The 45,068-nt window shown below is 67.3% G+C and carries 49 protein-coding genes, 3 tRNA genes and 4 pseudogenes; 35 read left to right on the top strand and 21 right to left on the bottom strand.

What is annotated here, in order from left to right; translation table 11 throughout:
* The 3 genes from typA to HUU99_RS12570 all read right to left on the bottom strand — a co-directional run.
* Window positions 1-1,679 (bottom strand): translational GTPase TypA (typA, locus tag HUU99_RS12580; RefSeq protein WP_174286925.1); only part of this gene is annotated, 1,679 nt, incomplete at its 3' end.
* Between the two features lie 79 nt (window positions 1,680-1,758).
* Window positions 1,759-2,265, bottom strand: a complete 507-nt coding sequence (locus HUU99_RS12575) for a hypothetical protein (RefSeq protein ID WP_174286924.1) — start codon at window positions 2,263-2,265, stop codon at window positions 1,759-1,761.
* Window positions 2,266-2,288: 23 nt separating this feature from the next.
* Window positions 2,289-2,852, bottom strand: coding sequence for a hypothetical protein (locus tag HUU99_RS12570; RefSeq protein ID WP_174286923.1), 564 nt, complete (start codon window positions 2,850-2,852; stop codon window positions 2,289-2,291).
* 241 nt (window positions 2,853-3,093) lie between these two features.
* On the opposite strand from HUU99_RS12570, the gene HUU99_RS12565 reads away from it, so the two are divergent.
* The 4 genes from HUU99_RS12565 to HUU99_RS12550 are packed head-to-tail and all read left to right on the top strand — an operon-like array spanning window position 3,094 to window position 6,014.
* Complete coding sequence (locus tag HUU99_RS12565; RefSeq protein WP_174286922.1) at window positions 3,094-4,302, top strand: toxic anion resistance protein; 1,209 nt, start codon at window positions 3,094-3,096, stop codon at window positions 4,300-4,302.
* A gap of 4 nt (window positions 4,303-4,306) precedes the next feature.
* On the top strand, window positions 4,307-5,029 hold the full coding sequence (locus HUU99_RS12560; protein ID WP_174286921.1) for a hypothetical protein: 723 nt from the start codon (window positions 4,307-4,309) through the stop codon (window positions 5,027-5,029).
* A complete protein-coding gene (locus tag HUU99_RS12555) occupies window positions 5,026-5,481 on the top strand; it encodes a hypothetical protein (RefSeq protein WP_174286920.1) in 456 nt (151 codons plus the stop codon). Before HUU99_RS12560 ends, HUU99_RS12555 begins: the two co-directional genes overlap by 4 nt.
* A 17-nt stretch (window positions 5,482-5,498) precedes the next feature.
* The gene (locus HUU99_RS12550; protein ID WP_174286919.1) at window positions 5,499-6,014 is read left to right on the top strand and encodes a hypothetical protein; all 516 of its coding nucleotides are present in this window, start codon (window positions 5,499-5,501) and stop codon (window positions 6,012-6,014) included.
* A gap of 10 nt (window positions 6,015-6,024) precedes the next feature.
* Here HUU99_RS12550 and HUU99_RS12545 read toward each other — a convergent pair whose 3' ends face one another.
* From HUU99_RS12545 to ubiA, 3 genes are all read right to left on the bottom strand, one after another.
* A complete protein-coding gene (locus HUU99_RS12545) occupies window positions 6,025-6,813 on the bottom strand; it encodes a 3'(2'),5'-bisphosphate nucleotidase CysQ (RefSeq protein ID WP_174286918.1) in 789 nt (262 codons plus the stop codon).
* On the bottom strand, window positions 6,806-8,152 hold the full coding sequence (locus HUU99_RS12540) for a TldD/PmbA family protein (RefSeq protein ID WP_174286917.1): 1,347 nt from the start codon (window positions 8,150-8,152) through the stop codon (window positions 6,806-6,808). The genes HUU99_RS12545 and HUU99_RS12540 overlap by 8 nt, the downstream gene beginning before the upstream one ends.
* A gap of 140 nt (window positions 8,153-8,292) precedes the next feature.
* Entirely contained in the window at window positions 8,293-9,198 is a 906-nt protein-coding gene (gene ubiA, locus HUU99_RS12535; protein ID WP_174286916.1) for a 4-hydroxybenzoate octaprenyltransferase, read from the bottom strand.
* Between the two features lie 53 nt (window positions 9,199-9,251).
* Here ubiA and HUU99_RS12530 point away from each other — a divergent pair, with 53 nt between their 5' ends.
* The 3 genes from HUU99_RS12530 to HUU99_RS12520 all read left to right on the top strand — a co-directional run bounded on the left by HUU99_RS12530 (window position 9,252) and on the right by HUU99_RS12520 (window position 12,553).
* Complete coding sequence (locus HUU99_RS12530; RefSeq protein ID WP_174286915.1) at window positions 9,252-9,407, top strand: hypothetical protein; 156 nt, start codon at window positions 9,252-9,254, stop codon at window positions 9,405-9,407.
* Window positions 9,408-9,587: 180 nt separating this feature from the next.
* Window positions 9,588-10,328: a 16S rRNA (uracil(1498)-N(3))-methyltransferase gene (locus HUU99_RS12525; RefSeq protein ID WP_174286914.1), complete on the top strand. Its 741-nt coding sequence runs from the start codon at window positions 9,588-9,590 to the stop codon at window positions 10,326-10,328.
* Window positions 10,329-11,191: 863 nt separating this feature from the next.
* Window positions 11,192-12,553, top strand: a complete 1,362-nt coding sequence (locus HUU99_RS12520) for a glutamate--cysteine ligase (RefSeq protein WP_174286913.1) — start codon at window positions 11,192-11,194, stop codon at window positions 12,551-12,553.
* 91 nt (window positions 12,554-12,644) lie between these two features.
* On the opposite strand, the gene HUU99_RS12515 is transcribed toward HUU99_RS12520, so the two are convergent.
* Complete coding sequence (locus HUU99_RS12515; protein WP_174286912.1) at window positions 12,645-13,934, bottom strand: methyltransferase family protein; 1,290 nt, start codon at window positions 13,932-13,934, stop codon at window positions 12,645-12,647.
* Window positions 13,935-14,022: 88 nt separating this feature from the next.
* Between HUU99_RS12515 and HUU99_RS12510 the strand changes: the two genes are divergently transcribed.
* Together HUU99_RS12510 and HUU99_RS12505 are read left to right on the top strand one after the other, a co-directional pair.
* A tRNA-Gly gene (locus tag HUU99_RS12510) sits at window positions 14,023-14,096 on the top strand.
* A 547-nt stretch (window positions 14,097-14,643) separates the two neighbouring features.
* Window positions 14,644-15,090, top strand: a complete 447-nt coding sequence (locus HUU99_RS12505; RefSeq protein WP_174286882.1) for a hypothetical protein — start codon at window positions 14,644-14,646, stop codon at window positions 15,088-15,090.
* A 297-nt stretch (window positions 15,091-15,387) separates the two neighbouring features.
* Here the strand turns inward: HUU99_RS12505 and HUU99_RS12500 are convergent.
* Window positions 15,388-15,473, bottom strand: a tRNA-Tyr gene (locus tag HUU99_RS12500).
* Window positions 15,474-15,621: 148 nt separating this feature from the next.
* Here HUU99_RS12500 and rlmB point away from each other — a divergent pair.
* Both rlmB and HUU99_RS12490 read left to right on the top strand, forming a co-directional pair.
* Window positions 15,622-16,368: a 23S rRNA (guanosine(2251)-2'-O)-methyltransferase RlmB gene (rlmB, locus tag HUU99_RS12495; RefSeq protein ID WP_174286911.1), complete on the top strand. Its 747-nt coding sequence runs from the start codon at window positions 15,622-15,624 to the stop codon at window positions 16,366-16,368.
* Window positions 16,369-16,424: 56 nt separating this feature from the next.
* The gene (locus HUU99_RS12490) at window positions 16,425-17,129 is read left to right on the top strand and encodes a hypothetical protein (RefSeq protein WP_254603173.1); all 705 of its coding nucleotides are present in this window, start codon (window positions 16,425-16,427) and stop codon (window positions 17,127-17,129) included.
* A 30-nt stretch (window positions 17,130-17,159) separates the two neighbouring features.
* On the opposite strand, the gene HUU99_RS12485 is transcribed toward HUU99_RS12490, so the two are convergent.
* Window positions 17,160-17,477 carry a 2Fe-2S iron-sulfur cluster-binding protein gene (locus tag HUU99_RS12485; protein ID WP_174286910.1) on the bottom strand — a complete coding sequence of 106 codons (318 nt, stop codon included), beginning with the start codon at window positions 17,475-17,477 and terminating at the stop codon, window positions 17,160-17,162.
* Between the two features lie 78 nt (window positions 17,478-17,555).
* On the opposite strand from HUU99_RS12485, the gene HUU99_RS12480 reads away from it, so the two are divergent.
* Both HUU99_RS12480 and HUU99_RS12475 read left to right on the top strand, forming a co-directional pair.
* Window positions 17,556-18,185 (top strand): DNA-3-methyladenine glycosylase family protein, encoded by a 630-nt coding sequence (locus HUU99_RS12480; RefSeq protein WP_174286927.1) that lies wholly within the window; start codon window positions 17,556-17,558, stop codon window positions 18,183-18,185.
* A 90-nt stretch (window positions 18,186-18,275) separates the two neighbouring features.
* On the top strand, window positions 18,276-18,917 hold the full coding sequence (locus HUU99_RS12475) for a GNAT family N-acetyltransferase (RefSeq protein ID WP_174286909.1): 642 nt from the start codon (window positions 18,276-18,278) through the stop codon (window positions 18,915-18,917).
* A gap of 124 nt (window positions 18,918-19,041) precedes the next feature.
* Here the strand turns inward: HUU99_RS12475 and HUU99_RS12470 are convergent, their stop codons facing one another.
* Both HUU99_RS12470 and HUU99_RS12465 read right to left on the bottom strand, forming a co-directional pair.
* Complete coding sequence (locus tag HUU99_RS12470) at window positions 19,042-20,634, bottom strand: methyl-accepting chemotaxis protein (RefSeq protein ID WP_174286908.1); 1,593 nt, start codon at window positions 20,632-20,634, stop codon at window positions 19,042-19,044.
* On the bottom strand, window positions 20,631-20,951 hold the full coding sequence (locus HUU99_RS12465; protein WP_174286907.1) for a hypothetical protein: 321 nt from the start codon (window positions 20,949-20,951) through the stop codon (window positions 20,631-20,633). Before HUU99_RS12465 ends, HUU99_RS12470 begins: the two co-directional genes overlap by 4 nt.
* A 244-nt stretch (window positions 20,952-21,195) precedes the next feature.
* Between HUU99_RS12465 and HUU99_RS12460 the strand changes: the two genes are divergently transcribed.
* From HUU99_RS12460 to HUU99_RS12410, 11 genes are all read left to right on the top strand, one after another.
* Window positions 21,196-22,410 carry a DUF418 domain-containing protein gene (locus tag HUU99_RS12460; protein ID WP_174286906.1) on the top strand — a complete coding sequence of 405 codons (1,215 nt, stop codon included), beginning with the start codon at window positions 21,196-21,198 and terminating at the stop codon, window positions 22,408-22,410.
* A 75-nt stretch (window positions 22,411-22,485) separates the two neighbouring features.
* Window positions 22,486-22,941 carry a hypothetical protein gene (locus HUU99_RS12455; RefSeq protein ID WP_254603171.1) on the top strand — a complete coding sequence of 152 codons (456 nt, stop codon included), beginning with the start codon at window positions 22,486-22,488 and terminating at the stop codon, window positions 22,939-22,941.
* 222 nt (window positions 22,942-23,163) lie between these two features.
* Window positions 23,164-23,409, top strand: coding sequence for a translation initiation factor IF-1 (infA, locus tag HUU99_RS12450; RefSeq protein WP_174286905.1), 246 nt, complete (start codon window positions 23,164-23,166; stop codon window positions 23,407-23,409).
* A gap of 17 nt (window positions 23,410-23,426) precedes the next feature.
* Window positions 23,427-24,005 carry a Maf family protein gene (locus HUU99_RS12445; protein ID WP_174286904.1) on the top strand — a complete coding sequence of 193 codons (579 nt, stop codon included), beginning with the start codon at window positions 23,427-23,429 and terminating at the stop codon, window positions 24,003-24,005.
* Window positions 23,998-24,942 (top strand): ribonuclease, encoded by a 945-nt coding sequence (locus HUU99_RS12440; RefSeq protein WP_174286903.1) that lies wholly within the window; start codon window positions 23,998-24,000, stop codon window positions 24,940-24,942. Before HUU99_RS12445 ends, HUU99_RS12440 begins: the two co-directional genes overlap by 8 nt.
* On the top strand, window positions 24,939-25,112 hold the full coding sequence (locus HUU99_RS12435) for a DNA gyrase inhibitor YacG (RefSeq protein WP_174286902.1): 174 nt from the start codon (window positions 24,939-24,941) through the stop codon (window positions 25,110-25,112). The genes HUU99_RS12440 and HUU99_RS12435 overlap by 4 nt, the downstream gene beginning before the upstream one ends.
* Before the next feature lie 30 nt (window positions 25,113-25,142).
* A tRNA-Phe gene (locus HUU99_RS12430) sits at window positions 25,143-25,218 on the top strand.
* Between the two features lie 197 nt (window positions 25,219-25,415).
* Window positions 25,416-27,011, top strand: coding sequence for a carboxyl transferase domain-containing protein (locus HUU99_RS12425; protein ID WP_174286901.1), 1,596 nt, complete (start codon window positions 25,416-25,418; stop codon window positions 27,009-27,011).
* 4 nt (window positions 27,012-27,015) lie between these two features.
* Window positions 27,016-28,884, top strand: coding sequence for an acetyl/propionyl/methylcrotonyl-CoA carboxylase subunit alpha (locus tag HUU99_RS12420; protein WP_174286900.1), 1,869 nt, complete (start codon window positions 27,016-27,018; stop codon window positions 28,882-28,884).
* Entirely contained in the window at window positions 28,884-29,336 is a 453-nt protein-coding gene (locus HUU99_RS12415) for a MaoC family dehydratase (protein WP_174286899.1), read from the top strand. Before HUU99_RS12420 ends, HUU99_RS12415 begins: the two co-directional genes overlap by 1 nt.
* Window positions 29,333-30,184: an HpcH/HpaI aldolase/citrate lyase family protein gene (locus tag HUU99_RS12410; RefSeq protein ID WP_174286898.1), complete on the top strand. Its 852-nt coding sequence runs from the start codon at window positions 29,333-29,335 to the stop codon at window positions 30,182-30,184. The genes HUU99_RS12415 and HUU99_RS12410 overlap by 4 nt, the downstream gene beginning before the upstream one ends.
* A gap of 40 nt (window positions 30,185-30,224) precedes the next feature.
* On the opposite strand, the gene HUU99_RS12405 is transcribed toward HUU99_RS12410, so the two are convergent.
* A complete protein-coding gene (locus tag HUU99_RS12405) occupies window positions 30,225-31,097 on the bottom strand; it encodes an aldo/keto reductase family oxidoreductase (RefSeq protein WP_174286897.1) in 873 nt (290 codons plus the stop codon).
* Window positions 31,098-31,187: 90 nt separating this feature from the next.
* Between HUU99_RS12405 and HUU99_RS12400 the strand changes: the two genes are divergently transcribed.
* Complete coding sequence (locus tag HUU99_RS12400; RefSeq protein ID WP_174286896.1) at window positions 31,188-32,093, top strand: LysR family transcriptional regulator; 906 nt, start codon at window positions 31,188-31,190, stop codon at window positions 32,091-32,093.
* Between the two features lie 222 nt (window positions 32,094-32,315).
* Here the strand turns inward: HUU99_RS12400 and HUU99_RS12395 are convergent.
* Window positions 32,316-32,804: pseudogene (locus tag HUU99_RS12395) on the bottom strand (aminotransferase class III-fold pyridoxal phosphate-dependent enzyme); the annotation flags it as partial.
* Window positions 32,805-33,300: 496 nt separating this feature from the next.
* Between HUU99_RS12395 and HUU99_RS15640 the strand changes: the two are divergent.
* Window positions 33,301-33,507, top strand: a pseudogene (locus tag HUU99_RS15640) (IS481 family transposase); the annotation flags it as partial.
* A gap of 55 nt (window positions 33,508-33,562) precedes the next feature.
* On the opposite strand, the gene HUU99_RS12390 reads toward HUU99_RS15640, so the two are convergent.
* The 7 genes from HUU99_RS12390 to mdcA are packed head-to-tail and all read right to left on the bottom strand — an operon-like array spanning window position 33,563 to window position 39,511.
* Window positions 33,563-34,483, bottom strand: a complete 921-nt coding sequence (locus tag HUU99_RS12390; RefSeq protein ID WP_174286894.1) for an ACP S-malonyltransferase — start codon at window positions 34,481-34,483, stop codon at window positions 33,563-33,565.
* The gene (locus tag HUU99_RS12385; protein ID WP_174286893.1) at window positions 34,480-35,313 is read right to left on the bottom strand and encodes a triphosphoribosyl-dephospho-CoA synthase; all 834 of its coding nucleotides are present in this window, start codon (window positions 35,311-35,313) and stop codon (window positions 34,480-34,482) included. Before HUU99_RS12385 ends, HUU99_RS12390 begins: the two co-directional genes overlap by 4 nt.
* Complete coding sequence (mdcG, locus tag HUU99_RS12380) at window positions 35,310-35,936, bottom strand: malonate decarboxylase holo-[acyl-carrier-protein] synthase (RefSeq protein ID WP_174286892.1); 627 nt, start codon at window positions 35,934-35,936, stop codon at window positions 35,310-35,312. Before mdcG ends, HUU99_RS12385 begins: the two co-directional genes overlap by 4 nt.
* Entirely contained in the window at window positions 35,936-36,649 is a 714-nt protein-coding gene (locus tag HUU99_RS12375) for a biotin-independent malonate decarboxylase subunit gamma (RefSeq protein ID WP_174286891.1), read from the bottom strand. Before HUU99_RS12375 ends, mdcG begins: the two co-directional genes overlap by 1 nt.
* Window positions 36,636-37,538 (bottom strand): biotin-independent malonate decarboxylase subunit beta, encoded by a 903-nt coding sequence (locus HUU99_RS12370; RefSeq protein WP_174286890.1) that lies wholly within the window; start codon window positions 37,536-37,538, stop codon window positions 36,636-36,638. The genes HUU99_RS12375 and HUU99_RS12370 overlap by 14 nt, the downstream gene beginning before the upstream one ends.
* The gene (gene mdcC / locus HUU99_RS12365) at window positions 37,535-37,852 is read right to left on the bottom strand and encodes a malonate decarboxylase acyl carrier protein (protein WP_174286889.1); all 318 of its coding nucleotides are present in this window, start codon (window positions 37,850-37,852) and stop codon (window positions 37,535-37,537) included. Before mdcC ends, HUU99_RS12370 begins: the two co-directional genes overlap by 4 nt.
* 12 nt (window positions 37,853-37,864) lie before the next feature.
* Window positions 37,865-39,511: a malonate decarboxylase subunit alpha gene (mdcA, locus tag HUU99_RS12360; RefSeq protein ID WP_174286888.1), complete on the bottom strand. Its 1,647-nt coding sequence runs from the start codon at window positions 39,509-39,511 to the stop codon at window positions 37,865-37,867.
* A gap of 167 nt (window positions 39,512-39,678) precedes the next feature.
* On the opposite strand from mdcA, the gene madL reads away from it, so the two are divergent.
* From madL to HUU99_RS12330, 9 genes and pseudogenes are all read left to right on the top strand, one after another.
* The gene (gene madL, locus HUU99_RS12355; RefSeq protein ID WP_174286887.1) at window positions 39,679-40,128 is read left to right on the top strand and encodes a malonate transporter subunit MadL; all 450 of its coding nucleotides are present in this window, start codon (window positions 39,679-39,681) and stop codon (window positions 40,126-40,128) included.
* A gap of 10 nt (window positions 40,129-40,138) precedes the next feature.
* Window positions 40,139-40,903 (top strand): malonate transporter subunit MadM, encoded by a 765-nt coding sequence (madM, locus tag HUU99_RS12350; protein ID WP_174286886.1) that lies wholly within the window; start codon window positions 40,139-40,141, stop codon window positions 40,901-40,903.
* Between the two features lie 2 nt (window positions 40,904-40,905).
* Window positions 40,906-41,607 (top strand): GntR family transcriptional regulator, encoded by a 702-nt coding sequence (locus HUU99_RS12345; RefSeq protein ID WP_174286885.1) that lies wholly within the window; start codon window positions 40,906-40,908, stop codon window positions 41,605-41,607.
* 9 nt (window positions 41,608-41,616) lie between these two features.
* Window positions 41,617-41,820, top strand: a complete 204-nt coding sequence (locus HUU99_RS15840; protein ID WP_368039961.1) for an acetyl-coenzyme A synthetase N-terminal domain-containing protein — start codon at window positions 41,617-41,619, stop codon at window positions 41,818-41,820.
* Entirely contained in the window at window positions 41,781-41,957 is a 177-nt protein-coding gene (locus tag HUU99_RS15635; protein WP_254603169.1) for a hypothetical protein, read from the top strand. The genes HUU99_RS15840 and HUU99_RS15635 overlap by 40 nt, the downstream gene beginning before the upstream one ends.
* Window positions 41,951-42,519, top strand: a pseudogene (locus HUU99_RS15625) (AMP-binding protein); the annotation flags it as partial. The gene HUU99_RS15635 and the pseudogene HUU99_RS15625, both read left to right, overlap by 7 nt.
* Window positions 42,426-42,722 (top strand): annotated as a pseudogene (locus tag HUU99_RS15835) (hypothetical protein); the annotation flags it as partial. The pseudogenes HUU99_RS15625 and HUU99_RS15835, both read left to right, overlap by 94 nt.
* 100 nt (window positions 42,723-42,822) lie before the next feature.
* The gene (locus tag HUU99_RS12335; RefSeq protein WP_254603166.1) at window positions 42,823-43,272 is read left to right on the top strand and encodes a LysR substrate-binding domain-containing protein; all 450 of its coding nucleotides are present in this window, start codon (window positions 42,823-42,825) and stop codon (window positions 43,270-43,272) included.
* Window positions 43,273-43,393: 121 nt separating this feature from the next.
* Window positions 43,394-44,281, top strand: a complete 888-nt coding sequence (locus HUU99_RS12330) for an SDR family NAD(P)-dependent oxidoreductase (protein ID WP_174286884.1) — start codon at window positions 43,394-43,396, stop codon at window positions 44,279-44,281.
* 49 nt (window positions 44,282-44,330) lie between these two features.
* Here HUU99_RS12330 and HUU99_RS12325 read toward each other — a convergent pair.
* Window positions 44,331-45,068 (bottom strand): hypothetical protein (locus HUU99_RS12325; protein ID WP_174286883.1); only part of this gene is annotated, 738 nt, incomplete at its 5' end.

Below are 45,068 nucleotides of genomic sequence, written 5' to 3'. Positions count from 1 at the left end.
TCGTCCTTGCCGCCCGACGCGCGGAAGTTGGTCAGCGCCTTGGTCTTCATCGGGTTGACCTCGAGGTCGTCGGGCTTCGCATTTTCGCCGACGATCATGCCCTCGTACAGCGCCTCGCCGTGCCCGACGAACAGGATGCCGCGCTCCTCCAGCGGCCCCAGCGCGTAGCTGTTCGCTTCGCCCGAGCCGTTGGAGATCAGCACGCCGTTCTTGCGACCCTCGATCTTGCCCTTGTGGGGGCCGTATTTCTCGAACAGCCGGTTCATGATCCCGGTGCCGCGCGTGTCGGACAGGAATTCGCCGTGATAGCCGATCATCCCGCGGCTGGGCGCGGAGAAGGTGATCCGCGTCTTGCCGCCGGTCGACGGGCGCATGTCGAGCATCTCGCCCTTGCGGACGTTCATCTTCTCGACGACCGTGCCCGAATGTTCGTCGTCGACGTCGATGATGACGGTCTCGTAAGGCTCGGTCTTCTGGCCGTTCTCGTCTTCGCTGAACAGCACGCGCGGGCGGCTGATGCCGAGTTCGAAGCCCTCGCGGCGCATCGTCTCGATCAGGACGCCCAGCTGGAGCTCGCCGCGGCCGGCGACCTCGTAGCTGTCGCGGTCGGACGCTTCGGTCACCTTCACCGCGACGTTCGATTCCGCCTCACGGAACAGGCGGTCGCGGATCATCCGGCTCGTGACCTTGGTGCCCTCGCGTCCCGCCATCGGGCTGTCGTTGACCGCGAAGCGCATCGACAGCGTCGGCGGATCGATCGGCTGCGCGTGCAGCGGCTCGGTCACCTGCGGGTCGGCGATGGTATTGGCGACGGTCGCGATCGACAGCCCGGCCAGGCTGATGATGTCGCCCGCCTTCGCCTCCTCGACCGGCACGCGGTCGAGCCCATGGAACGACAGGATCTTGGACGCACGGCCGGTCTCGACGATCTTGCCGTCGTTATCGAGCGCGTGGATCGGCTGGTTGATCCTGATCGTGCCCGAATTGACCCGACCGGTCAGGATGCGGCCGAGGAACGGATCGCGGTCGAGCAGCGTCACCAGGAAGGTGAAGGGCACGCCCTCCACTTCCACCGCGGGGGCGGGGACATGGGACACGATCGTCTCGAACATCGGGATCAGCGTGCCTTCGCGCGCGTCCATGTCGGTCGATGCATAGCCGTTGCGACCCGACGCGTAGAGCACGGGGAAATCGAGCTGTTCGTCGTTGGCGTCAAGGCTGACGAACAGGTCGAACACCTCGTCGAGGACTTCCTGGATTCGCGCGTCGTTGCGGTCGACCTTGTTGACGACGACGATGGGTTTCAGGCCCAGCGCCAGCGCCTTGCCGGTGACGAACTTGGTCTGCGGCATCGCGCCTTCGGACGAGTCGACCAGCAGGACGACGCCGTCGACCATGCTGAGGATGCGCTCCACCTCGCCGCCGAAATCCGCGTGGCCGGGCGTGTCGACGATGTTGATGCGGATGCTTTCGGATGCGCCGGGGGGCGTCCAGTCGACCGACGTCGGCTTCGCAAGGATCGTGATTCCGCGCTCTTTTTCCAAGTCATTGGAATCCATCGCCCTTTCCTCGATCCGCTGATTGTCGCGGAAGGTGCCGGACTGGCGGAACAGCTGGTCGACGAGGGTCGTCTTGCCGTGATCGACGTGGGCGATGATCGCCACGTTGCGGAGGCTCATGGGAATTCCTGATTGTCTTGGATGTCGGTCGGGCGCGCCCATAGCGCAAATGGTGCGTTGCGGAAAGGGCGGTGGCGGATCACCAGATCGCGGTCGAGGCCTGCCACCTGTCCCCAACTCGCGGCATGCCGCCCGTCGCTTCCCCGGCGTCGCCGCGCCACAGTCCCAGTTCCACGGGCAGCGCCCGGTGATCGAACGTCGTCGGACCGCTCCAGCCGACGAAGACCGCCGAAAACCGCGTAAATCCTGCCGAGGCGATATCGCCCGTGAGCGCCGACCGCGCTTGCCGCCCCAACGCCGCGGCCGCCGGCCCCGTCAGCGGATCGAGCACGGGCGCAAGGATCAGCAACGCGACCAGCGCCGGATGGACGGCGTCGACCGACAGCCAGCCGTCGACATAGGCATGGTCGCCGAGCCCGAACGCCGCCAAGCGATCGCCGCCCTGGACCGCCCGCTGCAGGGCCGGCACGCCCAGCGCGCGCAACGCGCCGCCATCATGTGCTTGCGCCGCTGCGATCACCGTGCCGATGCTCGCAAGGTCCCGCTCGGTCGGCGACCAGTCAAAGCCGTGATAGACGACGCCCATCGCCGACGACTACCGCGCCGCGCTCACTTCTGGCAATTTTGGAGCGACCCGTTGACGATGGACGCGACGGCCGGAAAATTATCGGCGTTATATTTGAAGACGAGCGCGGCATTCGCCTGCGCCTTGCTGTTGCTGGGTCCGAGCGTGACTCTGGTGATCGACCAATGGCCCGCCGGGTTGTTGTCGAATACCGCGGGCCAGGGGCTCGCCGACGCGGGCTGCTGGACGCCCTGGGGCAATGTGACCGGGATCGTGCCGCCACCATTGACCGGCACGGGTAGGTTCGGCGCGTTCACCTCGAGCTTCAGCCAGCAGGGACGGGTATTGTCGGACACGCTGCCGAACGACAGCGTCCCGCCGGAAATACCGAAATTGGCCGCATCCCAGTCCACATGGCCCGTATTCGCGTCGGCGGACATGCCGCGGTAGATGTAGACCGTGCCCGGGACCGGCGCAGGCGGCGGCGCAACCGGCGCTTGCAACATATGCTCGGCGACGGGGGCGGCCGGCGCACTGGGATGCGATTGCGGCGCGCATCCTGCGAGCAGGACGATCGGCAGGATGGCGGCGGCGGCGGTGCGGATCATGATGGGCTCTCCCGTTGATGCGCGATGCTCGACAGCCGCAGGAGGGCCGGTAAAGCCGAGGCGCATCCGGAATGGCGGGGCCTGGCACGCGCATCTCGGGCGGCTCGATCCGTTTCGGGCCATTCATTCGCGCAACACGCCAAGGTCGCGCCGCTTGCACGCACCGGGTGTCCTATTTACATGATACACTTGAACGAAGCCGCGGTTCGCGTCAGGGTGATACATCCGCGAGGAGGAAATGATGGCGACGACGGCAGAGACGATGACGGCCGAACCCGCGCTGGTGCTGACGCCCCCCGATCCGGTGCCCGTGGTCGCCGCGACGCGGGCATCCGGGCTGGTGCCGGTCGATGATACGAAGAAGAGCGAACTGGACGCGCGCGTCGACGGCTTCGTGACCGATCTGGTCGCGCAGGACGTCAATTCTCCCGAATTCGGACGCCGTGTCGATGCGATCACCGCGATGGGCGCAAAGGAGATCCGCGCGGCGGCGGGCCAATCGAACCGCTTCCTCGATCGTCCGGTGAAGGCGATGGATCAGGAGGGCGGCGTCGGCAAGGATCTGGTCGCGCTGCGCCGCGTCGTCGAACAGCTCGATCCCGGCAAGAGCGGCGCGCTGTCCAAGCCCAAGAAGCTGCTCGGCATCATCCCGTTCGGCGGCAAGCTGAACGGCTATTTCGACAGATATCGTTCGTCGCAGACGCATATCAGCGCGATCCTCAAGAGCCTTGCCTCGGGCAAGGACGAGTTGCTGATGGACAATGCCGCGATCGATACCGAACGCGCGAACCTGTGGACCGCGATGGGGCGGCTGGAGCAGATGATCCATCTGACCAAGACGATGGACGCGAAGCTGGAGGAGAAGGCGGACGAGCTGGACGCGACCGATCCCGCCAAGGCCAAGGCGCTGCGCGAGACCGCGCTCTTCTACACCCGCCAGCGCAGCCAGGACCTGCTGACGCAGATGGCGGTGACGGTGCAGGGCTATCTCGCGCTCGACCTCGTGAAGAAGAACAATGTCGAGCTGGTGAAGGGTGTGGACCGCGCGTCCACCACCACCGTCTCCGCGCTTCGTACCGCGGTGACGGTCGCGCAGGCGCTGACGAACCAGCGGCTCGTGCTGGAACAGATCACGCAGCTGAACACGACGACCGCGAACATCATCGAATCGACCGGCAAGCTGCTCGCGTCGAACACCGCGCGGATCCACGAACAGGCCGCCGCCGCGACGATCCCGCTGGAGACGCTGCAACGCGCGTTCCAGAATATCTACGACACGATGGACGCGATCGACACGTTCAAGCTGAAGGCGCTCGACAGCATGAAGACGACGGTCAATGCACTCGGCAACGAGGTCGAGAAGTCCAAGGGCTATATCGCACGGGCCGAGGGCGCGCAGCAGGGTGCGCTGAAGGGTCCGGCGGACACGTACCGATTGGAGGCGATGTAACCCCGTGAGCGATGTCGACGACGCGATCGCCAAGGCGCGCGCTTCCTGGTCGCGGATCAGCGAGGGGCATGACGGACCGGCCGTGCCCCGCCCCCGCCGTGGCCAGGGTCGCGCGATCGAGCGGCGGCTGACGCGGATCGCCGCCGCCGATGCCGCGATCCTGATCGCGGCGTTCGTGGTGGGCCTCGTCATGCCGATCGGGATCATGGGCGCGGTGCTGGTGATGGCGGCACTGCTCGCCGCCACCCTGCTGCTCGCGGTCTGGCCGCAGGGCCGCGCGCCGCCGCCCGAGCGCCTGCGCACGGTCGACATCCGCGCGCTGCCCGCGCAGACCGAACGCTGGCTGGACGCGCAGCGTCCCGCCTTGCCCGCGCCCGCCCGCACGCTGGTCGACCGGATCGGCACCCGGCTCGACGCGCTGTCGCCGCAGCTGGCGCGGGTGGACGGGGATACCGAGGATGCGCTGGAACTGCGCCGCCTGATCGGCGAGCAACTGCCCGCCTTCGTCGCCGATTATGCGCGCGTCCCCGCGACGCTGCGCCAGGTCGAACGCAACGGACGGACGCCGGACGGCGAGCTGGTCGACGGGCTGAAGCTGATCGAACACGAGATCGGCCAGATGACGCAGCGGCTGGCGGAGCATGACCTCGACAGCCTGTCCACGCGCGGACGGTTTCTCGAGATGAAATATCAGGATGACGGCGAGGTCGGCGGGGGGACGAAATGAAGGCACAGACGCTGCGGAAGGTCCGCCTGTTCCATAATTACATCGCGGTGTTCTTCGCACCCGCGATCCTGTTTTTCGCCTTCACCGGCGGGTTGCAGACCGCGGGATTGCACGAACGACATGGCGACACCGCGCCGCCGCGCTGGATCGTCGCGATCGCCAATCTGCACAAGCACCAGACGATCGGTGGTCACAAGCGACCTCGTAGCGCGGCGGCCGGCCCCGATGGCGGCAAGCCCCACGCGCCCGCACCCGCCCCGACGGCGCGCGGCGACGGCGACCACGACGAAGGCTTCGTCGCCGAAAAGCCGTTCGTGGTCCTGCTGGCCCTCGCGCTGTTCGTGACGACCGCACTCGGGCTCGTCATCGCGGTCGCGACACCATCGACGCGTCGGATGTCGCTGGTGCTGATCGCGGCGGGGATCGTGGTGCCACTGGTGCTGCTGCTCTAAGGTCAGGAGGCGCAGGCATGGGAGTGTGGGGCGCGATCATCATGAGCTTCTTCGGGGCGGTGTTTGCCGCCATGACGCTTTATTGGCAGCGACATGTTACCGGTTTGGCCCTTGCGTTTCCATTCATCGTCTTTGCTGCGATCGGCCTGTCGGCCGCTTACGTCATTCGCATGCCAGGCATCGGAATCCTTCCGTCGACCCGAACGGAGCGTGCCATTATGTGGAGCAGCATTGCCGAGGGAGTCGGCTTGTTCGTCTCGTCCAATATCGTCATCAACCTGCATCGGCCCGATCTGCTGATGCCTGCGATGGCGCTGGTCGTCGGGTTGCATTTTCTGCCGATCGCCTTCGTCGCGGCGTTCCGCCCGTTCTACGTTTTGGGAACGGTACTCATCCTGGCGGCCATCTTCGGCTTTATCGCGCCCACTCCGATGGGAGGTGGCGTAGCCGGCATTATAGCGGCGCTTGGCCTGTGGATCGCGGCGACGATGGCGGTACGCCGAGATTGGCATGCCAAACGCGCGGGCGCATAGGCGCGCGGAGCTACCCCAGCACCGCCGCCGCCCGCCCCGCCAGCCGCGCCACCGCCGCCGCATGAATCCCCGGCGCGGAGGCCAGTACCCCGAACGCCTGCGGATCGGGTTTGTTGAAGCTCAACGCCCCACCCAGCGCATCGCTCGTCGCCGCACCCGCCTCGCTGGCCACAAGCACGGCGGCGGCGATGTCCCATTCGTGGCCCCAGCGCAGCGTCGCGACCAGATCGGCCTCGTCCGCCGCCACCATCGCGATGCGCAGCGCGATCGAATTGGGTTTGTCGACCGCCACGAAATCGCGATCCGCCTTGGGCAGCGCGTCCGCGGGCACGCGCGCGCCGGCCAGCGTCGCGCGCGGTCCCGCCGCCAGCGTCACGCCGTTGCGCGATGCCCCCGCGCCCGCCACCGCGATCCAGCGTTCGCGCCGCGCCGGCGCGTCCAGCACCGCGATCACCGGCTGCCCCCGTTCGACCAACGCCACCGACACGCACCACCCACGCCGCCCGCGGATATAGTCGCGCGTGCCGTCGATCGGGTCGACCACCCAGACATGATCGCACGCCAGCCTTGCCGGATCGTCCGCGGTCTCCTCGGACAACCAGCCCGCCGCCGGGATCAGCGCGCCCAGCCGCGCGCGCAGCATCCGGTCGACGTCGAGATCGACCTCGCACACCGGGCTGCCTTCTTCCTTTTCCCACGCGCGGAATTCGGTCCGCCAGCGCGCGAGCGCCATCTGCCCGGCCTCCGCCGATGCCGCCGCGATCGCCTGTGCCAGGTCCGCGGTGGCCGGGTCAGCCACTCGCCACCGTCATCCCGTCGATCCGCACCGTCGGCAGATTGATCCCGTAGCGAAACACCAGGTCGTTCGCGGGGGTCAGCGCCAGGAACATGTCGCGCAGATTGCCCGCGATCGTGAATTCGGCGACCGGCCCGGCGATCTCTCCGTTCTCGATCCGGAAGCCCGCCGCGCCGCGGCTGTAATCGCCGGTCACCCCGTTGACGCCCATGCCGATCAATTCGGTGACGTACACGCCCGACGCGATGTCCGCGATCAGCGTCTCGGGCGGGACATGCCCCGCGGCCATGTACAGATTGCTCGTCATCACCCCCGGTGCGCCGCCGATCCCGCGCGCGGCATGGCCGGTCGGCTCCAGCCCCAATTGCCGCGCGCTGGCGGAGTCGAGCAGCCAGGTCTCCAGCATCCCGTCCTCGACGATGCTGGTCGGGGACACCGGCAGTCCCTCGCCGTCGAACGGGCGCGATCGCAGGCCGTGCGGGCGGTGCGGGTCGTCCGCTATCGTGATTTCCTCGGCGAACACGCGGGTGCCGAGCGCATCGAGCAGGAAACTGGTCTTGCGCGTGATCGCCTGCCCGCCGATCGCGCCGATCAGGTGGCCGAGCAGCGAGGATCCGACGCGCGGGTCGTAGACCACGGTCATCGGCCCGCTCGCCAGCCGGCCGGGATCGACCCGTGCCACCGCGCGCTCGCCCGCGCGCCGGCCGATCGCGTCGGGTGCGTCGAGATGCGCGCGGCGGCGGGCGGCGTGGTGTGCGTAATCGCGCTGCATCGCGCCGCCCTGCCCCGCCAGCACGCTGGCCGACAGACCATGCGAGGTCGTCGCATAGCCACCGGCGAAGCCGTGGCTCGTCGCGACCGCCCAGACGCCGCGCGACGCACTCGCCCCGCCGCCTTCACTGTTGGTCACGCCCGGTACCGCACGCGCCGCATCCTCCGCCGCCAGCGCGGCGTCGCGCAGCGTCTCCGGCGCGACATCCGCGCCGTCGTCGAGATCGAGCAGCGGCGGATCGCCGTGCAGCAGCCGTTCCTGCGGTGCCAGCCCCGCCCACGCGTCCTCGGGCGCCTCGCGCGCCATCGCCACCGCGCGCTCGACCAATTGGTTCAACGAGGCGTCGGACAGGTCGGAGGTGGAGACGCTCGCATTCCTGCGCCCGACAAACACGCGCAAGCCGAGCTCCGCGCTTTCCGACCGGCCGACATCCTCCAGCTTGCCGAGGCGGACGGAGATGTCGAGCGAGGCATCGGCAGCGACGACCGCATCGGCGGCATCCGCCCCGGCCTTGCGCGCGCGGTCGACGATATCGGTGGCGCGCGCACGCGCGGTGTCGGGTTCGAGCATGAGCGCGATCTAGGGCCGCGGCGGGCGGAGCGCCAGTGGATTGGGTTCTCCTTCGTCATCCCGGGCCGGTCCCGGGATCCAGCGCCAGGAGCATCATCGCCTGTTGCTCTGGATGCCGGGACGGGCCGGCAGGACGGAGCTTACCCCGCGCTCCCCACCACCACGCACGCCGCGAACACCAGGAGCCCCGCCACCCGGTTCGACCGGAACCGCGCCAGTGTATTCGCGCCGTCCGCCGGCACCAGCGTCGCAACCTGCCACGCCAGATGCGCCGCCGCCGGCAGCAGCGCCAGCAACGCGAACGGATCGGGCCGCACCAGCCAGACCGCCGCCGCCCACAATGCCGTCGCCGCGGCGTAGAACCCGGCGATTCCGCCACGCACGTGCCCCCCCATGCGAAGCGCGGACGATCGCACCCCGATCAGCGCATCGTCCTCGCGGTCCTGCAGCGCGTAGATCGTGTCGTAGCCGATCACCCAGGCGATCGACCCGGCGTACAGCAGCCACATCGGAGCCGACAGATCGCGCGCGACCTCGCTCCAGCCGACGAGCAGCGCCCAGGAGAACACGATCCCCAGCCACGCCTGCGGCCACCAGGTGATCCGCTTCATGAAGGGATAGGCGGCGACGGGCGCAAGGCTCGCGACCGCGACTCCGGCGGCGAGCGGGTGCAGCTGGAGCAGCACGACCAGCCCCACGAGGCACAGCACTACCAGCCACCCCCAGGCGAGCCGGATGGACACCAGCCCGCTGGGGATCGGCCGCGCCAGCGTCCGTGCGACCTGCGCATCCAGATCGCGGTCGACGATGTCGTTGTAGACGCACCCCGCGCCGCGCATCGCGATGCTGCCGAGCAGCAGCCAGAGGATCAGCGGCCAATGCCCGGCGATCCCGCCCGCCAGCGCGACACCCCAGGCACCAGGCCAGAACAGCAGCCACACGCCCGTCGGCCGATCGAACCGCGCCAGCAGCGCCAGTCCGCGCAGCCTTGGCGGAAGCCGGGCGACCAATCCGCGATGTTCGCTGTCGGGGACGATATCGACCATATCGTCCCTTGCCGCGCCTTCGTCCCGCCTTCAAGTCGTGCCAGGGTGGCCGCATGATCGGACTCTCCGTCGCCGTCGGCCGCTTCGTGGAGGCACTGTTCTGGGCCATCCTGCGCGTGGGCGGGATGGTGAGCGTCGCCGTGCTGGGAGGCGTGGCGACGCTGGTGGTCGTGGGTCTGGTGCTGCGCGGGGTATGGCGACGACGGTGATCGGGCGTTGCAAGCCTTGATCCCGGTGCCGTCTTCCGCCGACCCCTATGGCGAGAGTAGATCCCCACCCCGGCGAAGGCCGGGGTGGGGATCATGCGCATCCGATCAACCCTCATCGACCCCGGAGCCCAAGACTGTGTTCCGCATGACGCGACACCAAACCCCCGTTACCACTGCCCCATGACCGCCATCCCCGCCTGGCCCCCGCGCTCGACCCCGCGGCTGTTCGTCGAGACCCCGCTCGCCCCGGGGCCGATCACGATCGACGGCCCGCAGGCGCATTACCTCGTCGGCGTCATGCGGACGAAGGTCGGCGATCCGCTCAAGCTGTTCGACGACACGACCGGCGAATGGCTCGCCATCGCGCGCGATGTCGGGCGGCGGTCGATGACGCTCGACGTCACGCAGCACCTGCACCCGCGTGAACCCGTCCCCGACCTGTGGCTGTGCGCCGCGCCGATCAAGAAGGGCCGGATCGACTGGATGGCGGAAAAGGCGTGCGAGCTGGGCGTCGCGCGCTTCGTCCCCGTCGTCACGCGGCGGACGATCGTCGACAAGACGAATACCGACCGGCTGCACGCGCATATGATCGAGGCGGCGGAGCAATGCGGCCGCACCGCGCTGCCCGCGGTCGCCGAACCGGTGAAGCTCGCCGCCATGCTGCGCGACTGGCCCGCGACTCGCGCGCTGTTCTTCGCCGACGAGACCGGCGGCGCGCCAGCGCTGGCGGCGATGCGCGACCGCCCCGGCCCCGCGGCGATCCTGATCGGCCCCGAAGGCGGCTTCGACGACGAGGAACGTGGCCTGATCCGCGCGCTGCCCGCCGCGACCGGCATCACCCTCGGCCCCCGCATCCTGCGCGCGGACACCGCGGCGGCAGCGGCGGTGGCGTTGTGGATGGCGGCCGCGGGGGACTGGTAGGACGTATTTTGGTGGTGAGGGGACAGGCAGCTTTCGGAATGAAGAGATAATTAGCTGCCTGGCCTTGATCACACAGACGCGAGGTTCCTCGTCCACTAGCGACCCGACACCTTAAAGCGCTGATAAACCCGCGTTTCTGCGTTATAGATTAGATCGTCAGGATGTTCCGTACACTCGCGACCAATCTCACTCTCGATGGAGAAGGGATCATACTTTTGTGCTATATCTCCTACATGAGCGCTGCTTGCAAGATTTAGTCCCGACCAGAATCCGCGTTCCCACCGCGTGAGCATTTCGAAAGCAAGCGGACTTTGCCTTGCTCGCTCGTATCCATACCTGCAGCTAGAAAGGCCATCGCCAAAGACAGTCGATGCAGGCAGCGACACCTGAGCGACCATTAGCGCTAGCAGCATCGTCATTCCCTCCGGAGCAATGGTCGATAGTCGATCGTACCAGCTTAAACGGATGTCTGCAATCGGGCGCCCAGTTGTTGGGCGTGAACGGCGATGATTAGTCTAGGACGACACCCGTCGTTGCGAGGAGCGCAGCTATGAAGCCAACCCGATGTTCTCCAGCGCACTCGATTGCTTCGCAACGCGCGCAATGACGGCACGCAGGAATTCCCTGTCCTACATCCGCCGCCGATGAGAAGGTCGCCCGATGCCTTCGACCAGCCCCGACTCCACCCCCGCACACTCTCCCGGCCGACCCCCGTCGGCCGATGGGAAGGATGCGATGGCAGTCCTCCACTTCCTCCACTTCCACGGCGTAAACCCTTGTTTTCACAACGTGTCGACAAACCGTCCGGACGACCCGATCGCCACCCCTAGCGCCCCCGTTCATCGCAGCGTAAGGCGCGCGCCATGACGACCGACGCGCCAAAGCCGATCATCGAATCCCGCGACCAGCTGATCGAGAGCTTCGCCCGCGGCGAGAAGCCGAAGGACCGCTGGCGGATCGGCACCGAGCACGAGAAGTTCGTCTACGCCCTCTCGGATCACCATGCGCCGTCCTATGACGAGCCCGGCGGCATCCGCGATCTGCTTTCGGCGCTCGAACCCTATGGCTGGAAACCGGTCTACGAAGGCGACAACGTCATCGCGATGTCGGGCGCGGACGGCAGCATCAGCCTGGAACCCGCGGGGCAATTCGAATTGTCGGGCGCGCCGCTCGACAATCTGCACCAGACCTGCGCCGAGACCGGCCGCCATCTGGAACAGGTGAAGGCGGCGGGCGAGACGCTCGGGATAGGCTTTCTGGGCCTCGGCATGTGGCCCGACAAGACGCGTAGCGAACTGCCGGTGATGCCCAAGGGCCGCTACGCGATCATGCGGTCGCACATGCCGCGGGTGGGGACGATGGGCCTCGACATGATGCTGCGCACCTGCACGATCCAGGTGAATTTGGACTATGCGTCCGAGGCGGACATGGTGAAGAAGTTCCGCGTCGGGCTCGCGCTGCAACCGCTGGCCACAGCGCTCTTCGCCAATTCGCCGTTCCTGGAAGGCAAGCCCAACGGCTATCTGTCGTATCGCAGCCATATCTGGTCGGACACCGATCCGGCGCGCACCGGCATGCTGCCCTTCGTGTTCGAGGACGGGTTCGGGTACGAACGCTACGCCGAATACGCGCTGGATGTGCCGATGTACTTCGTCTACCGCGAGGGCCGCTATATCGACGCCGCGGGGCTGTCGTTCCGCGATTTCCTGAAGGGCGAGCTGTCCGTGTTGCCCGGCGAGAAGCCGACGCTGGACGACTGGAACGACCATCTGTCGACCGCCTTTCCCGAGGTGCGGCTGAAGACCTTCCTGGAGATGCGCGGCGCCGATGGCGGCCCCTGGAACAGGATCTGTGCGCTGCCCGCGCTATGGGTCGGGCTGCTCTACGACCAGGGCGCGCTCGACGCGGCGTGGGACCTGGTCAGGGACTGGAAGATCGACGATCGCCAGGCGCTGCGTGATGCGGTGCCGAAACTGGCGCTCGATGCGCCGCTCCCGGGCGGTGGACGGTTGCGCGACATCGCGGGGCAGGTGCTGGACATCGCCGGCGCAGGACTGGCCGCCCGCGCGCGCATCAATGGCGCGGGCGACGACGAGACCGGGTTCATCGAGCCGCTGCGCGAGATTGTCCGGTCGGGGAAGGTGCCGGCGGAGGCGCTGCTGGACCGGTATCACGGCGTCTGGGGTGGCGATCTGTCGATGGTGTATGACGAGGCGAGTTTCTAGCCTTCCCGTGCTCCGAACGCAGGAGCCCAGGGCAACAAGCGGTGACGGTCGTTACCCTGTAGTCCTGCTTTCGCAGGAACACGGCGCTACCTCAAAACCGCACCACCGCCCGCTTCGCCCACGCGAACACCCTCGGCACCGGGGCATTGCGCTCCATCCAGTCGCTGTATTCCCGGTACGCCGGATCGAGCGACAGATGCGCCTCCTCGGTCTTCGCGCGCCAGTAATAGACCCCGCTGACCGCCGCCATCATCAACGTCGCGCGCACCGCGTCGAAGCCGCTGCCCATCGTCAGCACCGGCACCGTCGTCAGCCACCACAGGCAGTTCTTCGCCAGATACGCCGGATGCCGTGTGAAGCGGTACGGCCCGTGCGTCAGGATGCCGCGATTGGTGAGGTTGGAGAAACGCGGCCCGAACGCGACCGTCGCCCAGGCGTAGATCCCCGCCAGTACCACCAGCGCCACCCCGACCACATAGAGCAGCACCGGATGCCACTGGAACCAGAACGCCCAGTCCCGCGTGCCGATCGAATAATCGAGCGGCAAGCCATTCCCCATCATGCTCGTCGGGGGATAGCAGATCAGCGCCGCCATCCACGCCGCAGCGAACGGGTTCGCGCTGCGGATATGCGAATCGAGCGGGCGGAAGGTCAGGACATAGCCGACCGTCGCGAAGATCATGTCGATCACGAACATGAACGCGATCGCCAGATTGGCGAGCGCGACCGGCTGGTGCAGCACGGGCCAGCCGATCCCGCGGACGAACGCCCCGTATCCGCCGGGTGCCCCCGCCAGCATGAAGGCCAGGAAGAAGGTCTTGACCGCCCACGTCCGCAGATGCCCCGCGATCGCGCCGGGTTCGATCCCCGGCTGCCCCGTTAGCCACGCGCCGAGCGCCCAGGCACCATCGCGCGGGTGCACCAAGTAGCGGTCGAGCCACAATACATAGGGGACGGAGGCGACGAACAGCACCGGGGCCGCGACCGTGAAGCACGACATCGCGAACTGGAAATTGCCGACCCAATAGAAACGGAACGTGCTGTAGATCAGCGCCATCCCCGCCCAGGTCGCCCAATAGCCCGCCAGCTTCGTCAGGCTGGTGTCGAGCGACGCGCGCCAGGCCCGCGGGTGCGACCAGTCGATGCCCGTCGTCGCGCTGCGATGCACCTTGTCCACCAGCAGCGACCATCCGGCCATGACGACCGCGCACGCGGCGAGATCGACCAGCGCCGAATAGGGACCATCCAGCCCGTACCAGCAGGCGATGCCGAGCCAGCCCAGCAAGCCGGCCAGCCCCGCCAGCCCGGCACCGGTACTGACCGCGGACGCGGGCCGGGGGTCGGTCTTCGATTGCGATGCCAAGGTGAGATCGTGATACATGAGCCAGCGTCTAGCGCGAAATAGGTAAGGAAGCCGTGAACCATCCCGGCTTGCGATCCGCCCCCCGGCTCGCTACGCCGACGTCCGCGCGGGTATAGTACAATGGTAGTACAGCAGCCTTCCAAGCTGAATACGCGGGTTCGATTCCCGCTACCCGCTCCACCGCCTGCCCGTTCCCGGCAAGAGCGACGAATGCCGTTCGTCTCGCGTGACCGCGATCGCCAGATGGTGGCGACCGATGCGACCGGCGACGACCCCTTATCATGATTTAATCGGGCATCATGACGGGTCGAATATATCCGATGCGTTCCCCCTTCCTGATGCCCGGCGATTCTTGCCACATGCATGTCGCCGTGCTGGCCGAGATGGACCACGGCGTCGCGAGGCTGATCAACGACGATCGCGGGCGACAAGATGGAGGCGTTGGCGGACGAAAGCCCGACCTCGTTCCGGGCGTTCTGGTGGACACAACGGGTCGACAGGGGTGTCCTGCGCACGACGATCATTCGTCGTCATCGTCGTTCCGCATGATCCCTCTCCATTGCGCGAGTCGTCGATAGGGCAACCGCGCCGGCGGCGATTGATCATTGCCTATCGAAAGCCACCCGCGTGGTAGCCGTCGATTGGGTCGCTGTCCCGCCCCTCATAATCGCTGCGCCTCATCCCTATATGGGAAGATGCGGGGGCGCTGGCCCAAGGACGTAACATCATGAAAAAGCACAACGGCATTCTGCTTTCCGCCATCGGCGTCGCGCTACTGGCCGCGACACCGGCCATAGCGCAGCGTGGCGGGGGTGGCGGAGGCCACGGCGGCGGCGGTGGCGGTTTCCACGGTGGCGGCGGCGGTGGCGGTTTCCACGGTGGCGGCGGCGGCGGTGGTTTCCATGGCGGCGGTAGCGGTGGCGGGTTCCATGGTGGCGGCGGCGGTTTCGCGCGCGGCGGCGGCGGCAATTTCAACGGCGGCTTTCGCGGTGGCGGCCAGTTCGCGCAGGGCTATCGCGGCGGCTACCGTGGCGGATCCTATTACCGCGGCGGCTATGGCGGCTATTATGGCTACCCGTTCGGGTTCGGTTATGGCGGCTATGGCTATTATGCCGACGATGGCTGCGTGGTATGGGATCCGCGTTACCGCCGTTATCTCTCGCTATGTTATTGACGCGGAGCGGGCGGTCGATCGCTCGCTTGTGTTCGGCCGCACGGACGACACCCTCGCGGCGACGACGGAGGGCGTCGTGCGACGTGTCCCCGATTGACATCTGATCATCGACCGCGCGGGAAGGATGTCATGGTCGGCCGCGAGAGGACGCCCTGCGCGCCCTAGGCCGCAAGGCGGCCGGGGGTAACCGCATCGACGGTAACGCGGCTGCCGGTATCTGCTGACGATGCGGCCATATCATCTCCGTTCGACGAGACGAGAGCGGCGATTGCGAAGCCCGGCTACCGCCGGCGCTTTTGGTGGACAGGGCTGGATTCGAACCAGCGTACGCTTGCACGGGCAGATTTACAGTCTGCTGCCTTTAACCACTCGGCCACCTGTCCATTCGGGGCCGCTTTTTCGAGCGAGGCGGCTCCTTGCCGCGCGGGTTCCCTGCTGTCAACGCGCATACGCTGTGCTTGCTTCGGCGAAGCCACGGACCTAGCAGCCACAGCCGATGACGATCTCCGCTGCAAAGATGTTCCCCCGCTGATGGCGCGCCGCGGTCACCGGCCGAGCCAGGCCCCCGCCGGCCGGCCCCGCTTCTGGGGTCGTCACGCGGTCGCGGCCGCGCTCGCCAATCCCGAACGCGTGGTCCGCAAGGTCTGGGGTACGCACGAGGCGCTGGCGGGGATGGCGTTGCCGTCGACGATCCAGGTCACCTTCGCGGAGGTCGCCGATCTCGCACGGCTGGTGCCGTCCGACGCGCCGCACCAGGGGATGGTCGCGGAGGTCGATCCGCTTGAGGAGATCTGGCTGGGCGACCTGATCGCGCAAGGAGAAGGCGATCGCCGCCCCCTCGTCGTGCTCGACCAGGTCACCGATCCGCACAATGTCGGCGCGATCCTTCGCTCCGCCGCGGCGTTCGGGGCGCTCGGCATCGTCACGCAGGACCGGCACGCGCCGCCGGAATCGGGCACCGTGGCGCGCGCCGCCTCGGGTGCGCTGGAAAGCGTGCCGTGGGTCCGCGTCGTCAATCTCGCGCGGTCGCTCGACGAGATCGGCGAAGCGGGGTTCTGGCGGATCGGCCTGACCGGGCACGCGCCGCGGACGCTGGGCGAGACGATCGGCGACCAGAAGACCGCGATCGTCCTGGGTGCCGAGGGCGAAGGCATGCGCCAGAATACCGAGGCGCATTGCGACGAGCTGGCAAAGCTGCCAATCTCGGACAAGGTCGAAAGCCTGAACGTCTCCAACGCCGCGGCGATCGCGCTGTACGCGATCGCCGCTAGGGGCTGATCGGACAGGGTCGACCGGAGAAGGCTGATCGAAGCGCTGACGGGGGACATGGCGAGATGGCGACACGGTTGATACGATTGTTGCTGATCCTGACGATGCCGCTGATCCTGAGCAGCTGCCTGTTCGCGCCGGGCAAGTTCACCTCCACGCTCAGCATCAACGCGGATCGCAGCTTCGCCTTTTCGTTCCTGGGCGAGGTGATCTCGGTCGATCCGTCGGGCGACATGGCCAAGGGCATGGCGGGGATGATGGCGAACGCGGGCAAGGCGACCACGCCCACCCCTTCGCCGACCGCCAGCGCGGCGGCCAAGGCGGAAGCCGATCGCAAGAACCAGCAGATCGCCGAAACGCTGTCGAAGGAGGCGGGTTACCGCAAGGTCACCTATCTGGGCGATGGCCGTTTCATGGTCGATTACGCGATCCGCGGAACGCTCGACCATGATTTCGTCTATCCGTTCAACCTCGATGCAGAGGCGATCTTCCCGTTCATCGCACTCGAACTGCGCCAGGGCGGCACGGTCCGCGTCAAGGCACCGGCCTTTGCGAAAGGCGACGACAAGAATCCGATGGCCGGCATGGGCGACACCGCGGCGAGCAAGCTGGACGGCGTGTTCACGCTCGACACCGATGCCGAGATCGTCAGCCAGAACAACGAGGAGGGGGTGAAGACCGTCGGCGGTCGCAAGACCATCACGTGGAAGGCGACGCCGCTGACGAAGGATGCGCCGACCGCCGTGCTTCGGTTCGCCGGGGGGAAGTAGCAAGGCCCCTCTCCCAAGCGGAGAGGGAGATTAATCTTCCGCGGCAATGGTCACCCGCAACCCGTCCAGCGCGTCCGTGAACGGAACCTGGCACGACAACCGCGAGGTCGCCGTCCGATCGCTGGTCGAATCCAGCAGATCATTCTCGTCCTCGCTCATCGCGGGCAGCTTGTCCGCGAACGCCGGATCGACATGCACATGGCACGTCGCGCACGAACAGCATCCGCCGCACAGCGCCAGGATCTCGTCCACCCCGCCATCGCGGATGACTTCCATCACCGAAAGCCCGGCCTCGCCCTCCAACGAGCGTTCTTCCCCTTCGCGCGTCGTCACGATAAGCGTCGGCATCATGCATTCCCCGAATTTCGATCCACCGCGCCATGCCGCGCGACGCGCTTGCGATCAAGTATCTTGCCGGCGTTCGTCATGGGCCTGAGCGAGGACCATCTGCGGGCGTCGTGCGACGCGCTGGCGGCGTGCGAGCCCGCCTTCGCAGCGGCGATCGGTCGGGTCGGCTATCCCGCGCCCAGGCTGCGCGCGCGCGGCTATGCCACGCTGCTTCGCACGATCCTCGGCCAGCAGGTGAGCGTGGCCTCGGCGGAGGCGGTGTGGCGAAAGCTGAGCAGCGTGGTCGGCGACGCCACCGACCCCGCCGTCATCGCACTCGCCACCGACGAGCAATTGCGCAGCGCGGGCCTGTCGCGCCAAAAGGCGAGCTACGCGCGCAGCCTGGCGGACGAGGTGACGAGCGGCCGGCTCGACCTCGCCGCGTTGCCGGCGAACGACGAGGAAGCGATCGCGGCGCTGACCCAAGTCAAGGGCATCGGCCGCTGGTCCGCCGAAATCTACCTGCTGTTCGCCGAGGGCCGCGCCGACATCTGGCCGGCGGGCGACCTGGCGGTGCAGATCGAGGTCGGTCGCATCCTCGGCCACGACACGCGGCCCGGCGAGAAGCTGACGCGCGAGGTGGCCGAGGCGTGGCGTCCGCACCGGGGGGCAGCGGCGATCTTCGCGTGGCACCATTACGGCGCGGGAGCGGACGCGGCACCGGTTTGAGGGATTGGGACGTTATGTCTCAAAGCGGCGGATTCTTGCAGACCGCTCTGCGGCTTTCGCGCTGACAGCAGCCGTTGTTATTTGTGAGAGATGATGAGCAATCGAGGGATTGATCCGGTGATCCTGAACGCATGGCTCTCGGCTCGATCCGTCGCGCGCGGGCTGCCTCCCCCGGTGTCTGAATACGGAGGCTTTCGCGTCGATACTAAGTCGGCCGCCGAGGTCGCTCGTTGGGTTTTCCCGCAGGTTGGATCGGGTCTCGAAGCACTTGCGCGTTCTATCAGCGAGCCTCGCCATTTTCTGAAGCTCTGCGGTGCGGACGACCAACTGCGAGCGGCGTTGCCAACAGGATGGAAGCTTCACGCTCCGAGCTACTTTATGCAGGCCACCACCAAGCCACCTGCAAGGCGGCTATCCGAAGGGTATAGGATCGAAGCTAAGCAGGTCGGTATGGTGATCGAAGCACGCATATTTTCAGAAACGGGGGCGCTCGCCGCAAGCGGTTATGCGGCGGAGGCTTGTGGTGTCGTTGTCTACGATCGGATCGTGACGGAGCCCGAGCATCGCCGGAGGGGACTCGGGCACGTCCTAATGCGAACGCTGCGTGACGCCCGGCAGCATTCAAACGTCCCGGAGTTACTGGTTGCCACGGAAGACGGCCGAGCCCTCTATCTGACGCTGGGATGGGAGACGATCTCACCATATTCGACGACGTCGATCCTTGCCCCGTAGCAGCAGCTTTTGGCGCGCACGGCGTTACTCTTGATCGACAACGGCTGGGCGTAAGCGGCCGTTATTCAACACGCGGAAGGGTTGTCAGACAAGTAATTACCCACGCGGGAACCCCGAAGGTTTCCTAAGCCGCGATCTCGTCCCCCTTCAGGAACGACACGAACAGGTCGGTCGACGACCGAAGATCGCGCGCACTCACCGCCAGGTCGGTCGCGCTGCTGCGGACCGCCACCGACAGCGAGGACGCCGTGCCCGCCGCCCGCGCTACGCTGCCGATCCGCGCTTCGACATCGGTCGCGGTGCCGACCACCCGGTTCGCGCCCGCATCGACGTCTTTGGCAGTCGACCGCTGTTCGCCGATCGCGACGACGATGCCGGATGCCGCGGCCGATACCTGGCCGATCGCGCCGTTGACGACGCGCAGTTTCTCGCCGGTGTCGGCGACGCCCTTGCGGATGCCCGCGATCAGCGTGCTGATCCGGTCGCTCGCCGATTTGGTCTCGGACGACAGCGATTTCACCTCGCCCGCCACCACGGCGAAGCCGCGTCCGGCGTCGCCGGCGCGCACCGCCTCGATCGTGGCGTTCAGCGCCAGCAGGTTGGTCTTGGTCGCGATGGCGCGGATGTCGTCCAGGAACCCCTCGATCTGGACGGCATGTTCCTCCAGCATCGCTACCGCGACGACGCTGCCCCGGGCCTCCTCCCCCGCCTTGTCGGTCAGCGCGGACTGCTGGTCGGCGGCGGTCGCGATCGTCCGGATCGACAGCGAGAGATCGCGGATGGACGACGCCATCCGCGCCACGTCGGATGCCGCACCGCTCGCGCCCGAGGCGACGCCGTCCGCTTCGCGCGTGGCACCGTTGGTAACGTCCTCCAGCTCCACCGCCGACTGTTCCAGCCGTTTGGTCGCCTCGCCGATGCGTTTGACCATCGTCGTCACCGATCGTTCGAACTCGTTCGCCAGGATCATCAGCTCGCCGCGCCGCTCGACCGCGACGCGTGCGGTCTGCGCGTCGCGCTCGCTGCGGTGGCGCGCGGCGTCGGCCTCGGCCGCGCGCGCCTGATCGAGCGCCAGCATCGTCTGCCGCCGCCCCTCCTCGGCGACCCCCGTCATGTCCTGCGCATGGCGAAGCGCCGCCGCCTGCGCGACGAACAGCCGTTCGAGATGAACCGTCAACACCGTCAGCGCGGCGAACTGGAACGCCACTGCGACGACATGGAACAGCACGCGGCCCATATTGCCGCTGCCGGCAAACACCCAGGACGGTGCCAGCCATTCGAACGAGAGATGATGGACCGCGGTCAACACCGTCGCCAGCGCGATCGGCCGCCAGTCGGCCAGCATGACGAGCGCTGCCATGCCGACGAAGAAATACATATGCGCATCCATCTGCCAGGGATGCCCCTTCAGCAGAAAGACGAGCATTGCCGGGATCATGGCAGCCGGCAGCCCCACCATCGCGCGCGCTTCGGCATCATGGCGCCCGCGAAGCGCAACTATGGTCGGCCCGATATTGACGATGCAGCCGATGACGAACAACGGCACGCCCATCCTGGCACCGACCACGGTGTTGCCGACCAGCAGGAACAGGAGCGACAGCCATCCGATCGCGGCCCAGATCCGGACACCGCGGCGGCGAAGAAGATCGAGCGGGCTCAAGGCCGGCGCGTTCGATAGCGTCGCCACCCCGTCCGACGATCGCGCGAACGGCTTCACGCCGCGATACCCGTCGGATCGGCGGACCCGCAACCGGCCGGCGGCGCGGCGGTGACGACGATATCCCAGGACGCGATCGCGCCGAGAATACGCGATCGATCGCCGATGACGACCAGTGATCCGTGGAACGGACCCGACCCGAGCAGCAGCGCGCCGCCCGACAGCGCCGTTCGGGCGACGAGGGTACCGCCGGCATCCGTGAGCGGCACCATCAGCATCCGACCGGATGCGGGCGGCCAAAGCGACATGCCGACGATCGCCGCGATCGCGGCCAGCCCCTGCAGGGCGATCGGCAACAGGCTCGCGCAAAATCGCATGGAATGCCCATAGGGCCGGATCGTTAACACGACGTTGGGACGTCGGCGGAACGGCGAATGCCCCCCTCGCAATGTTGGACTTTCCGTGTCACTCCCCGATCATGCCGACGACGCCGATCCCCGTGCGCTCCGCTTCCCGACCTGAATTCGATCCATGCGAGGCGATTCCGGGCGTGACGTGGCGTCCACTTCGTCCACTTCCGAATGCAAGAACTGCAATCGTCGCCGACGATTCACCCCCGCGATGACGCCCCCCGCCCCCCGAATCGATTCGCTCGATGTCATCCGCGGTGTCGCGGTCATGGGGATTCTCGTCGCCAACCTGCCCGCCTTCGGCTTGCCCGAGGCGGCCTATTTCTCGCCGCTGGCATGGGGCGGGTCGGCGGGGTGGGATCGGTTCGCGTGGTTTGCGACCTATGTGCTGGTCGAGGGCAAGATGCGCGGGCTGTTCTCGATGCTGTTCGGCGCGTCGATGCTGCTCGTCGTCGACCGCGCGCGTGCCGCCGGGGATTCGCCGGCGGGCATCCATTATGCGCGGATGGCGACCCTGTTCGCGATCGGCTGCGCGCATCTGTATCTCATCTGGTGGGGCGATATCCTCAGCCATTATGCGCTGGTCGGTGCCATCGCCTTCGTCTTCGTCGCGCTGCCGGTGCGGCCGCTCGTCTGGCTGGCGTTCCTGTTCGTCGCGGTGCAGGCAGTCATCGGGGCGGAGACGACGCTCGCCGCCTTCGCCGCCGCGGCGCGCAACACGCCGGCCAAGGTCGAGACCTGGACCTTGATCGCATCCGTCTTCGGCCAGCCGCCGCGCGCCGATCTGCTCGGCGAGGTCGCGGCGATGCGCGGCGGGATCGGCCCCGGGATCGTGTGGCGATGGGCGCATGCGACCAGTCCGTTCGCGCTGCTGCCGCTCGTCGGCGCGGAGACGCTCGGCTATATGCTGATCGGCATGGCGGGGCTGAAATCGGGGTTCCTGACCGGCCGATGGTCGCGCGGGCGCTATGCCTGGATCGCGCTCGTCGCCATCGGTGCCACGTTGCCGATCGACATGCTGCTGGCGTTCGCGTCCATCGTCCACGGGTTCGACCAGCGCTGGATCGTGCTCGGTTCGGTCGGCGCGGCGACCGTTCTCCGGCCGCTGACCTTCACCGGCTATGCCGCGCTGCTGATGCTGACGATGCGGCCGGCGGGGTGGCTGACGACGCGGATCGCGGCGGCGGGGCGAGCGGCGTTCACCAATTATCTCGGCACGACGATCCTGATGACGTTCGTGTTCGACGGCTGGGGGTTGGGACTGTTCGGCGCGCTGCCCCGTGCGACGCTGTATCTGTTCGTATTGCCGGTATGGGCGGTCATGCTGGCCTGGTCGCGTCCCTGGCTCGCGCGTTACCGGTTCGGGCCGCTCGAATGGGGCTGGCGGACGATCGCGCGGCTGGAGGTGCAACCGTGGCAGCGGTGATCGTGTCGGCCGACCGCCGCCGAGACGGAGCTTGTTGCCCTGCCTCGCCGCCCGTTTCGGGCCATTGTCGTGCATATGCGCAACCGACCCGGCAACCACCTCTTCTACGGCGACAACCTGACCGTGCTTCGCCGCAAGATCCCCGACGAGAGCGTCGATCTGATCTATCTCGACCCGCCGTTCGACTCGAACGCCAATTACGGCATCCTGTTCAGGGAGCCCGACGGCCGCGCCTCGAACGCGCAGATCGAGGTGTTCGAGGATACCTGGCACTGGAACGAAAGCGCGGAGGACGCCTTCGACCAAGCTCGGCGCAGCGGCAATATCCGCGCGTTCGACCTGCCGAACGCGATGCGCGGCTTCCTGGGCGACAACGACATGATGGCGTGTCTGGCCATGATGGCGGAGGCGCACCGATCGGCATCCCTGCTGAGCTGGCCGAACCGACCCGCGAGATGCGCCGCCGCGCCGCCGCCGCCGGGCTGTACCGCGACGGCATCGACGAGGGTTTCCCGCGATTGCAGGTCCTGACGCTCGCCGAACTGTTCGCCGGCAAGCGCCGAGAATCCCCAATATCGGCCGCGCCGCCTTCCGCCGTGCGCAGCCCGGGGGCGTCAAACAGACACGGTTATCGTAAGGAGGGACTATTCTCCTTGCCCGTTTACGGGAGGGGGAGCGGAAAACCACTCGCCTTTCCTTTGACGGGGTTTCCCGCTAAGGCGCGCCGCTAATCCGATCGTAAAGAGGTTTTGTTTGGCCAAGGAAGAACTGCTCGAGATGCGCGGCCAGGTGGTGGAGCTTTTGCCCAACGCCATGTTCCGCGTCCGTCTCGAAAACGAACATGAAGTGCTTGGCCATACCGCCGGCAAGATGCGCAAGAACCGTATCCGCGTGCTCGTCGGCGACGAGGTGCTGGTCGAGATGACCCCCTATGACCTGACCAAGGGCCGGATCACGTACCGGTTCATGCCGGGCCGCGGCGGTCCCGGCCCGTCCTGACCGCGGATCGCGATCCGGTGTTGGCGCCGGCGCTGGTTCTCGCATCCTCCTCGCCGCGCCGGTTCGAGCTGCTCGGCCGACTGGGGGTGGTTCCGGCCCGGATCGCCGTCCCGGATATCGACGAAGCGCCGCTGAAGGGCGAATTGCCCCGCATCTATGTCCTGCGGGTGGCGCTCGACAAGGCGGCGGCGGTCGAACGATCGCCGGACGAGATCGTGCTGGCCGGCGACACGGTTATCGCCGTCGGGCGTCGTATCCTCGGCAAGCCGGCCGACCGGGCGGAAGCGCGGGCGATGCTCGCATTGCTGTCCGGCCGTAGGCATCATTGCCTCAGCGCGGTCGTGGTCGTCGACCGCGACGGCGTCGTCCGCCACCGGCTGTCCGACACCATCGTCGCGTTCCGCCCGCTGCCCGCCGCCGAGATCGAAGCGTATCTGGACGGCACGGAATGGCAAGGCAAGGCGGGCGGCTATGCGATCCAGAGCCGGGCGGAAGCGTTCGTCCGCTTCTTGTCGGGCAGCCATTCGGGCGTCGTCGGCCTGCCGCTGATGGAGACGCGCGCTTTGCTGAAGACGGCTGGGCTGACGCTTGCCTGAATGGCTCTACGAGGCCGGGATCGGCGAAGCGCGCGCCGCGCTGATCGATAGCGGCATGATCGTCGAGGCGGCGATCGAGCGTGACGGCACGCTGACGGTCGGCACCGTCGTAGCCGCCCGGCTCGGTGAGCGGCGCGCCGGCCGGTCGGCGCATGCTGTGCTGCCGGACGGTAGCGAAGTCGATCTGGTCGCTGCACCGCCCGGCACGTCGCAGGGTGCCGCGCTATCGGTCCGAATCGTCCGGGAATCGTTGATCGAACCCGGTCGCGTGAAACCGCCCCGCGGCATGGTGACCGATGACGGCCCCCGCCCCGGCCCCGATCTGCGCATCCGGATCGAGGCCACCGGTATTCCGGTCAGACGGCTCTACCCGCACGATGCCGACGCGCTGGAGGCGGCCGGCTGGTCCGAGACATTGAACGAAGCGATCACCGGCGATATCGCCTTTCCCGGCGGCATGCTGCGGATGATCCCGACCCCGGCGATGACGCTGTTCGACGTGGACGGCAGCGGCGCGCTGGAGCCGCTCGCCATCGCCGCGGCGAGAGCCGTTGCCAGCGCCATCGTCCGCCACGGGATCGGCGGATCGATCGGCATCGACTTCCCGACGCTCGCCGGCAAGGCACCACGCCAGGCGGTCGCCGCGGCGATCGACGTCGCGCTGCCGCTGCCGTTCGAACGGACGGCGGTCAACGGGTTCGGCTTCCTGCAGATCGTCCGACCGCGACCGCGGCCGTCGCTGCCCGAATTGCTGCGCGCCGACCCCGTCGGTGCCGCCGCGCGCGCCGCGCTTCGGCGCATCGAACGCAGCCCCCCCGGCAGCCACCCGCACCACCGCCTGCCGAGCGCAATCGTCGCCCGCATCGGCGGCGAACTGGCCTGGACCGCGGAACTTGCACGCCGCACCGGCGTCCTCCACCAGATGGAGCCCGTATGACCGCCCCGCCATGCCCGATCTGCGGCAAGCCATCCGCACCGGACAAAACGCCGTTCTGTTCGCGTGGGTGTCGCGACCGCGACCTGCTGCAATGGCTCGGCGAAGGCTATCGTTTGCCGGGTCGTCCCGCGACCGCGGACGGGCTGGACAGCGGATCGGACGACGACTAAAGCCCGCGCTCTCGCTGCGCCAAGCGGCACGCCCGGGTAGCTCAGTTGGTAGAGCATGCGACTGAAAATCGCAGTGTCGGCGGTTCGAATCCGTCCCCGGGCACCATCCTGCCCGCTTCCTGCCGGCTCGGACCTATCCCCGCGGTGTTCCGATGCGATGCTGGACGAAGCGGCCTCGCTGGTTCATTGCAAGCCGTCGCTTGCAAGGTATCGACGATCATAAGGTGTCTGCGTGCGTGAGGGGATTGACGGCATCGATACGCGCTACGGCTCGGTCCGAAACATACGGCAAGCGATCGTAGCGTGAGCCGATCGACGACGCCGGTCGACGCCGAAAATACCCAGTACCGGGCCAATGCCGCGCATCACCGCGCGCTCGCCGAGGACTTGCGTGAAAAAGTGGCGACGGCTTCGCTCGGCGGCTCGGTGGCCCACCGCGAGCGTCATGTCGCGCGTGGCAAGCTGTTGCCGCGCGACCGCGTCCACCGTCTGCTCGATCCGGGTTCGCCGTTCCTCGAAATCGGTCAGCTCGCCGCGAACGGCATGTACGGCGATGGCGCGCCCGGGGCCGGGATGATCGCCGGCGTCGGGCGCGTGAACGGCCGCGAGTGCATGATCCTCGCCAACGACGCGACCGTGAAGGGCGGGGCGTATTTCCCGATGACGGTGAAGAAGCATCTCCGTGTGCAGGAGATCGCGCAGGAGAACCGGCTGCCGTGCCTCTATCTGGTCGACAGCGGCGGCGCGAACCTGCCGCACCAGGCCGAGGTCTTCCCCGATCGCGACCATTTCGGGCGCATCTTCTTCAACCAGGCGCAGATGTCGGCAGCGGGTATTCCTCAGATCGCGTGCGTGATGGGCAGTTGCACCGCGGGCGGTGCCTATGTCCCGGCGATGTCGGACGAAACCGTGATCGTGCGCGGTCAGGGCACGATCTTTCTCGCCGGTCCGCCGCTGGTGAAGGCGGCGACGGGCGAGGTCATCTCAGCCGAGGAACTGGGCGGGGCGGACACGCACGGGCGCAAATCGGGCGTCGTCGATCATGTCGCCGAGAACGACGAACACGCGTTGCTGATCGTCCGCGATATCGTGGCGACGCTGAACCGGCCGAAGTCGGTCGATATCGACATCCGCGAACCGCGCCCGCCGGCATTCCCGGCCGACGAACTGTACGGTATCGTGCCGCAGGACGTGCGTGCGCCCTATGACGTGCATGACGTCATCGCCCGGATCGTCGACGGGTCCGACTTTCACGAATTCAAGCCACTCTACGGCACGACCCTGGTCTGCGGTTTTGCGCATATCTGGGGGATGCCGGTCGCGATTCTCGCCAATAACGGCGTGCTGTTTTCAGAAAGCGCCCTGAAGGGCGCGCATTTCATCGAACTCGCCTGCCAGCGCCGCATTCCGCTGCTGTTCCTCCAGAACATTTCCGGCTTCATGGTCGGCGGAAAATATGAGGCGGAGGGGATCGCGAAGAACGGTGCGAAGCTCGTGACCGCGGTCGCGACCGCGAGCGTGCCCAAGATCACGGTGCTGATCGGCGGCAGCTTCGGCGCGGGCAATTACGGCATGTGCGGACGCGCCTATTCGCCGCGGTTCCTGTTCAGCTGGCCCAATGCCCGGATCAGCGTGATGGGCGGCGAGCAGGCCGCGGCCGTATTGGCGACGGTGCACCGCGACGCGGAAAGCTGGACGCCGCAAGAGGCGGAGGCGTTCAAGGCACCGATCCGCCGAAAATATGAAGATGAAGGCAATCCGTTCTACGCGACCGCGCGGATGTGGGACGACGGCATCATCGATCCCGCGCAGACCCGCGACGTCCTGGGTCTCGCCTTCTCCGCCACGCTGAACGCCCCCATCCCCGAACGCGCGACGTTCGGCGTGTTCCGGATGTGACTCGGTGATAGCGTCGCTCCTCATCGCCAATCGCGGCGAGATCGCCTGCCGGATCATCCGCACGGCACGGGCGATGGGTATCCGTACCATCGCGGTCTATTCCGATGCCGATGCGAACGCCCGGCACGTCGCCCAGGCGGACGAAGCGGTGCACATCGGTCCGTCCCCGGCGCGCGAAAGCTATCTGGTGCACGCGAAGATCCTGGATGCGGCCAAGTCCACCGGGGCTGATGCCATCCACCCCGGCTATGGCTTTCTGTCCGAAAATGTGGACTTCGCCGAAGCCGTGCGCGCGCAGGGATTGGTCTGGGTAGGCGCTCCGCCCGCATCCATCCGGGCGATGGGGCTGAAGGATGCGGCCAAGACGCTGATGATCGCGGCGGGCGTCCCCGTCACGCCCGGCTATATCGGGGACGATCAGGACCCGGCGCATCTGCAGGCGGAGGCCGACCGGATCGGCTATCCGGTGCTGATCAAGGCGGTCGCGGGCGGTGGCGGCAAGGGCATGCGCCGCGTCGATGCGGCGGCCGACTTTGCCGAGGCGCTCGTCTCGTGTCGGCGCGAGGCGGCGGCGTCGTTCGGCGACGACCGTGTCCTGATCGAGAAATACATTCTCGGCCCGCGCCATATCGAGGTGCAGGTGTTCGGCGACACTCACGGCAATGTCGTCCACGTGTTCGAGCGCGACTGCTCGTTGCAGCGCCGCCACCAGAAGGTGATCGAGGAAGCCCCCGCGCCTGGAATGGACGCGGCCACGCGAGCGGCGATCTGCGAGGCCGCGGTGAAGGCGGCCAAGGCGGTCGATTATGTCGGCGCGGGCACGATCGAGTTCATCGCGGATGCAAGCGATGGCCTCCGCGCCGACCGCATCTGGTTCATGGAGATGAACACGCGGCTCCAGGTCGAGCATCCGGTGACGGAGGCGATCACCGGGATCGACCTGGTCGAATGGCAATTGCGCGTGGCGTCGGGCGAGGCGTTGCCGAAGCGGCAGGACGAACTCGCCATCCAAGGCTGGGCGATGGAGGCGCGGCTATATGCCGAGAACCCGACGATCGGCTTCCTGCCGTCGACCGGCCCGCTCGACCGGCTGCGCTTCCCGACCGATATCCGGATCGACAGCGGTGTCGAGGAGGGCGGCGAGGTGACGCCCTTCTACGATCCGATGATCGCCAAGCTGATCGTCCACGCCCCGACCCGCCCCGGTGCCGCCGCAAAGCTGGCGCGGGCCGCCGCCGCGACCCAAGTCTGGCCGGTCCGGACGAACGCCGCCTTCCTCTCCCGGGCCGCCGGCCACCCCGATTTCATCGCAGGGCACGTCGATACCGGCTTTATCGCGCGTCATGCCGGAACGCTGGTGCCGGCGTCGGAACCATCGCCCGCGGTGCTGCAGGTCGCCGCGCAGGCGATCCTGCCGCCCGTGACCGGCGATCCGTGGACGAGCCTTGTCGGATTTCGCAGCAATGCCGCCCCCGACCTGCGGGTCGCGGTCGCCGTCGCCGGGCAAACCTATCTCGTCGACCGCGGCGTCGCCCCGCTTGCTACCGTCGTCGCGGTAAAGGATGGTAGCGAGGTGCTGTTCCTCGACGGCGAGGCGTGGTCGTTCGCCCGCCCCCGCGCCGCGGATGTCGCAGGCGACGATGCCCCGTCCGACGGCGCGGTCATGGCGCCGATGCCCGGGCGTATTGTCTCGATCGCAGTCGCGACCGGCGACAGGGTCGCAAAAGGTCAGCGGCTGCTGGTGCTCGAGGCGATGAAGATGGAGCAGGGTCTCGTCGCGCCGTTCGACGGCATCGTCGCGGAGGTGAAAGCCATAGAGGGTGCGCAAGTCAGCGAAGGTACGACGCTGATCCGCGTCGCGAAGGGGGATTGATGGCGGGCCGCTGGTTCGACGAGTGGGGGATCGGCGACCGGATCGTCCATGAGATCCGCCGTACCGTCACCGAAACGGACAATCTGCTGTTCTCGACGATGACGCACAATCCGCAGCCGCTGCATCTGGACGTGGAAGCGGCGAAGGCGAGCGAGTTCGGTCGGATCCTCGTCAACGGCACCTTTACCTTCGCGCTGATGGTGGGGCTGTCGGTCGGCGATACGACGCTCGGCACGCTCGTCGCCAATCTGGGCTACGACAAACTGGTGATGCCGAAGCCCGTGTTCATCGGCGACACGATGCGTGCGGAAACCGAGGTGACGGAATTGAAAGACAGTCGCTCGCGCCCGACCGCCGGGATCGCCACCTTTCGCCACCAGCTTCTCAACCAGCGCGACGAGATCGTTTGTACCTGCCTGCGCTCGGCGTTGCTGCACCGGCGGCCGGGATGAGACTGCGATCGCTGCTGTTCGTGCCCGGTGACCGGCCGGAGCGGTTCGCGAAGGCCGCCGCGGCGGGTGCCGACACGCTGATTCTCGATCTGGAGGATTCGGTCGCCGTCGATCGCAAGGCGTTTGCGCGGGAAGCGATTGGCGGCTGCCTTACCGGCAGCTGGGACGGCCCGCCCCGCTTCGTGCGCATCAACCCGCTCGAGGGCGACCTGTGCGACGCCGATATCGCCGCGCTCGCCGACACGCGGCCCGACGCCATCGTGCTTCCCAAAGCCGAAGGCGCGGCGAGCGTCCATATGCTCGTCGCACGGCTGGCGGCGGTCGGACTCGGCGGCGTGCCGATCCTGCCGATCGCGACCGAGACGCCGCGCGCTATATTCGCCCTCGGAAGTTTCGCCGAGGTTGCATCCTCGCTCGCAGGACTGACATGGGGCGCGGAAGATCTGCCCGCCGCGATCGGTGCCGCGACGAGCCGGGATGCGGACGGTCGCTACACCGCTCCCTATGAACTCGTCCGCTCGCTTACCCTGTTCGCAGCGCATGCCGCCGGAGTCGCCGCGATCGAAACCGTGTTCCCGGCGTTCCGCGACCTCGAAGGGCTCACCGCATATGCCGCACGGGCCGCCCGCGACGGCTACACCGGCATGATGGCGATCCATCCGGCGCAGGTATCGGTCATCAACCGGGCATTCAGCCCGTCGGAGGCCGCTTTGACCCATGCACGCCGCGTGATCGCGGCGTTCGAGGCATCGCCCGGCGTCGGCGCAATTCAACTCGATGGCGTGATGATCGACGCTCCGCACCTGAAACAGGCACGACATCTCGTTGGATTGGCCGACCCGGGCTGACGCCGAAATCCGAACCGGCGAGCCAGCGCCGGTTGCCTGGTCAACCGGCGCTGCCGATGCCATTCAACGAAGCCACGGCTTCGTCCGACAGCGTGAGCGACGCCGCGGCGCAATTCTCGTCCAGATGCGCAACCGACGATGTGCCCGGAATCAGCAGGATGTTGGGCGAGCGCTGCAATAGCCAGGCAAGCGCGACCTGCATCGGCGTCGCGCCCATATGATCCGCGACGTTCGACAGCGTCTCCGACTGCAATGGACTGAACCCCCCGAGCGGAAAGAACGGGACATAGGCGATGCCCGCTTCCGCGAGCATGTCGACGAGATCATCGTCGTCGCGATGGGCGATATTATACTGGTTCTGCACGCAGACGATGTCGGCAATGCCGCGGCTCTCCACGACCTGGGCAGCGGTCACGTTGCTTAATCCGATATGGCGGACCAGACCGTCCCGCTGCAATTGCGCGAGGGTTTCGACGTGTCTCGCGATCGATCCTTCCGCGCGGCCGTGCGGCGCGAGCATGACCCGCATGTTGACGACATCGAGCGCCTCGAGTTCGAGGTTCGCGAGATTGTCGTGCACCGCGTTCCGCAAATCCTCCGCACTGTCCGCCACCAGCCACGATCCGTCCGCGCCACGTCGCGCGCCGATCTTGGTCACGATGACGAGGTCGTCGGGATATGGCGACAACGCCTCGCGGATCAGCCGGTTCGTGACGTGCGGTCCGTAGAAATCGCTGGTGTCGATGTGATCGACACCCGCCGCCAGCGCCGCGCGAAGCACCGCAAGCGCCGCGTCGTGATCGCGCGGCGGTCCGAACACGCCAGGCCCCGCCAGTTGCATCGCCCCATAGCCCAGCCGCTTCACCATCCGGTCGCCGAGCGTGAACGTCCCGGCCTGATCGATCGTCTGCATGTCGGTCTCCTTCTCGTACGGACAGGTAGGCCTTGGCAGGCTCCGCGATAATCCGGCATGATCCGAACGGGCTGTACGGACAGGCGAACAATGAAGACGGACCTCGGCGATCTGACCGCCTTCCTCGCCGTCGCGACGGCACGCGGCTTCCGCGAGGCGGCGAGGACGACGAATACGACCGCCTCGACGATGAGCGATGCCGTGCGACGGCTGGAGACGCGGCTCGGCATTCGCCTCCTCCACCGCACGACGCGAAGCGTCACCCCGACCGAGGCCGGTGCGCGGTTGATCGATCGCCTGACCCCGGCGCTGGGCGAGGTTGAGGCCGCACTTGCCGTCGTGAACGGCTTTCGCGACAGACCGGCCGGAAAGCTCAGCTTGAATGTCCCGGTGAGCGCCGCGCGGCTCGTGCTGCCGACGATCCTGCCCGGCTTTCTCGCGGCCTATCCCGACATCGAAGTCGAGATCTTTGCGGACGACAGTTTCGTGGACGTGCTCGCGGCCGGGTGCGATGCCGGCATCCGGTATGACGATCGGCTCGAGCAGGACATGATCGCCGTGCCGATCGGCCCACGCGTCCAGCGCGCCGCCACCGCCGCCGCGCCGGCCTATCTCGATCGATGCGGCCGGCCGGCGCACCCGCGCGATTTGCTCGCCCATGCCTGCCTGCTCGGGCGGTTTACGAGCGGTGCGCTCACCAGCCCCTGGGAATTCGAACGCGAAGGCGAAATCGTCCGGATCGAGCCGCGCGGCCCGCTCATCGTTCAGGTTGGAGGAGCGACCGACCTCGCGGTCGATGCGGCATTGGCCGGCATGGGCGTCATCACGCTGTTCGAGGGATGGCTACGCCCGCATCTGGATAGCGGCGCGCTCGAACCCTTGTTGGAGGAATGGTGGCAGCCTTTTTCGGGCCCGTTTCTCTACTATTCGGACCGCCGCCTCGTCCCGCCGCCGCTACGCGCGTTCGTCGATTACATCGGATCGGCGCGATGCTGACCGCACGGTGCAGCGACGCTCTTCGTACGCTCCGCATAACCGCCGATGAGGCGCGACGGTAGATCGCCGGCACGGCGTAGGTCACGCGCCCGCGATCGACCTCGTGGGTCGTGCATGCAGACGCGGTCGCGTCGAACGCGTCGGCACAGGCCTCGACGACGCGCGAGCGCGGTATCGGCGGGCGTGCGGGCGAACGTCCCCGACGAACTCCAGCGGCGCGCTTCATTCGGCCGTTTCGGCGATACCGGCATAGATGCGATCGAGGTCGTCGTCGTCGACGCAATAGGGTGGCATCACGTAGATCGTATTGCCGAGCGGCCGTAGCAACAGATCGTTCGCAGCGTATCGCGCGCGAAGTGTCGTGCCGAGGTCGGACAGGTAATCGCCGGCGGGATCATCGAGTTCGAACGCGGTAATGGTACCGGGCGACCGCGCATTGCGCACCCGGGGAAGTGCGGCGATCGTGTCCAGCCGTTCACGTTGCTTGCCGGCGAGCGCGGTCACGCGTTCGATGACCGGCTCATCGCGCCAGATCGCGAGATCGGCGTTCGCGGCCGCGCACGCGATTGGGTTGGCGGTGTAGCTCGACGAGTGGAAGAACATCCGGGCGCGGTCGGTCGACCAATGCGCGGCGAAGATCGCTTCGGTGGCCATCGTCACCGCGAGCGGTACCGCGCCGCCGGTCAGGCCTTTGGACACGGACAGGATGTCGGCTCGCCAAGGCCGTGTTGCGTGAACGGGTGCCAGACCGGCGATGGCATCACGCGAAATCCTCCACCGCGGAATGCGCATGAAACGCCGCCGACAGCGCCGCGACGATAGCCAAGGCAGCCGCCCGAGCCGCTTGACGCCGCCGATCGCGGCGATCGTCGCTGAGAAGACGCACAGGACTGCTAAAATTGTGCCCCTAACTTGAACATTCGCCCGGCCTACACGCGCGGCCGGCTTTGCGAAGGTCAGAACCCTGCTTCACATCGCCGTACGGTTGCCGCCGAAAAGACCAATGCCAGGCTACCGTGAATCTGTGTCCGAATAATGCACGGAGCCTCGGCGCGCGACGTGGGTATTCCTCAAGTATCTGCTGAAAGCCGTGCCCTATCGCGTCCCTCACAATCCTGACCAATAATGGCGTCATTTCGCTGACCCGCCGCGCGACCCGAACATCACTCGGTCGCGCTAGATGCGCGTCGACATGATATGCGGCGCGAACGAAATCGAACACCCGCTCCCCAAACCGAACCACCTGTTGGCCATCGGACACGTCGGGCGGATCAACCGTACGATCTAGGAAGCGACTGCCACGCGCTTCCATTACGAAAGCCACGACGAGCTACGGACGCATCTCGACGGCTTCATCGTCGCTTATAACTTCGCCCGTCGGCTCAAGACACTCAGCAGTCTCACACCCTCTGAATGTCGGCCGCAGACAAAGAGAACCCAACAGATTTCACGGCTGCACCGTCGTCTGCTCAGCGCGCCTGCCGTTCGATCCAGCCGGTAACCCCGTCCAACGCCCGAAACTCATCGATGCTTCGGGCGTCTAGGACAGGGTATGCCCCCCGCGCCATATCGGCGATCGCGGTTCCCGGGCCTAGTTCCAGGACACGGCGAACGCCGCGTTCGACCAGCGCTTCGAGCGTCGCGGCCCAGTCGATCGTCGTGTCGAGCTGCGCGGCAAGGCCGGGCACGCCGCGCGCACCACTCACGATCGACGCGTCGGCCGCGCTGATCAGCGTTACGCCGGGATGCGGCCGTCCAGGCATCGACGCATCGAGCGCAGCGCGAAACGGCGCGACCGCGCCCGACAGACGCGGCGTGTGCGAGGCGATGTTCACCGCGATCGGCCGGGCCGCCACCGCCCCCTCGTCGAGCGCAGCCGCGCAGCAACGCGCGACCTGCTCGCGCTCGCCACCGATGACGAAGAGGAGCGCCGGGTTGACGATCGCAATTGCGCATTCGAACCGCGCGACAAGGACATCGACGCGGTCACGTGTAAGCCCGCGGACGAAGCCGAGGCCGTCGTTTGCGCCGCTTGCGGCGTCCATCGTTTCGGCGCGCGCAGCAGTAAGCCGCAGCGTCTGCTCGGATGTCCAGACCCCCGCCACGCCCCATGCGGCCATTTCGCCGACGCTATATCCGGCAACGATGTAAGGCTTGGGCGGTGCGAGACCAGCCGCTGTGACCAGCGCACGCGCGACGCACAGGATCTGGCTGGTGCGATTGGCATGGAGCTCGGCCTCCGACGCGTCACGCAGGAGCGTCCCCACATCCCGCCCGAGCAACGCGCCAACTTCTGCCAGGATCGGCACCGCGGCCGGCTGGCCCTCGAACACGTCGAACATCCCGCGATCCTGCCGCCCCTGCCCCGAGCACAACAAGGCAAGCGTCATGCCGCGAGCGCCTCGGCGAACAGCGCCATCGCCAGCAGGTCTGCACACCCCCCGGGGCTTAACCGCCGCGCCGTAAACGCGTGGTGGATCGCGATCGCGCGCGGGCGCCAGTCCGCCGCCCCGACGCTTCCCGCAGCAAGGAATGCCTGCGCCTGTGCTTGGGCGAAGGCGAGTCCCTCGGCACCGCCGCGATACAGCAGGTTGGTATCGGCCACCCCGACGATCAGCGCCATCAACACGTGGACGCGCAGCGCCTCGTCACCCACCGCAAGGCGTCGTCCATCGACCAGCGCGGGCCCCGCGATTCCGTACAGCGATGGAAAGCCGGCCGCAGCCTCCGCCCGTGCGCCGCCAGTCGCATGGCGACGCGCGACTTTGCTGCCGTGACTGTGCAACGCGACCGGACCGCGCAAAATCTCTGTACCCCAGCGATGCGCGACGATCCCGCCCAGCGTCTGCGGCACCGCATAGCGCGCGCGGAACCCGGCGGCGGCGCAGAGCAGGCCCATACCGAAGATCGCGCCGCGATGCGTATTGATCCCGCCGGTCGCTGCCATCATCGCGCCTTCCGCGGCAACGCCGATTGCGCGCAACCGGTCCATGCCTGCCCCTGCGGCACCCGCCTCCGCCAAAGCGGTCAGGAACGGCGCCAGCGCCTCGGCACTGCGATCCATCAGCGCCGCATCCATGTCGTCATGCGCGCCGCTGTCGACCGGGCTGACCAGACCGGGCTTGGGATAGGTTGCGGTCTCAAGCTTGAGGCAGGCGGCAGCGGTGCGCCCTATCTCGACGCTCGTCGCAACCGGCACCGCGCGGACGGGCGCGCTCATGTGAACACCGCCGCTCGCGCGATCAGGCAGTTGCCGTCTCTGGCCTTTGCCAGCAGTTCGGGCGCGTCGGACGCCCATTCGCGCCACGGGATCGCGAGCCCCGTCGCGGTGACGAACTCGCCATCCAGGCGCATCGGCGTCGCCGCATCGATCTGCGCGAGCGATGCCAGCCGTGCCGCCCCCGCCGCGTCCGCCACCGGCCATATGAGGTCGAGGTCCGACGTCGCCGACAGATAGGGCAACCCCGTCAGATATTCCCACGCGAGGCTGCCGAAGCAGCGCGTCTCGGGCGCAAGCGCAAGGATTGCGGCGATGGTGGGCTGCCAGGACGCCGGCGCGCGCTGCAGCGCATCGGCAAGCGAAGGCGGCGGTGCGTCCGAGAGGATCGCATCGGGCACCACGGCGAACGCCAGGCGCTGCTTGCCGAGCGACGGCGGCAGCGGCAGTCCCAACGGGACCAACCCAGCCCCATCGCCACACGCCGCGCGCCGCGCCACGAGCGGACGGCCTGCGTCGATCCAGCCGCTGAGGTCCGGAATGCCCCGCGCTGCCGACTGCGACGCCAGAATCTCCGGCCAGCGGGCCGGGTCGAGACGAACCATCCGATGCCGGTCGAGCTGCATCAGCTTCGCGCGGTTGCGAGGATCTCGTCGGCGATGGCAGCCGCCTTGGGCCGCCCGCCGCGCGCCGCGCCAACCGTCGCGCGCTCGTCCCCGCTCCGCGGATGCGCGAGCAGAACGGTGAGTTGGTCACCCAGGCCGCGCCCGGCGTCCCATACTTCGGCAATCCCGCCGACACGGACCAGATTGTCGAGCCCCGGCGCGAACACCGGTGTAGCCTTCGCCTTTTCCTCGAGCAGTTCGATAGGCAGCTTGGTCACCCGCGCCATCGACAGCAGGTCCATCACTTCGGGATGCGCGCCGGGAAGCGCCACGAGCGTCCCGCAGGCAAGCGCGGTCGCGATGAACGCGCCCGCCGCGCTGCCACCGTAAAGCAGCCCGATCGTGCGGTGCCCCTGCGCCTCGACCAGCAGCAGCGCTTTCGCCAGATGCGCGAGATATTCGCTGAGCCCGAGCAATTCGTCGCGCCGGCTCATCCGCTGGCTAGCGGTATCGACCAGGAACAGGAGCGGCGCGCCGTCGCCGGAACCCGCGACCTCAAGCACCAGCGCGGACAGGCGGATCGCCTGATCGATCCCGATCGGCGCGCCGCCGGTGGCACCGATGACATGCACCATACCGTCCCCCGGCGTCGCGCGGCCGAACAGCAAATCCCCTTCCGTCGTCACGTTGTGGCCAGCGGGGAACAGCGAGTCGAGGATCTCAGCGGGCGTCATCGGCGCTCTCCCGGTACTGGGCGGCAAGGGTTGCGAAGCTGGCGGCGGGCATGTCGGGGATCGCCTGCGGATCCGCGATGCCGAGGCCGCGCCAGATATCGATCCCGTCGGGAGACTCGCCGAACCGTGCGATGCGCCTCTCCAGCCGCGCCTGTTCAGCCGAAAGCATCGCCGCATCGAGCGCGGCGGGCCGGGTGAGGGCAGCGCGCGCAGCGTCGCGAAACGCCGTGGCGTCGTCGTCGACGAACACGTCCGCGCCGCCGATCAGCGTGCGGTGCTTGCCCCCCATCGTCCGCCAGACGAAGCCGCGGTCACGCGAATCGAATTCCTCGACGCCCTTGTTGGTCTCGATCACCTCGGGGCCGCTCACGCTGATGCGCCCCTGTTCCGACACGATCAGCGTCGAACAGCACCCCGCGATCAGCCCGCCGCCGCCATAGCAGCCGGCGCGCCCGCCGATCAGCCCGACGACGCGAACCCCGGCCATCCGTGCCTCGGCAACCGCGCGCATGATCTCGGCGATCGCGATCTCGCCAGCATTGGCCTCCTGCAACCGGACGCCGCCGGTGTCGAACGCGATCACGACGTCGCGCTGCAACGCCTTGGCGGCACGGAGCAGCGCGGTCAGCTTCGCGCCATGCACCTCGCCGAACGCGCCGCCCATAAAGCGGCCCTCTTGCGCTGCGACCAGCACCGGCGTGCCGTCGATCGTCGCGGCGCCGACGACGATGCCGTCGTCGAACTGCGCAGGCAGATCGAAGATTCCGAGATGCGGGCTGATCTCGCGGCGTTCGGGGCCGATGAACTCGGCAAAGCTCGCAGCGTCGACCAGTGCGGTAATCCGCTCGCGTGCGCCGGCTTCATACCAGCTTTGTCGGACGTTGCTCATGCCTCGGGCTCCTCGATCATCCGAACGCCCTGCGCCAGGCGGAGCGAAACCGTGTCGGGCCGCGCGCCGCCATCGTTGATCGCGATCCGCAACCCGCCCGCGGCACGCCGCGCGACGAAATCTGCCGTGACGGCATCCCACAGATCGCCAAAACCGTGCGCCGCGGTGGTGACCTCGATGACGCACCGGTCGGTCACTTCGCTGCGTTCGAGCAGCACCTCGAGATTGCCCGAGGCGACGACGCCGACCAGAGCCATTGCACGCGTGCCGGTCGCCGGCGTCGGCGCTGCAATGTCGAAATGGAGAATTTCCATGAAATCGTCTCCTTACCAGTTCCGGAACCGGCTCGGCGGCCGGTACAGCCCGCCCGACGCGAGCATGAGATCCTTGATCGAGCGCGCCGCCAGCATGTTGCGGTTCGCGTCGAGCGGATCGATGCCGAGATCCTCGGGCCCCTGGATGATTTTCCGCGCCCGCAGTCGCTCGACTATCGCCTTGTCGCGACCGCGACCGATCTCGGTGAACCCTGCGACGCCGCGGATCGCCTGTTCGCGCTCCTCGGCGGTGCGGCACAGGAGCAGGTTGGCGATGCCTTCCTCGGTCACGATGTGCGTGGTGTCGTCGGCATAGACCATGATCGGCGCCAGATCGAGATCGAGTTTCTCCGCCAGTTCGAGTGCGCCTAGCTTCTCGACGAACAGCGGGACATTGCCCTCTCCGAACGTCTCGCCGATCTGCACCACGAGTTTCCGTCCGCGCCGCAATGGTGCCGCAGTATCGGGATCTGCCTCCGCGCCGGCCTGCAACCACGGTGCGCTAGGATGCCGTCGGCCGCGCGCGTCGGAGCCCATGTTGGGCGCGCCGCCAAAGCCCGCGATGCGGTTTGCGGTAATCGTCGAGCTGTGCCCCGCCAGGTCGATCTGTAGCGTCGAGCCGATGAACATGTCGCAGGCATACAGCCCGGCAGTCTGGCTGAAGGCGCGGTTCGAGCGGAGCGATCCGTCGGGGCCGGTGAAGAAGATATCGGGTCGCGCGGCCAGATAATCCTCCATCCCGACCTCGGACCCGAAGCAGTGCACCTGCTCGACCCACCCCGCCTCGATCGCGGGGATCAGCGTCGGGTGCGGGTTGAGCGCCCAATGCGTGCAAATCTTGCCCTTGAGCCCGAGCTTCTCGCCATAGGTCGGCAGCAGCAGTTCGATCGCCGCGGTGTTGAAGCCGATGCCGTGATTCAGGCGGCGCACGCCATAGGGTTCGTAAAGCCCCTTGATCGCCATCATCGCGGTCAGGATCTGCGTTTCGGTCATCGCGGCGGGGTCACGCGTGAACAGCGGCTCGACGTAGAAGGGCCGCCCGGCGTCAAGCACGAAATGAACTTGGTCGCCGGGGATATCGACGCGCGGCAGCGTCTCGACGATCTCGCCGACCTGCGCGATCACCAGGCCGCTCCCGAAGCTCGTCGCCTCGACCACGGTCGGCGTGTCCTCGGTATTGGGGCCTGTATAGAGATTGCCGTGGCGATCCGCGCTCACCGCCGCAATCAACGCGACCTGCGGCGTCAGGTCGACGAAATAGCGCGCGAACAGTTCGAGATAGGTATGGATCGCGCCAAGCTCGATCTTGCCGCCGAACAGCATCTTCGCGATCCGCGCCGATTGCGGCCCCGAATAGGAAAAATCGAGCCGCTTCGCGATGCCGCTTTCGAAGATGTCGAGATGTTCGGGCAGCACGACGCCCGACTGCACCATGTGGAGATCATGGATCCGCGCCGGCTCCACCGCAGCAAGGCCGCGCGCGAGCACGTCGGCCTGTTTCTGATTGTCGCCCTCGACGCAAACGCGGTCGCTCGGCCGCAGGACGGCTTCGAGGAAATCGACGAGTCGCGCAGGATCGATGGTCTTGCCCTTGGCGAAGGCGCTGCCGGCCGCGATCCGCTCCTCGCGCAACGTTTTGCGCGTATTCCATTGCCGCATCGCATCGCCTCCTGACGCTCATTCTCTGCGTTTTCTGTATTCCCTATTGCCCTGAATGCAAGTCTGTGCATACTTAAAGGCGTAAAAGGCGACAGACCGAATACATTGAGAGGATCTACGATGGACGTCCCGCTACCCTCCTCCCGCTTCGCAACGGATCCCGAGGCATGATCGCCGGCGTCGCCCTGCTCGCGATCTGCACGCTGATCGGCCAGCTGCTCGGCGAATGGCTCGGCATGCTGCTTGGCGTGAAGGCCAATGTCGGCGGCGTTGGTATCGCGATGATCCTGCTGATCGTCGCACGGATGTGGCTGAAGAGCCGTGGCCGGTATCAGGAAGGCGTCTCGCGCGGGATCGGCTTCTGGGCCGCACTCTATATTCCGGTCGTCGTCGCGATGGCGGCGCAACAGGATGTCGTCGCCGCAGTCGAAGGCGGGCCGGTCGTTTTGATCGCCGGCGTCGGTGCGCTGCTCGTCTGCTTCAGCGCGGTCGCATTGATGAGTCGGCTGTCGGGCACATCGGAGACGATGGATGAGATCGAGGCACGCGAAGCCCGCGAGGCCGAGCATACCACGCTGGCGGTCGCCCCCCACCCCGACCACGCCCCGCAGCGCTGAGGACCAAGACATGGACGTGATCACCAAGCTCCTCACCGCCAATGCGCTGGTCACCGCGTTTGCGTTCATCGGCATCGTCATGTGGCTGTCGAACCAGCTGTCCGCCAAGCTCACCATGGGCCGCGTCCACGGCTCGGCGATCGCAATTCTGATCGGCCTCGCGCTCGCCTTTTGGGGCGGTCTGGCGACGGGCGGTCACAAGGGGCTCGCGGATCTGCCGATGCTCGCCGGCATCGGCCTGATGGGCGGCGCGATGCTGCGCGACTTCGCGATCGTCGCGACGGCGTGCGAGGTCGACGTCGTACAGGCGAAGAAGGCCGGGCTCATCGGTATCGTCGCGTTGCTGCTCGGCACGCTGTTGCCGTTCATCGTTGGCGCGGTCGTCGCGGCCGCGTTCGGCTATACCGATGCCGTCTCGATGACGACGATCGGCGCGGGCGCGGTGACCTATATCGTCGGCCCGGTGACGGGCGCGGCGATCGGTGCTTCGTCGCCGGTGATCGCACTATCGATCGCGACCGGCGTCTTCAAGGCAGTGATGGTGATGGTCGGCACGCCGCTCGTAGCGGGCCTGATCGGGCTCAACAACCCGCGCAGCGCAATGGTGTTCGGCGGCCTGATGGGCACCGTCAGCGGCGTGTCGGGCGGGCTTGCCGCGACCGACCGCCGGCTGGTGCCGTACGGTGCGCTGACCGCGACCTTCCACACCGGGCTCGGATGTCTGATCGCCCCGTCGCTGCTATACCTGATCGTCCGGGCGATCGTAGGAGGCTGAGCATGGCTGACGCCGACCTCGACGATACGGGATTGCTCTCCGACCGGATTCGCAACGCGCTGACCGACGCGATTTCGTCGGGTGAGCTCGCGCCCGGCACCATGCTCGACGAGCAGCAGCTGGCCGCGCGCTATGGTGCCTCGCGCACCCCCGTGCGCGAAGCACTGCGCCAACTCGCGACCAGCGGGATGGTCGAAGTCCGCCCGCGCCGCGGGGTGATCGTCCGCCACGTCACCGCGGACGAAGTGATGGACATGTTCGAGACGATGGCCGAGCTTGAGGCGACATGCGTCCGCCTCGCGACCTACCGCATCACTCCGCTCGAGCGCAGCCGGTTGCTGCGCATTCACGAAGCCAGCGAGGCCGCGGTCGAAAGCGGCGATGTCGATGCCTATGACGCGCTCAACCGCGAGTTTCACGAAGCGATCTATCGCGCGGCGCAAAACGACTTCCTCGCCGAACAGACGATGGCGGTGCGCACCCGGCTGAACGCGTTCCGCCGCATGCAGCTGCGCCAGGACCGCCGGCTCTCGGTCTCGCGCGCCGAGCATGACGCGGTGATGCGCGCGATCGCGCAAGGCGATGGCGACGAAGCCGCCCGCCGGATGCGCGCGCACATGCTCAACGCCGCGAGCGCGCTCGACAGCTACATCGCGCAGCAGGATCTCGCGCTCGGCAACCCTGCCCCCTTTGCAAAGCCCTGAAGACGTTTGATGAGCGTTGCAGACCTGACCACCAATCCATCCTCCCGCGCCGCCTTGCATGCGCGGTCGCTCGCCGACCCTGACGGGTTCTGGCTCGAGCAGGCGCAGCGGCTCGAGTGGATCACTGCGCCGACCGAGGCGGGCGACTGGTCGTTTGCCGAAACGATTTCCACGTGCGCTGGTTCGACGATGGCGTGCTCAATGTCTCGGTGAACTGCATCGACCGTCATCTCGCAAGCCGCGGCGACCAGATCGCGCTTATCTGGGACGCCGACGACCCCGCCGAGGAGCCGCGGCGCTACACCTATGCGGCGTTGCACGAAGAGGTCTGCGCTTCGCCAACGTGCTGAAAAGCCGGGGTGTCGCCAAGGGCGACCGTGTCACCATCTACATGCCGATGATTCCCGAAGCGGCGTTCGCGCTGCTCGCCTGCGCGCGGATCGGGGCGGTGCATTCGGTCGTGTTCGGCGGTTTCTCCGCCGACGCGCTCGCGGCCGGATGGAGGATTGCGGGTCGAGCATCGTCATCACCGCGACGAGGGCCGACGCGGCGGCAAGGCCGTCCCGCTCAAAGCCTGTGTCGACCAGGCCGCACGGATCTTCACCGGGATCAAGACCGTCGTCGTCGTCCGCGCCACCAGCACGGCCGTCGCGATGCAGGGGGGGGCGCGATGTCTGGTATGACGAGGTCGCCGCAACCGTCTCCGTGCGGTGCGAGCCCGAGCCGATGGCGGCGGAAGACCCGCTGTTCATCCTCTATACCAGCGGGTCGACCGGCAAGCCGAAGGGCGTGGTGCACATCACCGCGGGCTATCTGCGGTGGGCATCGCTCACCCACGCGACGGTGTTCGACTATCGCGCACCCGAAGTCTATTGGTGCGCCGCCGACGTCGGCTGGGTCACGGGGCACAGCGATATCGTCTACGGTCCGCTGGCCAACGGCGCGACGACGGTGATGTACGAGGGGGTGTGCCAAACTGGCCAACCGCGTCGCGGATCAGGGAAATCGTCGATCGCCACCAGGTCGCCACGCTCTACACCGCCCCCACGGCGCTGCGCGCGCTGATGAAGGAGGGCGATGGCTATGCCACCGCCACCAGCCGCGCCTCGCTCCGCCTGCTCGGCAGCGTTGGCGAGCCGATCAACCCCGAGGCGTGGCGCTGGTATCACGGCGTCGAAAGTGCGCTCGTGCTGCATGATGCGGTCGCAGCGGGACATGATCGCCGTGCGGATCACGTCGGACCTGCGCACCGCCATCATCGGCTCACCCGACTATTTCGCCTCCCACGCTGCGCCGGTCAGGCCCGAGGACCTTCAGGACCACGCCTGCATCAACTACCGCTGGCGCGGGAGCGGCGCGCTCGACCGCTGGCCGTTCATGCGCGAGGGGGAGGCGCTCGACATGCAGGTGGAGGGACCGCTCACCCTGAACGACACCGATCTGATCCTGGCGGCGGCGCTCGATGGTGTGGGCTTGGCCTGCCTTCTGGAGGACCGCGTTGCCGTGGACGTTCAGGCAGGCCGCCTCGTGCGAGTCCTGGAGAAGTACACCCTGACCATCCCGGGGTTCGTCCTCTACTACGCCGGCCGCCGGCAAACGCCCCCGGCGCCCCGCGCCCTCATCGACTTCCTAAGGATCGAAAAACCGGGCGATGCCGGGAGCTGACGCACGCCACGGTTTCCGCGGCCGGCGCGAGACCAGCAGCCTGCTCCGCTGCCTTACTTACGCCGGCCAGCGAAATCGTCCATCGCTTGCCAAGATCGGACCTGAGAGTCATTTTGGCTCAATGACACTCCGGGCAAAAGCTAACTCTGGTCAAATCATCGCGGTCTCCGGTGCTTCGACCGGCATCGGTGCCGCCACGGCGCGCGCGCTCGCGGAGCGTGGCTTCCATGTTCTGGCAGGTGTGCGGCGAGAAGAAGACGCCGCAGCGATCCGAGCGGCGAACATCGAGCCGATCATGCTCGACATCAAGGATGGACACGCGGTCGCCGCGCTCGCCCAGCGCATCGCCGCCGATCCGGAGCGGCGTCCGCTCCGCGCGCTGGTCAACAATGCCGGCCTCCAGATCAACGCGCCCGTCGAGACGCTGCCGCTCGCGGTGTGGCGCAGGCTCTTCGACGTCAACCTGTTCGGCCATGTCGCCATGGTGCAGGCGCTGCTGCCTGCTCTGATCGAGGGCCGCGGAACCATCGTCAACATCTCCTCCATCGGCGGAAAGATGGCGATGGCCGGCTATGGCCCCTATGCGGCCACGAAGTTCGCGCTGGAAGCGATGAGCGACTCCTTGCGGCGAGAGGTCGCGCCGCTTGGCGTTAAAGTCGTCGTCGTCGAACCGGGCGCCGTCGCGACAGCGATGCTCGGGCGCGTCGGCGACACGGGCGAGCGAGTCTTCAGCGACATGACCGCCGCGCAGCTTGGTCGGTATGGCAAGCTCATGCGTGCCGTGGTGGCCCAGGCCCAGGCGGCGGCTGGCGGCGCAGTGCCCGCCGAAGAGGTCGGCAGGATGATTGCAGACGCGATCACCAGCGGGCGGCCTCGTGCTCGCTACACCGTTGGCCGCCAGGCCGCGGTCGCCGCTGGCCTCACGAAGCTGTTACCGGACAGGGTACTGGACGCCATGCTCGCCCGCGCTCTCAAGCCTTACGTATCTGAGGATACGACGCCTGAGTGAGGGGCGATCCGGTCTGGACGCGCCCGTCGTCTTCCAAGGCGGCGCATTCCTAGCGAGGATCGGCAGGGTCGGCGTATATGCTTTTGACGAATTCAGATGCGTCAGTCTCCGGCCAGTCGGGATGCTGCTGCTTCAGGGCGGCGTTGATGTTTCTTTGAGTAGCATCGACTGAAATTCCTTGGCGCTTGAGGGACAGCGCTCGTGTGCGGATTCCGCCAACCAGTTCCCGCTCCAGGCCGACGAGCGATCCATCGCCCGGTGCGCTATGGTCCGGCAACACGTGCGAGACGTTCAGCTTGGCGACCTTGTCCAGCGTGGACAGCCATTCCGTAGGCGTGCTGTCATGGCCGAAAATGTACGGGATCGTCTTGTTTTGCACCACATCGCCTGAAATCAGGGTGTGATCCGGCTCGACAAGGGTCAACTCGTCACCGGCGGTGTGAGCGCCACCCAACCAGAGCAGGCGAGCCTTGACACCTCCGCCAAGGTCGATCGAGACCTCTTGGTCGAAGGTTATATCCGGCACCCGCAGTACGACACCCGCGAGCAACTTCTTGTCCTCCTCCGAGATGCTGCGAAACACATCGGTTATCGCCTGCCCGTCCTTATCCAGTTCCCGCTGCTGCACCGCATTGCGGATCAGGATGGTGCCCGGCGGAAAGCCGGGCTCGCCGGCTACGTGCTCCGGATGATAGTGCGTGGTCGTGAGAAACAGCTTGGAATTCTTGGGCGCGAGCGTGGCGACGACACGCGCAACGGTAGCTCCATTCGTTGGCCCCATCCCTGT

The sequence above is a fragment of the Sphingomonas bacterium genome (assembly GCF_903642285.1).
Classification (GTDB): domain Bacteria; phylum Pseudomonadota; class Alphaproteobacteria; order Sphingomonadales; family Sphingomonadaceae; genus Sphingomonas.
This window is presented reverse-complemented; position numbering and strand designations above follow the sequence as displayed.

Excerpts from the sequence above, each read along its gene's own strand:
- madL (WP_174286887.1), top strand. The coding sequence starts at position 39,679 with ATGATCGCCGGCGTCGCCCTGCTCGCGATCTGCACGCTGATCGGCCAG.
- mdcG (WP_174286892.1), bottom strand. The coding sequence starts at position 35,936 with ATGCAGCTCGACCGGCATCGGATGGTTCGTCTCGACCCGGCCCGCTGG.
- HUU99_RS12550 (WP_174286919.1), top strand. The coding sequence starts at position 5,499 with ATGGGAGTGTGGGGCGCGATCATCATGAGCTTCTTCGGGGCGGTGTTT.
- HUU99_RS12515 (WP_174286912.1), bottom strand. The coding sequence starts at position 13,934 with ATGTATCACGATCTCACCTTGGCATCGCAATCGAAGACCGACCCCCGG.
- HUU99_RS12565 (WP_174286922.1), top strand. The coding sequence starts at position 3,094 with ATGGCGACGACGGCAGAGACGATGACGGCCGAACCCGCGCTGGTGCTG.
- HUU99_RS12485 (WP_174286910.1), bottom strand. The coding sequence starts at position 17,477 with ATGCCGACGCTTATCGTGACGACGCGCGAAGGGGAAGAACGCTCGTTG.
- HUU99_RS12475 (WP_174286909.1), top strand. The coding sequence starts at position 18,276 with ATGATGAGCAATCGAGGGATTGATCCGGTGATCCTGAACGCATGGCTC.
- HUU99_RS12525 (WP_174286914.1), top strand. The coding sequence starts at position 9,588 with ATGACCGCCATCCCCGCCTGGCCCCCGCGCTCGACCCCGCGGCTGTTC.
- HUU99_RS12405 (WP_174286897.1), bottom strand. The coding sequence starts at position 31,097 with ATGCAGACGATCGATCAGGCCGGGACGTTCACGCTCGGCGACCGGATG.
- HUU99_RS12345 (WP_174286885.1), top strand. The coding sequence starts at position 40,906 with ATGGCTGACGCCGACCTCGACGATACGGGATTGCTCTCCGACCGGATT.
- HUU99_RS12505 (WP_174286882.1), top strand. The coding sequence starts at position 14,644 with ATGAAAAAGCACAACGGCATTCTGCTTTCCGCCATCGGCGTCGCGCTA.
- HUU99_RS12370 (WP_174286890.1), bottom strand. The coding sequence starts at position 37,538 with ATGAGCAACGTCCGACAAAGCTGGTATGAAGCCGGCGCACGCGAGCGG.
- mdcC (WP_174286889.1), bottom strand. The coding sequence starts at position 37,852 with ATGGAAATTCTCCATTTCGACATTGCAGCGCCGACGCCGGCGACCGGC.
- HUU99_RS12530 (WP_174286915.1), top strand. The coding sequence starts at position 9,252 with ATGATCGGACTCTCCGTCGCCGTCGGCCGCTTCGTGGAGGCACTGTTC.
- HUU99_RS12480 (WP_174286927.1), top strand. The coding sequence starts at position 17,556 with ATGGGCCTGAGCGAGGACCATCTGCGGGCGTCGTGCGACGCGCTGGCG.
- HUU99_RS12540 (WP_174286917.1), bottom strand. The coding sequence starts at position 8,152 with ATGCTCGAACCCGACACCGCGCGTGCGCGCGCCACCGATATCGTCGAC.
- HUU99_RS12375 (WP_174286891.1), bottom strand. The coding sequence starts at position 36,649 with ATGACGCCCGCTGAGATCCTCGACTCGCTGTTCCCCGCTGGCCACAAC.
- HUU99_RS12465 (WP_174286907.1), bottom strand. The coding sequence starts at position 20,951 with ATGCGATTTTGCGCGAGCCTGTTGCCGATCGCCCTGCAGGGGCTGGCC.
- HUU99_RS12520 (WP_174286913.1), top strand. The coding sequence starts at position 11,192 with ATGACGACCGACGCGCCAAAGCCGATCATCGAATCCCGCGACCAGCTG.
- HUU99_RS12570 (WP_174286923.1), bottom strand. The coding sequence starts at position 2,852 with ATGATCCGCACCGCCGCCGCCGCCATCCTGCCGATCGTCCTGCTCGCA.
- madM (WP_174286886.1), top strand. The coding sequence starts at position 40,139 with ATGGACGTGATCACCAAGCTCCTCACCGCCAATGCGCTGGTCACCGCG.
- HUU99_RS12330 (WP_174286884.1), top strand. The coding sequence starts at position 43,394 with ATGACACTCCGGGCAAAAGCTAACTCTGGTCAAATCATCGCGGTCTCC.
- HUU99_RS12335 (WP_254603166.1), top strand. The coding sequence starts at position 42,823 with ATGATCGCCGTGCGGATCACGTCGGACCTGCGCACCGCCATCATCGGC.
- HUU99_RS12455 (WP_254603171.1), top strand. The coding sequence starts at position 22,486 with ATGCGCAACCGACCCGGCAACCACCTCTTCTACGGCGACAACCTGACC.
- mdcA (WP_174286888.1), bottom strand. The coding sequence starts at position 39,511 with ATGCGGCAATGGAATACGCGCAAAACGTTGCGCGAGGAGCGGATCGCG.
- HUU99_RS12460 (WP_174286906.1), top strand. The coding sequence starts at position 21,196 with ATGACGCCCCCCGCCCCCCGAATCGATTCGCTCGATGTCATCCGCGGT.
- HUU99_RS12400 (WP_174286896.1), top strand. The coding sequence starts at position 31,188 with ATGAAGACGGACCTCGGCGATCTGACCGCCTTCCTCGCCGTCGCGACG.
- HUU99_RS12575 (WP_174286924.1), bottom strand. The coding sequence starts at position 2,265 with ATGGGCGTCGTCTATCACGGCTTTGACTGGTCGCCGACCGAGCGGGAC.
- HUU99_RS12490 (WP_254603173.1), top strand. The coding sequence starts at position 16,425 with ATGGCGACACGGTTGATACGATTGTTGCTGATCCTGACGATGCCGCTG.
- HUU99_RS12435 (WP_174286902.1), top strand. The coding sequence starts at position 24,939 with ATGACCGCCCCGCCATGCCCGATCTGCGGCAAGCCATCCGCACCGGAC.
- HUU99_RS12415 (WP_174286899.1), top strand. The coding sequence starts at position 28,884 with ATGGCGGGCCGCTGGTTCGACGAGTGGGGGATCGGCGACCGGATCGTC.
- HUU99_RS15840 (WP_368039961.1), top strand. The coding sequence starts at position 41,617 with ATGAGCGTTGCAGACCTGACCACCAATCCATCCTCCCGCGCCGCCTTG.
- HUU99_RS12390 (WP_174286894.1), bottom strand. The coding sequence starts at position 34,483 with ATGACGCTTGCCTTGTTGTGCTCGGGGCAGGGGCGGCAGGATCGCGGG.
- HUU99_RS12555 (WP_174286920.1), top strand. The coding sequence starts at position 5,026 with ATGAAGGCACAGACGCTGCGGAAGGTCCGCCTGTTCCATAATTACATC.
- HUU99_RS12385 (WP_174286893.1), bottom strand. The coding sequence starts at position 35,313 with ATGAGCGCGCCCGTCCGCGCGGTGCCGGTTGCGACGAGCGTCGAGATA.
- rlmB (WP_174286911.1), top strand. The coding sequence starts at position 15,622 with ATGGCGCGCCGCGGTCACCGGCCGAGCCAGGCCCCCGCCGGCCGGCCC.
- ubiA (WP_174286916.1), bottom strand. The coding sequence starts at position 9,198 with ATGGTCGATATCGTCCCCGACAGCGAACATCGCGGATTGGTCGCCCGG.
- HUU99_RS12410 (WP_174286898.1), top strand. The coding sequence starts at position 29,333 with ATGAGACTGCGATCGCTGCTGTTCGTGCCCGGTGACCGGCCGGAGCGG.